The organism is Delftia sp. PE138, assembly GCF_018320755.1.
In the GTDB taxonomy this organism is placed as follows: domain Bacteria; phylum Pseudomonadota; class Gammaproteobacteria; order Burkholderiales; family Burkholderiaceae_C; genus Comamonas; species Comamonas tsuruhatensis.
In genome coordinates this window covers 334,485-388,517 of record NZ_JABEPN010000005.1, presented here as the reverse complement: position 1 = coordinate 388,517, position 54,033 = coordinate 334,485, and the positions used below count along the sequence as shown (strand labels likewise).

Genomic DNA, 54,033 nt, shown 5'->3' with positions numbered 1-54,033 from the left:
AGGTGGCCGACTTCGTCGCGCCCTGCGTGCCCACGGGCCTGGCGGCGGGCCGTGTCGGCAACTTCATCAATGGCGAACTGTGGGGCCGCTTTGCCAGCCCCGAGCTGCCCTGGGCCATGGTCTTCCCGCAAAGCGGCTCCATGCTGCCGCGCCATCCTTCGCAGGTCTACCAGTTCCTGCTCGAGGGCCTGCTGCTGTTCGTGCTGCTGTGGCTGTATGCACGCAAGGAGCACAAGCCGGGCCAGGTGGCGGCGGTCTTCCTGACCGGCTATGGTGCCTTCCGCTTCATTGCCGAGTACTTCCGCGAGCCTGACGACTTCCTGGGCCTGCTGTCGCTGGGAATGAGCATGGGCCAGTGGCTGTGCGTGCCCATGGTGATCGGCGGCATTGCCATGTGGCTGTGGGCGGCGGGGCGTCCGGCCTATCCGGCCCATGCGGGCAAGCCGGCCTGAACCTGGCTGGACACAATGCGAAGCGGGCCCTGGGCCCGCTTTCTTTTTGGCGTGGCGCGCGCGTGCTGGGGATTGCCCGAAGACAAGATCGCGACATCGGCGTACACGCGCTGGCGTACAGACTCCCATAATGTGAGCAGCAAGGGATTGTCATTGGCCCGTTGGCGGCATGACAGTCCCGTGACCGCTTGATATGGAGGAGTGTCTGAATGGGTCTGGCTACCGACTGGATTGCCCGCAATGTGTCCCGCTTTCGCAGCACCGAGGCCGCTGCGCCTGCAAAAAAGGCCGAAGGCGATGCAGCCAAGGCTCCCGCGCCGCGCGGCACGGCCCAGCGCCTGCAGGCCACCCTGCGCCGAGGCCAGGAAGTGCTGTCCCCGCGCGAGCTGCGCAAGCTCATGGAAGACCTGCAGGCTGCCGCCGACGCAGCGCTCAGCGATGTCGAGGGTGGCCGCCACGCGCAGCAGCTGATGGACTGGTATGCCCAGGCCGAGCTGCCGGCGCGCCAGGATTTCTGGGCGCTGATCGTCGAGCAGTTCGGCCCCGACACCGACGCCTTGATGACCGCACGCAAGCGCTATGACACGGCCACCAGCGACGCCGAGCGCGGCCATGCCGAGATGGATCTGCGCCGCGCGCTGATGTCGCCGCGCACGCGGCTGCTGCAGCGGTTTGCCCAGCCCCAGGGCGGCATGGGCTTTCTGGTGGACCTGCGTGCCGAACTGCTGGCACTGCCCAAGGCGGAGCAGCAGCGCTTTTCCGCGCTGGATGCCGAGCTGGAGCATCTGTTTTCCACCTGGTTCGACGTGGCCCTGCTGGAGCTGCGCCGCCTGAGCTGGGACTCGCCGGCCTCGCTGATCGAAAAGCTCATCCAGTACGAGGCCGTGCACGACATCCGCAGCTGGGCCGATCTCAAGAACCGCCTGGACAGCGACCGCCGCTGCTACGGCTTCTTTCACCCCCGCATGCCCACCGTGCCGCTGATCTTCGTGGAGGTGGCGCTGGTGGACAAGATGTCCGACAGCATTGCCCCACTGCTGGACGAGACCGCCGCAGCCTCCGACCTGGGCCGCGCCACCACGGCCATCTTCTACTCCATCAACAACACCCAGACCGGCCTGCGCGGCGTGAGCTTCGGCGACTCGCTGATCAAGCATGTGGTGGAGACGCTGACGGGCGAATTCCCCCGGTTGCGCCATTTCGCCACGCTGTCGCCCATTCCGGGCCTGCGCGCCTGGATCTCCAAGCACGGCGACGCCATCCTGGAGAAGATGGACGAGCGCCAGCGCAAGGCCTTCGAGCTCAAGGCCGGCGGCATGGGCGCCGAGCACCTGCTGGCGGCGCTGGATGCGCCGCAGGATCTCAAGCCCGACGCGCCTGTGCGCCGCGCCCTGCTGTTCTGCGCTGCCCACTATCTGGGGCGCGAGACGGCCAAGGGCCGGCCGCTGGACCCGGTGGCGCGCTTTCACCTGGGCAACGGCGCGCGCGTGGAGCGGCTCAACTGGGCGGCCGACCTGTCGGCCAAGGGACTCAAGCAGTCGCTGGGCCTGATGGTCAACTATCTCTACGACCTCAAGCGCCTGGACAAGCATCGCGGCCTGCTGGCGCAGGGCCGCATACCGGTGTCCTCGGACATCGAAGCCCTGTGCAAATGAAAAGGGGCGCGGCGTAGGCCGTGCCCCTTTTCTTGCACAGGGATTGCTGCGCCTGACAACGAAGACAGCCTCAAAGAGGCGACAAGGAGACAAGTCATGCAAGCTTCCCACCCCACGGGGCGGCGCGCGGTGTTGCGCGCGGCCGGGGCCTCGATGGCCGCGCTGGCCCTGCCCATGGCAGCCCGCGCCGCGACGGACTGGCCGTCCAAGCCCGTGAACCTGGTCGTGCCGTTTCCGGCCGGCGGGGGCACCGATGCCTTTGCCCGGCCGTTCTCGGCCCAGTTCGCCAAGAGCGCGGGCAAGACCCTGGTGATCGACAACCGTGGCGGCGCAGGCGGCACCCTGGGCGCCAGCTACGCGGCCAAGCTGGCGCCGGACGGCTACAACTTCTTCATGGGCGGCACCCACCATGTGATTGCGCCGTCCATGTACCCCCGCCTGGACTATGACCTGGAGCGCGACTTCGTCGCGCTGGCCCTGCTGGCCAGCGTGCCCCAGGTGCTGGTGGTCAACCCGCGCAACGTGCCGGGCAAGACCGTGCAGGATCTGCTGGCCGACCTGCGCAAGCAGCCGGGCAAGCTCAACTACGCCTCGGCGGGCGCGGGCACATCGCACCATCTGGCCGGAGAGCTGTTCAAGCTGCAGACCAATACCTTCATCACCCACATTCCCTATCGGGGCGCAGGCCCGGCGCTGCAGGACCTGATCGCCGGCAATGTGGACATGATGTTCGACGGCCTGGGCTCCTCGGCCCAGCACATCAAGAGCGGACGCATCCGTGCGCTGATGGTCTCGGGCGACAAGCGCAACCCCGCCTTCCCCGACGTGCCCTGCGCGGCCGAGTCCGGCCTGCCCGACTACACGGTCACCACCTGGTACGGCCTGTGGGCGCCCAAGGGCACGCCGCAGGCGGTGCAGGCCCAGGTCATCGACCAGGTGCAGCGCATAGGCTCGGCCGAAGAGATCAAGTCCATCTGGGCGCGCAACGGCGCCGACTACGGCAGCATGAACCAGCAGCAGTTCGCGGCCATGGTGCATGGCGAGATCGCGCGCTGGGCCCAGGTGGTCAAGGCCTCGGGCGCCAAGCTGGAGTAGCGGACGAGGGGCCGGTCAGGGCGGGGGCAGGGCAGGGGCAGGGCGGCGGCATGCGCGTGCATGTCACCACCCTGTCACGGGCCTTGGCTACGGTCCATCCCTTCTGAGATCCATCCTGGGAGGGAATATGAACAAGGCAGACAAGGTCCGCTCGCCCGCATCCGTGCTGCTCGCGCTGGTCCTGGCTTTCGGCACGGCCACGGGCCTGGCAGGCTGCGGCGGCAGCGACGACGGCCCCGAGACCATCGGCTCGCTGCGGCTGATCGGCGACTACAGCATCAAGACCAAGACACTGTTCGACGGCGTGGAGTTCGGCGGCATCTCCGGCCTGGACCGCGCGCCCGATGGCAGCTACTGGGCCATCTCCGATGAGCGCGGCGGCGAGCGCGGCACGCCGCGCTTCTACAACCTGGGCATTCAGTTCGATGACAAGGCCATCCAGGCCGTGACCATCCGCAAGATGGTCACGCTCAAGGGCCGCGACGGCCAGCCCCTGCCCGGCACGCGCCGCACCGTGGACCCCGAAGGCATCCGCGTGGCGCCCAACGGCAACCTCTACGTGTCCAGCGAGGGCAACTTCAGCACCGACCCCGCCAGCCTGTTCCAGCCCTTCGTGCGCGAGATCAGGGTGGACGGCAGCTTCGTGCGCGACTTCGAGACGCCTGCGGCCTTCAACTACGTGGACAACACCACCAGCGGAGGGCGCAACAACAAGCTGTTCGAGGCCCTGGCCGTCACGCCCGACGGCAGCGTGTTCACGGCCAACGAGGATGCGCTGGTGGAAGACGGCCCCCTCACCACGCTGGCGGCGGGCAGCGTGGTCCGCGTCCTCAAGCTCGATCCGGCCACGGGCAAGTCCGGCGCGCAGTACGTCTACCAGCTGCCGAAGATTCCGCTGGACAAGGCCGCCAGCGGCAGCTTTCCGCCGGACAACGGCCTGCCCGAGCTGCTGGCGGTCTCCAACCACGAGTTCATCGCCATCGAGCGCGCCTTTGCCGACGGCGTAGGCAACACCATCCGCCTGACGCGCGCCACCATCGAGCCGGACACCACCGATGTGCGCAGCTTCAAGAGCCTGGTGGGCGCCAGCTACAAGCCCATGAAGCGCGAGCTGCTGCTGGAGATGCCCGTGACCTACCAGGGCGTCAAGCTGGACAACATCGAAGGCATCTCCTGGGGCCCGCGCCTGGCCAACGGCAACCGCACCCTGGTGCTGGTGGCCGACAACAACTTCGCGGACAACCAGGTCACGCAGTTCCTGGCCTTCGAAGTGCGGCCCTGAGCCCTCTTCGGGCTACCTCGGCTTGCGCGGGCGCTCGTACCCCACCTGCGCGGGCGCGCCCAGCACCATGTCGGTGAAGGCGCTGCCGCCTGCGCAGATGTGCTGGCGCATGGCCTCGGCGGCCAGCTCCGCCTGGCCCGCGCAGATCGCAGACACCACGGCCACGTGCTCCTGCTGCGAGCGCGCCAGGCGGCCCGGCTTCTCGAACATGCGGCCCCGGTAGGGCGTGATGCGCAGCCGCAGCAGCCGGGTCTGTTCCACGATGAAGTCGTTGCCGCTGGCCTCGTATATCAGTTCGTGCAACTGCATGTTGGCCTGCACATAGCCTTGGGCATCCTGCGCCTGGGCGCAGGCGGCGGTGTGCGCCAGCGCCGCCTGCAGCCGCTCGCGCAGCTGCGCATGGATGCGCGTGGCGGCCAGCCGGGCCAGCACGCCTTCCAGCTCGGCCAGGCCTTCCATCATGGCCACCAGCTCGCGCGCATCCAGGCGCCGCACATAGATGCCCGAGCGCGGAACGATCTCCACCAGCCCCTTGGCCACCAGCAGCAGCAGCGCCTCGCGCACGGGCGTGCGCGAGGCGCCGAAGCGCTCGCACAGGGCCGGTTCGTCGATGGCATCGCCGGGCTGCATGGCGCCTGAGCGCAGCTCGTCTTCCAGCGATTGCCGTATACGCTCCTGCAGGCTGGACGTGGCCGGGGTTTTCTCCAATGGCTGCTTGGCTGGAAGCATTTTCTAATTCAAATATATCTGATTGACTGACTGATACATATGACACCCAGACTCGACATCCAGGATCACCTGGCCACCATCACGCTGCAGCGCCCCGAAGCGGCCAACAAGCTGGCCCCCGAAGACCTGGGCACGCTGGTCGCGCATGTGGAGCTTATCAACCGCCGCGACGATGTGCGCGTGGTGGTGCTGCGCAGCGAGGGCAAGTACTTTTGCAGTGGCTATGATATATCAGAGATCCAAGGCAGCCAGACCGAGGGCAGCAGCTTCGGCGAGATGGTGGACGCCATCGAGCAATGCCGCGCCGTGACCGTGGCCGCCATCCACGGCGGCGTCTACGGCGGTGCCACCGACATGGCCCTGGCCTGCGACTTTCGCGTGGGCAGCACGGCGGCCGAAATGTTCATGCCGGCCGCGCGCCTGGGCCTGCATTTCTACGCGGGCGGGCTGGAGCGCTATGTCTCGCGCCTGGGCCTGGACACGGCCAAGCGGCTGTTCCTGACCTGCGAGCGCATCCAGGCCCCGGAGATGAAGGCCTGCGGATTCCTCACCCATCTGGCCGAACCCGCCGCCTTCGACGCGGCCGTGGCCCAGCTCACCGGCACGCTGGCCGCCATGGCGCCCATCCCTTTGTTCGGCATGAAAAAGCACCTGAACCTGATTGCGCGCGGCCGCCATGACGTGGCCGAGATCACGCGCGAGGTGCAGCGCAGCATCGCCTCCGAAGACCTGCAGGAAGGCGGCCGGGCCTGGCGCGAGAAACGCAGCCCGGAGTTCAAGGGGCGCTGAGCAGCATCCTCCCGCATACACGCAGATTGCCCGTGGTGCTGCCTACCGCCCACAGCCCACGGAACCGGCGCGGCCCAACTCGGGGACACCGAGGAAGGGCCGCTCCCGCACCGAGGGTGTCGTTCCCCTTTGGGGGAAGGCGCGCAGCGACTCAGGGGGTATCAATAAAGAGGAGACAAGCCATGTTCAAGCGTTTTGCACTGTCGTTGCTGCTGGCCGGATTGGCCGGTGGCGCGATGGCCCAGTCCTATCCCGCCCGGCCCGTCACGCTGGTCGTGGGATTTCCGCCCGGCGGCGGCGCCGACGCGGTGGCGCGCATCGTGGCCGACAAGGTCGGCAAGATCCTGGGCCAGCCCCTGCTGGTGGACAACCGCCCGGGCGCCGGCACCACGCTGGCGTCCGAGCATGTGGCGCGTGCAGCGCCCGACGGCTACACGCTGCTGCTGGGCAGCGCCAACATCTATGGCTCAGACCAGCTGCTCTACAAGAGCGCGCGCTATGAAGGCGCGCGCAATTTCACGGGCATCACGCGCTGGAGTTCGGCCCCCATGCTGCTGGCCGTGCGCAAGGATTTTCCGGGCCAGAGCGTGGGCGATCTGGTGGCGCTGGCGCGCAGCCAGCCCGACAAGCTCAGCTATTCCTCCTCGGGCGCAGGCGTGATCACGCACCTGGCCACGCTGTCGTTTGCGGGTGCCAGCGGCGGCCTGCGCATGCTGCATGTGCCGTTCAAGGGCGGGGCGCCATCGATACAGGCCGTGGCCGCTGGCGATGTGGACCTGACCTTCGGCACGCCGCCCTCGGTGCTGCCGCTGGCCCAGGCGGGCAAGCTGCGCATGCTGGCCGTGAGCACGGCCGAACGCTCGCCGCTGTTCCCCGATCTGCCGGGCATGAAGGAGTCCGGCGTGCCGGGCTTTGACTACACGTTCTGGTTCGGCCTGTTCGCCCCGGCGGGTCTGCCCGAGGACGTGGCGAAGAAGCTGTTCGATGCCAGCACCAAGGCGCTGGAAGACCCCGATGTGAAGGCCAGGCTGGCCAAGCAGGGCAATCTGGCCGCGCCCTCGGCATCCCTTGAGGAATTCCGTACCTGGGCCCTGAAGGAAGGTCAGGAGTCCAAGGCCCTGACCCAGCGTTCCGGCGCCGGGCTGCAGTGAGACACCCCCTGAGGCGCCACGCGCCTTCCCCCTCTCGCTTCGCGGGGGCGACGACACCCTCGGTGCGGGGGGGGGGGGCGGCCCTTCCTCGGTGTCCTGGACTTGGGCCCCGCCGGTCCCATGGGTTGTGGGTGTCGCGTCAAGCAATAGATAACGATATGGAAATCCCTATGAATGAACAAGCCACGGGCCTGCCGCTGCAAGGCCTTACCGTCATCGACCTCACGCGCGTGCTGGCCGGTCCCATGTGCACGCAGATGCTGGCCGACCTGGGCGCGCGCGTGATCAAGGTGGAGCAGCCCGGCACGGGCGACGATGCGCGCGGCATCGGACCGTTCGTGGACGGGGGCTCGGCCTATTTCCTCTCGGTCAATCGCAACAAGGAGTCGATTGCGCTGGACCTCAAGCAGCCCCAGGACCGCGAGGTCTTCGAGCGCCTGCTGCAAGGCGCCGATGTGCTGGTCGAGAACTTTCGCCCCGGCACCATGGACAAGCTCGGCTATGGCTGGGAGACCCTGCATGCACGCCATCCCCGGCTGGTGATGACCTCGGTCTCTGGCTTTGGCCAGACGGGTCCCTACAGCGGCTTTCCCGCCTACGACATGGTGGTGCAGGCCATGAGCGGCATGATGAGCGTGACCGGCCACCCGGACGCCGGGCCCTGCCGCGTGGGCGTGTCCATCGGCGACCTGGGCGCGGGCCTGTACGCGGTCATCGGCACACAGGCGGCCTTGATGCGCCGCTCGCGCACGGGGCAGGGCGAGCGCGTCGATGTCTCCATGCTCGACTGCCAGGTGGCCTTGCTGGAGAACCCCGTGGCCCGCCTGGGCGCGCTGGGCAGCGTGCCGGGGCCAATCGGCACGCGGCATCCCTCCATGGCGCCCTTCGATGTGTTCGCGGCGCAGGACGGCTGGTTCGTCATCGCCGTGGGCAGCGATGCGCTGTTTCGCAAGCTCTGCGGCCTGCTGCAATTGCCCGAACTGGCCGAGGACGCGCGCTTTGCCGGCAATGCCCTGCGCTGCGAGCACCAGGCCGAGCTCAAGGCCGCGCTGCAGGCGCGCCTGCGGGACAGTCCCAGGGCGCATTGGCTGGGGTTGCTCACTGATAATGGCATCCCGGCGGGGGAGTACAACAGCGTGGCCGACATCGTCGAGCACCCCCAGGTGCGCGAGCGCGGCATGCTGGCCCAGGTGCAGACCCCCAGCGGCCAGACGCTGCGCGTGGCGGGCAATCCCTTGCAGGCCTCGCTCGGCCAGCCCCTGGTGCGCAGGCAGCCGCCCGCGCTGGACGCGGACCGCGAGCGCATCCTGCGCGAGCTGTCCGTGGCGCCGCCTTCGCCAATCCATGAACGTGCCTGAGATTTCCCGGTCCCCAGCGGATTCTTCCTTCTTCTTCACAGCCATGACCAACCGCAATCTGTTCGCTGCCTTGCGCGCCGCCTTTCCCCAGGATCTGCAAAAGTGGGCCGTAGAGGCCATAGGCGCTGACGGCGCCAGCCTGTTCTACAGCTGGGCCGACCTGGACCGTGGCAGCGCGCGCATGGCCAACCTGCTGCAGTCGCTGCAGCTGCCGCCCGCCAGCCGCATCGCCGTGCAGGTGGACAAATCGGTGGAAGCGCTGATGCTCTACCTGGCCACGCTGCGCAGCGGCCATGTCTTTCTGCCGCTGAACACCGCCTACCAGGCCGCCGAGATCGAGTACTTCGTGGGCAATGCCGAGCCCGCCGTCGTGGTCTGCACGCCGGCCAATTTCGGCTGGGTGTCCAAGATCGCCTTCACCTCGGGCGTGGCCCATGTCTACACCCTGGGCGACGACCGCAGCGGCACGCTGCTGGAGCGCGCCGCCCACCATGGCGACGAGCATGAGGTGGTGGAGCGCGGCGAGGACGATCTGGCCGCCATCCTCTACACCAGCGGCACCACGGGCCGCAGCAAGGGGGCGATGCTCACGCACGGCAACATGCTGTCCAACGCCGAGACCCTCAAGGACTACTGGGGCTGGCAGGACGGAGACGTGCTCATCCACGCGCTGCCCATCTTCCATGTGCATGGCCTGTTCGTGGCCATCCATGGCGCGCTGCTCAACGGCAGTCCCATGATCTGGCTGGCCAGGTTCGAACCCGGCACGGTGATCTCGCGCATGCGTGACGCCACCGTCTTCATGGGCGTGCCCACGCTCTACGTGCGCATGCTGGCCGATGCGCGGCTCACGCGCGAGGCGGCGGCCCACATGCGGCTGTTCATCTCGGGCTCGGCACCCATGCTGGTGGAGACGCACCGCGACTGGCAGGAGCGCACCGGCCACGTCATCCTGGAGCGCTACGGCATGAGCGAGACCATCATGCTGACCTCCAACCCCTACCGTGCCGATGGCCGCAACGGTGGCCAGTCCGAGCGCCGCGCCGGCACCGTGGGCTTTGCGCTGCCCGGTGTGGGCGTGCGCATCGTGGACGACGCAGGCCAGCCCGTGGCCGTGGGCGAGATCGGCAACATCCAGGTGCGCGGCCCCAATGTGTTCAAGGGCTACTGGCGCATGCCCGAGAAGACGGCCGAGGAGTTCACGGCCGATGGCTGGTTCCGCACGGGCGACGTGGGCAAGCTCGACGAGCGGGGCTATGTCAGCATCGTGGGCCGCAGCAAGGACCTGATCATCTCGGGCGGCTACAACGTCTATCCGGCCGAGATCGAAGGCTTCATCAACGAGCTGCCCGGCGTGGCCGAAAGCGCCCTGGTCGGCGTGCCGCACCCCGACTTCGGCGAGGTGGGCGTGGTGGTGGTGGTGCCGCGTCCTGGCGCTTCGCTCGAGCCCCAGGCGGTGGTCGATGCGCTCAAGGGCCAGCTGGCCAATTTCAAGATTCCCAAGCGCTGCTTCGTGGTGCAGGAGCTGCCGCGCAACACCATGGGCAAGGTGCAGAAGAATCTCCTGCGCGACCAGCACAAGCAGTTGTTCGCCTGAGTGGTCGCCAAGGCGCGGGTCGCGCCCTGGCCTGATTGAAAAAGCAAAAGGCATCGGCGCCGCCGATGCCTTTTTTTGTGCAGCGAAAGCCGAAGCTGCCGCTACCCTTCAGCGCAGTACCAGCACGGGAATGTGGGTGTGCGTGAGCACGTGCTGCGTCTCGCTGCCCAGCAGCAGGCGCTGCAGGCCCTTGCGGCCGTGCGAGGCCATGACGATGAGGTCGCAGTCGCGGCGCTTGGCCACGTCGATCACGCTTTCGGCCACCAGGTCGGACTTGACGATCTCCGTGGTCACGTGGACCTTGAGCGCCTGGCCCTTGGCGTGGATGGCATCCAGCACGGTCTGCGCGTTGGCCGTCCACTGGCCTTCGATGCGTTCGATCTGCTTGAGATCCACGGTTTCGCCGCCTTCGAAGTAGCTGCGCGGATAGTGCTGGACCACCTTGACGACGATCACGCTGGCGCCGCACAAGGCGGCAAGGCCCAGGCCGCTGTCCACGGCCTTGTCGGAAAGCTCGGAACCGTCGGTGGCGATCAGGATGCGGTTGTACATGCGTGCTCCTTTCGTGTGTGCTGATGGGTGGGACGAAGTCAGCATAGACCCAACCATGAGTTAACGGTTGATTAATGTCAATACGCTTATCATGCCCCCCGATTACGCTAAGAACCATGCCCCACACCATTGCAGCCCCATCCAGCGAGGCGGCGGTGGCGGCGCCTGATTCAGGTCTCTCGCCCTCGCAGCAGGCCACGGCCCGACTGCTGGATGATCCGCAGGAGTGGAGTTCGTTCGGACGGCCCGCAGGCCCCGCAACTCCCGCCGACCCTTCCAAAGAACCCACCGATTTCCCTGCCTGGGATTCGCACGTCGTTCTGGAGGGCATGCACTGTGCCGCATGCGCGCTGACCATCGAGGATGCGCTGCGGGCCGTGCCCGGGGTGGAGAAGGCCGAAGTCAGCGCAGCCACGCGCCGCGCGCGAGTCACCTGGCGCCACGAGCAGGTGCTTCCGTCCCAGTGGATGGAGGCCGTGCGGCGCGCCGGCTACCAGGCGCTTCCTGCGCGCGATGCCTTTGCGCGCGAGCGCCGCCAGGCCGAAAGCCGCCGTGCGCTGTGGCGCTGGCTGGTGGCCGGCTTTTGCATGATGCAGGTGATGATGTATGCGTGGCCCGCCTACGTGGCCCGCCCCGGCGACCTGTCGCAGGAGATGGAGACGCTGCTGCGCTGGGCCTCCTGGGTCATCTCGCTGCCCGTGGTGCTGTTTTGCTGCGGACCCTTTTTCTCCAGCGCGCTGCGCGACATACGCCAGCGCCGCGTGAGCATGGATCTGCCCGTGGCGCTGGGCATGCTGATCACCTTCGTGATCAGCTCGCAGGGCACCTTCGATCCTTCGGGGCCCTTCGGCGAGGAAGTCTTCTACGACTCGCTGACCATGTTCGTCTTCTTCCTGCTGTCCGGCCGCTGGCTGGAGCTGCGGCTGCGCGACCGCACGGCCGGCGCGCTGGAAGCCGTGATGAATCGCCTGCCCGATGCCGTGCTGCGCGAGAACGCGGCCGGCCATTTCGAGCGCGTGGCCACGCGCCGCCTGCGTGCCGGCGACCTGGTGCGCGTGCTCAGCGGCGAGGCCTTCCCGGCCGACGGCACCATCGTGCGCGGCCGCACCCATGCCGACGAGGCCCTGCTCACGGGCGAGTCCACGCCCGTGCTGCGTGCCGAGGGCGACAGCGTCACTGCCGGCAGCTACAACCTGGACGCCGTGGTCGATGTGCGCGTGGACGGCGTGGGGGCCGACACGCGCTTTGCCCAGATCGTGGGTCTCATGGAAAGCGCCTCGCTGCAAAAGCCGCGCCTGGCCCAGCTGGCCGACAAGGTGGCGCGGCCCTTCCTGGTCGTGGTGCTGCTGGCCGCGCTGGGCGCTGCCATCTGGTGGTGGCCCACCGATCCCGGCAAGGCCATGATGGTGGCCGTGGCCGTGCTCATCGTCACCTGCCCCTGCGCGCTGTCGCTGGCCACGCCCGTGGCCATGCTCACGGCCGCCGGCACGCTGGCGCGCAGCGGCGTGCTGGTGCGCAACCTGCAGGGCCTGGAAGCGCTGGCCGCCGTGGACACCCTGGTGTTCGACAAGACCGGCACGCTCACACGCGACGGCCTGGCGCTGTCCTCGTTCGAGCCTGCGCGCGGCGAGGATGCCGACGAGGTGCTGGCGCTGGCGGCGCTGCTGGCGCGCCAGTCCATGCACCCGGCCTCGCGCGCCATCGCGCAGGCTGGCGCCCATGCCGCGACGCACTGGAAGCTGGACACCATGCAGGAAGTGGCAGGCCTGGGCCTGGACGCCTGGGTGCAGGGCCCGGGCGAACGCCGCCATCTGCGCCTGGGATCGGCCCTGCATGCGGGCGTGGCGGGCGAGCAGCCCGTGCAGGGCGTGTTGCTGGCCGAGCAGACCGAACAGGGCTGGCATACGCTGGCGCGTTTTGTACTCAGCGAGGACGTGCGGCCCGAGGCCGCCGCCGTCGTGCAGGCGCTCGGGAAGCAGGGCATCGCCGTGATGCTGCTGTCCGGCGACCGAGAGGACGCCGCACGCGCCATGGCGGCGCGCGTGGGCATCACCCAGGCCCACGGCGGCTGCAGCCCGCAGGACAAGCTGGAGCGGCTGCAGCAGGCGCAGGCAGCCGGCCACCATGTGGCCATGGTGGGCGACGGCCTCAACGACGGCCCAGTTTTAGCTGGAGCGCATGTCTCTTTTGCTTTTGGTAGAGCAGTGCCGCTGGCACAATCGCGCGCAGATTTCGTTGTTCTGGGCGACAGCCTGGAACTGGTGCTCCAGGCATGTCTGTTGTCGCGCCGCACACTGCAGGTGGTGCGCCAGAACATGGCCTGGGCTGCCGCTTACAACGCGGTGTCGATTCCACTGGCCCTGGCGGGCTTCATGCCTGCCTGGGTGGCCGGCCTGGGAATGGCACTGAGTTCGCTGCTGGTGGTGCTCAACGCCGCGCGCCTTGCGCGCAGCCTTCCACTGGCCTTGACGAATCACACGGGCACGCCTGCTGCGCCCGCAGCGTCCGTCACCATGCCGACGGGCTCCACCGCAACGGTGGGGAGGTTCTGACTATGGACATTCTCTATTTACTGATCCCGCTGTCGGTGGTGCTTGTGCTCGCCATCCTCGCGGCCCTGTGGTGGGCCGTCTATCGCGGGCAATTCGAGAGCGTGGAACAAGAGGGCGAACGCATTCTTCGGGACGATTGACGTGGGTCAACACGCCCGACAGCGAAGAAAGTAACACTTTGATAGCAATCTAAGGGGTGCACGATGGATAGTTCAAATAACAACGCTGTCTATTACGACGATACCGTCGTAAGGCAGTTCTCTATCATGGCCGTCGTCTGGGGAGTGGTGGGCATGGCTGTCGGGGTGTTGATCGCCTCGCAGCTGGCCTGGCCGGAACTCAACTTCGGCATTCCATGGCTGAGCTACGGACGCCTGCGTCCGCTGCACACGAACGCCGTGATCTTTGCCTTTGGCGGATCGGCGCTGTTCGCAACCAGCTACTACGTGGTGCAGCGCACCTGCCAGACGCGGCTGTTCATGCCCAAGCTGGCCAGCCTGACCTTCTGGGGCTGGCAGATCGTCATTCTCGCCGCCGCGATCAGCCTGCCGCTGGGCTACACCCAGGGCAAGGAGTACGCCGAGCTGGAGTGGCCGATCGACCTGCTGATCGCCGTGACCTGGGTCTCGTATGCCATCGTGTTCTTCGGAACCATCGGCATCCGCAAGGTCCGTCACATCTATGTGGCCAACTGGTTCTTCGGCGCCTTCATCATCGCCGTGGCGCTGCTGCACATCGTCAACAGCGCGGCCATTCCGGCCGGCTGGATGAAGAGCTACTCGGCCTACGCCGGCGTGCAGGATGCCATGGTGCAGTGGTGGTACGGCCATAACGCCGTGGGCTTCTTCCTGACCGCAGGCTTCCTGGGCATGATGTATTACTTCATTCCCAAGCAGGCTGGCCGTCCGGTCTACAGCTACCGCCTGTCCATCGTCCACTTCTGGGCGCTGATCTTCACCTACATGTGGGCGGGTCCTCACCACCTGCACTACACCGCGCTGCCCGACTGGACGCAGTCCGTGGGCATGGTGTTCTCGCTGATCCTGCTGGCTCCCAGCTGGGGCGGCATGATCAACGGCGTGATGACGCTGTCGGGCGCATGGCACAAACTGCGCGACGATCCCATCCTGCGCTTCCTGATCGTGTCGCTGTCGTTCTACGGCATGTCCACGTTCGAAGGTCCGATGATGTCCATCAAGACCGTCAACGCGCTGTCGCACTACACGGACTGGACCGTGGGCCACGTTCACTCGGGCGCCCTGGGCTGGGTGGGCCTGATCACCATGGGCTCGCTGTACTACCTGATCCCGCGCCTGTTCGGCAAGACCAAGATGCACTCGGTGGGCGCCATCGAGCTGCACTTCTGGATGGCCACCATCGGCATCGTGCTGTACATCGCCGCGATGTGGATCGCCGGTGTGATGCAGGGCCTGATGTGGCGCGCCGTCAATCCCGATGGCACGCTGACCTACACCTTCGTCGAAAGCGTCAAGGCCAGCTATCCGTTCTACGTGATCCGCGTGGCCGGTGGCCTGCTGTACCTGGGCGGCATGCTGGTCATGCTGTGGAACACCTGGAAGACCGCGATCTCCGGCCGTTCCGTGAAGGTGGCCGTGCCTGCCGTCGTGGCCCACGCCTGAGCGTCTAGGAGCATTACTCATGTCCGATCACAACCATAGCGCTCCCAAGAGCTTTTCCCACGAGAAGGTGGAAACCAACAATTTCCTGCTGATCGTGCTGACCCTGCTGGTGGTCGCCGTCGGCGGCCTGGTGGAAATCGTTCCGCTGTTCTTCCAGAAGTCGACCACGGAAGCGGTGGCGGGCCTCAAGCCCTACACGCCGCTGCAGCTGATGGGCCGCGACGTCTATCTGCGCGAGGGCTGCTACAACTGCCACTCGCAGATGATCCGCCCCTTCCGCGCCGAGACCATGCGCTACGGCCACTACTCGGTGGCGGGCGAGTTCGTCTACGACCACCCCTTCCAATGGGGTTCCAAGCGCACGGGTCCCGACCTGCACCGCGTGGGCGGCAAGTACAGCGACGAATGGCACCGCATCCACCTGAACAACCCGCGCGACGTGGTGCCCGAGTCCAACATGCCTGCCTACTCCTGGCTGGAGAAGAACAAGGTGGATGACACCGTGGTCGCCCAGCACATGAGCGCGCTGCGCAAGGTGGGCGTGCCCTACAGCGACGAGGAAATCAGCGGCGCCGCCGAGCAGGTCAAGGGCAAGACGGAAATGGACGCCGTCATCGCCTACCTGCAGGTGCTGGGCCGTTCGGTCAAGTAAAGGAGAGCGACATGGACATCACCACCATGCGCATCGTGGCCACGCTGGCCTCTCTGGCCTGCTTCATCGGTATCTGGTGGTGGGCGTTCGCCCGCCGCAACCAGGCCCGTTTCGAAGAGGCCGCCCAGCTGCCGTTCGAGCAAGACTGAGTCCCTCCACCAGAACGAGAACTTCCCATGAGCGATTTCGTAAACAACTTCTGGTCGATCTATGTCACGGCGATCACGCTGGGCGGCATCATCGGCTGCCTGCTGCTGCTGTATCTCACCGCACGCAAGAAGGTGGTCCCCTCGGCCGACAACACCACGGGCCACGTCTGGGACGAGGACCTGCGCGAGCTGAACAACCCCATGCCCAAGTGGTGGATGTGGCTGTTCATCATCACCTCGGTGTTCGGCTTCGCCTACCTGGCGGCCTATCCGGGCCTGGGCTCGTTCGCGGGCAAGCTGGGCTGGACGCAGCTGGGCGCCTATGAAAACGAGATGGCCAAGGCCCGCGCGGACCTGGAGCCGCTGTACGCCAAGTTCACGAGCATGAGCACCGAAGACATGGCCAAGGACCCCCAGGCCATGGCCATTGGCGAGCGCCTGTTCATGAACAACTGCGCGCAGTGCCACGGCTCGGATGCACGCGGCGGCAAGAGCTTCCCCAACCTGACCGATGGCGACTGGCTGCATGGCGGCACGCCCGACAAGATCAGGGAAACCATCACGGCGGGCCGCATCGGCATCATGCCGCCCATGGCCGCTGCCGTCGGCACGCCCGACGATGTGCGCAACCTCTCGCACTATGTGCTGAGCCTGTCGGGCAGCCCGCACGACTCGCTCAAGGCTTCGCTGGGCAAGTCCAAGTTCACGGCCTGCGCCGCCTGCCATGGCATGGACGGCAAGGGCAACCAGGCCCTGGGCGCGCCCAACCTGACCGATGACATCTGGCTGCACGGCTGGGGCGAGGCCGCCATCACGGCCATGATCAACAACGGCAAGCACAACGAGATGCCTGCCCAGAAGGACAAGCTGACCGAGGCGCAGATCGCGGTGCTTGCCTCCTATGTCTGGGGCATGTCGCACAAAGACGGCGCAGTCCGTCAATAAGGACAGGGGGCGGCGCTGCGGCGCCGCCTTTTTGCCTTTTGAGTTTTCAGATATTCCAAAAAACCAAGGAACCCACCATGAAGCCCGAGAACGGGGATGATGCCGGGAAGCCTCCCCGCAAAGTCATTCCGATCACGCCTGCCGACCCGGACCCGGGCCAGCTGGTGTCGATGTTCGAGTCCGAGAAGAAGGTCTACCCGCGCTCCATCAGCGGTGTCTTCGCACGCTGGCGATGGGCTCTGGTGTTTCTCACCCAACTGGTTTTCTATGGCCTGCCCTGGCTGGAATGGGGGCAGCGCCAGATGGTGCTGTTCGACCTGGGGGCGCGGCGCTTTTACCTGTTCGGGCTGGTGCTGTACCCGCAGGATTTCATCTACCTGGCGGGCCTGCTGATCATTTCGGCGCTGGCGCTGTTCCTGTTCACGGCCGTGGCCGGTCGCCTGTGGTGCGGCTTTTCCTGCCCGCAGACGGTCTACACCGAAATCTTCATGTGGGTGGAGCGCAAGGTCGAGGGCGACCGCAGCGCGCGCATGCGCCTGGACAAGAACGGCTGGACCTTTGAAAAGCTCTGGAAGAAGTCGCTCAAGCAGTTGCTGTGGATTGCCATTGCCCTGTGGACCGGCTTCACCTTCGTGGGCTACTTCGTGCCCATCCGCGAGCTGGGCGGCGAGCTGCTGGCGCTGCAGGGCAGCTGGCAGGTCTTCTGGGTGCTGTTCTACGGCTTCGCCACCTATGGCAACGCCGGCTACATGCGCGAGCAGGTCTGCAAGTACATGTGCCCCTATGCGCGCTTTCAGAGCGCCATGTTCGACCGCGACACCATGATCGTCAGCTACGACACGGGCCGGGGCGAGCCGCGCGCGCCGCGCACCAAGAAGGTGGACTACAAGGCCCAGGGCCTGGGCGACTGCATCGACTGCAAGATGTGCGTGCAGGTCTGCCCCGTGGGCATCGACATCCGCAACGGCCTGCAGTACGAATGCATAGGCTGCGGTCTGTGCATAGACGCCTGCAATTCCATCATGGACAAGATGGAGTATCCGCGCGGCCTCATCCGGCTGACCACGCAGAACGCCATGGCCGGCCTGTGGCGGCGGGCCCAGGTGCTGCGCCGCATCTTCCGTCCGCGCGTACTGGTCTACTCGGCCGTGCTGATCGGCCTGAGCATGGCCATGATCGTGAGCCTGGCGCTGCGCCAGTCGGTCAAGGTCGACGTGATACGCGACCGGGCGTCGCTGTCGCGCATCGTCGCGGGCGGCAAGCTGGAAAATGTCTACCGCCTGCAGATCATGAATGCCACCGAGCAGGCCCAGCGCTACCGCATCAGCGCCCATGGCCTCGACGGGCTGGAGCTGGCGTCCGAGCAGGAGGTCGAGGTCGGCCCGGCCGAGACGCGCGGCATTGCGGCGCGGCTGCAGATTCCCTACGGTTCCGCCGAGCCGGGCTCGCACACCGTATTCTTCGATATCGATGCCGTGCATTCAGGCGCGGGACGCGCGTCCGAAAAGGCCGTCTTCCTGGTGCCCCGGTGATATGTCTGGCCGGCACCGCCCAGGCTGCGCCGGCTGTTTGAAAGAAAGAGGTTATCCATGTCTTCCAGTCCCGCAGTCTCCGCGCCCGCCACGGCCCCTTCGCATCCGGACGCCGGCAAGCCCTGGTGGAAGTTCGCCCATGTCTGGCTCGTGGTGGCCGGCCCGGCCGCCGTCGTGGTGGCTGGCGTGGTCACGGCCGTCATTGCGATCAATGGCGCCGATCCCGTGATCGATCCTGACTATTACCGCAATGGCATCACCATCAACGAGCGTGCCGATGGCGTGCGTGAAGTGCCCAAGAGCCTGGCGCCCGCGGTCACCGGCCGCAACCACGCGGCCACGCCCGCGCAGGACCATCCCACGGACCGCTGAACGCAGGAAAATGCCGTGCACAAGGCCGCAGTCGCGGCCTTTTTTGCATGGTGGATGGCATCTCCAGCATGCGCGAGGGCCAAGGGTTTCCTACAGGCAGTGCAGGGTGCGCAGGGCTTGGCACGGTGCGCGGGCGGCGCGCACAATGAAAGCCACCCCTCGACAGCTCAAGGAGATCGCTGATGTTGGCCCAACGCTGGATGTGGATTGCCTGGCCGGCCTTTCTGGCCGCCGCCGTGATGGAGATGCTGGTATTCGCCTTCGTGGACCCGCTGGAGCTGCACTGGCTCGGCGACCTGGGCTGGTCGCGGCAGGGAATCTACACGCTGGCCTTCTTCGCCTTCTGGGGCGTGACCATGCTGTCCAGCCTCATGACCACCATGCTGGGACGCTCCACGCACGATCTCAACGACGGCGTGGTCTCCGAGCCGGACCCAAATCTGGCCATGCAGGGCCTGGGGCGCGATTGAACCTGCGTGCACTGCAATGGCAATGAAAAAGGCCCGCGACAGCGGGCCTTGTTCATTGCCGGGGGGTGGGGCCTTGCGGCCTCACTGGCACTGCTGGCTGTTGACGATGCGCTTGAGCGCGTCCGTGTCCAGGATGCGCAGATGGCGCTGGCGCACCTCGATGATGTTTTCCTCGGCAAACTTCGAGAAGGTGCGGCTCACCGTCTCCAGCTTCAGGCCCAGGTAGCTGCCGATTTCCTCGCGCGTCATGCGCAGCACCAGTTCCGACTTGGAAAAGCCCCGGGCGTGCAGGCGCTGCACCAGGTTGAGCACGAAGGCGGCCAGGCGCTCCTCGGCACGCATGCTGCCCAGCAGCAGCATCACGCCATGCTCGCGCACGATCTCGCGGCTCATGACCTTGTGCACATGGTTTTGCAGGGCCGTGACCTCGCGCGACAGGTCCTCCAGCTTGTCGAAGGGCATGACGCAGACCTCGGCGTCTTCCAGCGCGACCGCATCGCAGGTGTGGTGGTCGTTGACGATGCCATCCAGGCCGATGATCTCGCCGGCCATCTGAAAGCCCGTGACCTGGTCGCGCCCGTCCTCGGTGGCCACGCAGGTCTTGAAGAAGCCCGTGCGGATGGCGTACAGCGAGGTGAAGGACTCACCGTTGCGAAACAGCAGGCCGCCGCGCTTGACCTTGCGGCGCGTGGCCACGATGTCGTCGATGCGCTGCATCTGCTCGGCATCCAGGCCCATGGGCATGCACAGCTCGCGCAGGTTGCAATTGGAACAGGATGCTTTGATGGTCTGAAGGTTCATGGAGTAAACATCAGCGGCGCAGCAGTGCGCCGGCGGTGACCTCGTGGATGGCGATGAGTTGGATCAAATTGTCGCAGCACTGCCGCGAACAACTCTTGATATGAGTCAAGGACGCGGCCAATGGGCTGCGGCACAGTGGACGACATTAGAGGAAAAAACCCATGACCGCTGTCACCCCAGAGCTGCTGCGTCGCTTCGACGTACCGGGGCCCCGATACACCTCGTTCCCCACTGCCGATCGTTTCGTGGAGGCTTTCGGTGCTGAAGACTATATCCTGGCACTTGAGCACCGCAAATCGAGTACCGCAGCGCGGGCCATGCCTTTGTCGCTGTATGTGCATGTGCCGTTCTGCGAGTCGCTGTGCTACTACTGCGCCTGCAACAAGATCGTGACGCGCCACCACGATCGCGCTGCCGTCTACCTGGACTACCTGGCGCGCGAGATGGCCTTGCACACGGCCCATTGCGGCAAGGGTCAGGCCGTCAGCCAGCTGCACCTGGGCGGCGGCACGCCCACCTTCTTCTCGGACGATGAGCTGCGCACGCTGATGGCCCTGCTGCGCGAGCATTTCAAGCTGGAGCCGGGCGGCGAATACTCCATCGAGGTCGATCCGCGCACCGTCAGCGTCGAACGCCTGGCCGTGCTCAAGGAGCTGGGCTTCAACCGCCTGAGCTTCGGCGTGCAGGACTTCGACGAACAGGTGCAGATCGCCGTGCACCGCGTGCAGCCGGCCGAGCAGGTGTTCGCGCTGGTGGCAGCGGCACGGCAGCTGGGCTTTGCCTCCATCAACGTGGACCTGATCTACGGCCTGCCCAAGCAGACGCCCGAGTCCTTCGAGCGCACGCTGGCCCAGGTCAATGCGCTGCGGCCCGACCGCATCGCGCTCTATGCCTATGCCCACCTGCCCGAGCGCTTCAAGCCGCAGCGGCGCATCGCGGCCGAGGACCTGCCCCAGGGCGCCGACAAGCTGGCCATGCTCTCGCGCTCCATCGCGGCCTTCATGGAGGGCGGCTATGTCTACGTGGGCATGGACCACTTCGCCTTGCCCGAGGACGCGCTGGCCGTGGCCAAGCGCCAGGGCCGGCTGCATCGCAACTTCCAGGGCTACAGCACCCAGCCCGACTGCGACCTGATTGCGCTGGGCGTGTCGGCCATCGGCAAGGTGGGGGCCAGCTACAGCCAGAACGCCAAGACGCTGGAGGAGTACTACGACGCCATCGACGCCGGCCACCTGCCCGTGGTGCGCGGCCTGGCACTGTCGCGCGATGATCTGGTGCGGCGCGCCGTCATCATGGCCATCATGTGCCAGGGCGCCGTGTTGTTCGAGCCCATGGAGCAGGCCTGGCTGCTGGGCTTTCGCGAGTACTTCGCCCCCGAGCTGGCGGCGCTTCAGGACCTGCAGGCCAAGGGGCTGGTGCAGATCAGCGACGAGGGCTTCCAGGTCACGCCGATGGGCTGGTACTTCGTGCGTGGCGTGGCCATGCTGTTTGACCGATATCTGCAGGCCGACAAGAACCGGGCGCGGTTTTCGAGGATCATCTAGGCCCCATGCTGTTGTCGCTGCTCTGGACCGCTTTGATCATGGGGCTCGTCGGCGGGCCCCATTGCCTTGCCATGTGCGCCGCGCCCTGCGGCGTGGTCACGGGCGGGGCGGGGCAGGGCACGGTACAGGGTGGTGGGCAGGTGGTCGCCGTCCATGGACTGCAAAGCCGGCTGTGGCTGCGCACGGCGCTGTTCCATGGCGGGCGGCTGGCCGGCTATGCCAGCCTGGGCGCTGCCTCGGCGCTGGCCATGGAAAGCCTGTCCTGGCTCACCAGCCAGACCACGGCGCTGCAGCCGTTCTGGACGCTGACCCATGTCGCCGTGATGGCCTGGGGCCTGGCCATGATGGTGCAGGCCCGCCAGCCCGCCTGGCTGGAGTCTGCGGGCCGCGCCGCCTGGCGGCGCGTGCAGCCCTGGGTGTCCGCCCCTGGCGGCACGCTGGCGGCGGGCTATGCCTGGGCGCTCATGCCCTGCGGACTGCTGTATTCGGCCGTGCTGGTCGCCGCGCTCAGCGGTGGCCCCTTGCAGGGCGCATCGGCCATGGCGGCCTTTGGCGTGGGCAGCGGGCTGTGGCTGGTGGCCGGCCCCTGGCTGTGGCGGCTGGGCCGCCAGCGCCTGAACGGCCTGCGTGCCGAATGGGGCACGCGGCTGGCCGGCCTGATGCTGGTGGGCGTGGCCGTGTGGGCGCTGTGGATGGACCTGATCTACAAGCCCAGTCTCTGGTGCCGATGAACAACAGCGGGGGACAGACTTGGTCCTGAGGGTCGCGGATTGCCTGCAAGGCCCTCAGAACTGGAGATAATGCCCGAATCATCGGCTTACATTTGCCGATTCCTTCAGCCTCGGGGCCGTTGCCGCGCGTGAACCATTCCGTCCTCATCGATATCCGAGACCTCCGTCCGGGCATGTTTGTCCAGCTCGATGTTGGATGGCTGAACCATCCCTTTCCGGTCAGCAGCTTCAAGATCACCTCCAGCGCACAGATCCAGACCCTGAAATCCCTGGGCCTGGAGGCGGTGCGCTGCGTTCCGCACAAAAGCGACGCCTGGCCGGCCGAGGTGCGCACTCCGCCGCCGCAGCCGCTGCCCGCTGTGGCGGCCGCTGCAGCCGAACCCGCCGAGGAACCTGCACCGGCAGCGCCGCTGCTGCTGTCCGTGCCCAACTGGCGCGGCCGGCTGGAGGACTGCAATGCGCGCTTTCAGAAGGTGGAGCGTGGCTATGTGGCCATCGAAACCACCCTTGCCAGCGCGCCCGAGCAGGCGCGCATGCCCACCGAAGCCCTGGTCGACGGCTGCCTGGCCGAACTGGCCGGCCCGCAGGACGTGGCGATTCACCTCCTGTCCGATGGCGTGGGCAGCAACCAGAGCGTGCATGCCGTCAACGTGACCGTGCTCGGCCTGCTGCTGGGCCGCGCCCTGGGCCTGGAGGCTGCGCTGCTGCGCGACCTGGGCCTGGCGGCGCTGCTGCACGATGCCGGCAAGCCGGTGGCCGGCGCCGAAGGCATGCACGGCCTGGCCCTGGAGTCTTCCGTGCCCGACGCGCTGCGCGACCGCTACGAGCGCCATGTGGGTGAATCGGTGGCCATCGCCATGCGCATGGGCCTGTCGGCCCAGGTCACCACCGCCATCGCACAGCACCATGAATGGGCCGACGGCACGGGATTCCCGCTGAGCCTGGTGGCCGAGGACATGGAGCTCACGGGCCAGATCCTGGCCCTGGTCAACACCTATGACCGCCTGTGCAATCCCGGCGATGCGCAGACGCCGCACACGCCGCACGAGGCGCTGTCCATGCTGTTCAGCCGGCTGCGCGACAAGTTCGCCGCGCCCGTGCTCAATGGCTTCATCCGCATGATGGGCGTGTTCCCGCCGGGCTCGGTGGTGGAGCTGACCGATGGGCGCCATGCCATGGTCATGTCCGTCAATGCATCGCGGCCGCTCAAGCCTTCGGTGATGGTCCATGACGCCAGCGTGCCGGCCGCCCAGGCGCCCGTGCTGGCGCTGGAGCTGTTTCCCGCGCTGGGCATACGCCGGGGCGTGGCTCCTGCGCAGTTGCCGCGCGACGCGCTGGACTATCTGTCGCCGCGCCGGCGTGTCTGCTATTACTTTGAACGGGCGGTGGAATTGGATCCGCCGAAGGTGGCGTCTTGAACAAGCAAGCGCTCAACCGCGCCTGGCCCCGCCTGCTCGATGCACTGCAGGAGGCGCTGTGGCTGATCGATGCCCGCAGCCTGAAGGTGCTGCGCGCCAACGCTGCCAGCGAATCCGTCACCGGCTATGAGACCGATGCCGCCGTGGGACTGCCCGTGCAGGTGCTGGCCGCCACGCCGCAGCAGCAGGCGTTCTGGAGCGACCCTTTCAACTGGCAGGCCGGCGCCCAGTTCATTTCCGAGGTGCGCCGTGCCGACGGCCAGCTGGCGCCTGTGGAGATGCGCGTGCGCGCGCTCGACGGCGAGGTGCTCCTGGTCAGCATGCTGGACCGGCGCGAGCAGGCGCTGCACGAGGCCGAATTCGAAAGCCTGCTGGGCGAGTTGCGCGCCACGCTGGAGTCGGCCGCCGACGCCATCCTGGTGTGCGATCCCGATGGCCGCATCCGCGCCTTCAACCACCGATTCGCCACGCTCTGGGGCATTCCCGAGGCGTTGCTGGTGCGCCGCAACGACGCGGCCATCCTCGATCACCTGGCCGGCCAGGTGCGCGATGCCGAGTCCTACGCGCAGCAGTTGAAGCTGCTGTCGGCCCAGCCCCTGATGGAAGCGTCCGACGTACTGGACCTGCGCGACGGCCGCATTCTGGAGCGCCGCGCCGTGCCCCAGCTGCGCCGGGGCCTGCCCATGGGGCGCATTTTCTCCTTCCGCGACATCACGGCCGAGGCCCAGACCCAGGCGGGCCTGGAGCTGGCTGCGCGGGTCTTCGAGTCCAGCCTGGACGGCATCTTCATCGCCGATGACCACATGGACGTGGCACGCACCAACCCGGCCTGCGAACGCTTGCTGGGCGGCATGCCCGTGCAGGGCCGCACGGTGGAATCGCTGTTCGAAGCCACCGAAGACCCATCCGACACGCTGGGCGACCTGGCCCGCATACAGTGGCATCAAGGCGGCTTCTGGGAGGGCGACCTGTGGCTGCGCCAGGCCGGCGGTGCGCGCTGCGCCGTGCGCCTGTCCTGGGTGCCGCTGCGCAATGCGCAGGGCGACGTGGTGCAGAGCATCGGCTTCATGCGCGACCTCACCCAGCAGCGCGTGGCACAGCAGCGCATCGAACAGCTGGCCTACAGCGACGCGCTCACCGGCCTGCCCAACCGGCTCAATCTCACGGAGCGCGTGGATGCGGCCATCGAGGCCGCACGCGCAGGCGGCACGGTGTTCAGCATCCTGTTCATCGACCTGGACCGCTTCAAGATCATCAACGACTCGCTGGGCCACCAGTTCGGCGACCGAGTGCTCAAGCTGGTCGCACAGCGCCTGAGCGACTGCATGCGGCCGGTAGACATCCTGTGCCGCCTGGGCGGCGACGAGTTCGTGCTCTACCTGCACGGCTGCAACGCCGAGCTGGCTGCCGCGGTGGCCAGGCGCATCCTGCAGGAGATGGAGCGACCCTTCCTGCTCGACGGCCTGGGTTTTTCCGTGCAGTGCAGCATCGGCGTGGCCCAGTACCCGGCCGACGGCCTCACGCTGGACGAGCTGATCCGCCAGGCCGACACGGCCATGTACCGCGTCAAGGAGCGGGGCCGGGGCCATTTCAGCTTCTACCAGCCGCAAATGAGCGCGGGCCTGCTGTCGCGCATGAAGCTGGAGCATGCCATGCGCCAGGCGCTGGAGCATGGCCGCATGGCCGTGTACTTCCAGCCCCAGGTGCACATCGACAGCGACCGCATCGTCGCGGCCGAGGCGCTGCTGCGCTGGACCGACCCCGAATTCGGCGTGGTCTCGCCCGGTGTCTTCATTCCGCTGGCCGAGGAGTCGGGCTACATCGTCACGCTGGGCGCCTGGGTCATGGAGCAGGCGGTGCAGGAGGCTGCGCGCTGGCAGAAGCAGGGCATGCCGATCAAGGTGTCGGTCAATGTCTCGGCGCTGGAATTTCGCCAGTCGGGCTTTGTCGAGCGCGTGACCGAGCTGCTGCGCCGCTACGGCCTGGAACCCCATCTGCTGGAGCTGGAGCTGACCGAAAGCATCCTGCTGCAGGATGCACAGGACATGGCGCTGCGCGTATGCCAGATCGCCGATCTGGGCGTGGGCATGGTCATCGACGACTTCGGCACCGGCTACTCCAACCTGGCCTATCTGAAGAAGCTGCCCATCTCCAAGATCAAGATCGACCAGAGCTTTGTGCGCGGCCTGCCCAGCGACGAGGGCGACCAGGCCATCGTCGGCGCCATCATCAGCCTGGGGCTGGCGCTGGGCGTGGAGATCGTGGCCGAGGGCGTGGAAACGCACGAGCAGCTGACGGCCATCCACCGCATGCAGGGCCACTACTTCCAGGGCTTTCTGTGCGCGCCGGGCCTGCCGCGCGAGCAATTCGGCGAATGCCTGCAAGCCCAGCGCGCCGGCATTGGCGCCATCGCCTACCGGCAGAGAATGGCCCAGGTGGCAAGCGCTCAGCTGCCCGCGCTCAAGCCCTTCCAGAGCATGTAGGCCGCCAGGCCGAACAGCAGCGTGGCGAAGATCCGCTTGAGCTGGGCCACGGGCAGCCGGTGCGCGGCCCGCGCGCCCAGCGGTGCGGTCAGCACGCTGCAGCAGGCCAGTGCCAGCAGGGCCGGCAGCCACAGGTAGCCCAGCGAGTATTCGGGGCGTCCCGCATCACCGGCGCCTGTGAAGATCAGGCCTGCCGCATTCACCACGGCAATCGGAAAGCCCAGCGCCGCGCTGGTGCCCACGGCCATGTGCATGGGCACCGAGCAGCGCATCATGAAGGGCACGCTGATGAAGGCCCCGCCCGCACCCACCAGCCCCGAGATGAAGCCCAGGCCCGTGCCGGCACCGTACAGCCCCAGCGGCCCCGGCAGGGCGCGCGTGGCCGTGGGCTGGCTGTTGCTGCGCAGCATGCGCAGCGCCATGTAGCCGATGAACACGCCAAAGAACAGCGCCAGGTACTTGCCACGCAGCAGTGCGAAGACTCCCAGGCTGGCCAGCAGCCCGCCCGTGATGATGCCCGGCGCCAGACTGCGCACGATGTCCCAGCGCACGGCGCCGCGACCGTGGTGGGCGCGCAGGCTGGAGATCGAGGTGAACACGATGGTGGCCATGGCCGTGGCGATCGCCATCTTCACGGACAGGTCCGGGCCGACCCCGCGCTTGTCGAGAAAGTAGGTCAGAAACGGCACAAGCACCATGCCGCCGCCCACTCCCAGCAGGCCGGCCAGGAAACCGGAGCACAGGCCCAGCAGGGCCAGTTCGAGAAACAGCAGATCAGGCATGCGGCGGCAGATCGGTAGTGGAGGGGCGGGCAACAAAAAACCCGGCGCACCGTGGAGGTGCGCCGGGTTGGAATCAGGTGTCTGCAAAGACCACCGGGCCGTCATCCTGAACCGGGGTTCAGGGGGGCAAGGGCAGCCAGACGTTGGGTTCATCTGACGCGAGACGATCACGCTCGAATGGCAATGTACCAAGCCCGGGCTCATAGAGCATTGGTCCAAGGAACTATAAAGCCCGGCGGGTTTGCAGACGCCTCCATTCTAAGGCCGTTGATCAGGCCCGCGATCAAGTTCTTTGAACGGCATGGGCTTTTCATTGACATGGGCGATGCAATGAAAACAGCCTCCGAAGAGGCTGTCGTGCGGGGCAAGGAAAGGCAGCGGCGGCCCAGGCTCAGATCAGCCGCGCATCGCCCTCCAGGGCCTGGTCCAGGCGCAGCACCAGTTGCTCGGCAAGGGCCTGCTGGCGCGCACGCTCGGCCAGCTCCTCGGGGCTGGGCTCGGGCGGCTGGGATGGGGCGTTGTGCTGGGAAGCGGCCTCGTCATGCAGGGACTGCATCTCGGCCTGGGCCGTGGCCATGGCGCTTTCCTGGGCTTCGCGGTCCAGCACGTCGAAGGCCATGTTCAGCGCGGACAGCACGGCCACGCGCTCGCGGGAGCGGACCTTGCCGCTGTCGCGGATGCGGGTCATGGCCGTGTCCACACGGCGCACGGCTTCGAGCAGACGCTCTTCCTGGCCATCGGGGCAGGTCAGCACATAGCTTTGCTGCAGGATTTGCACTTCGATCTGCTTCATGGGCGTTCGGGGCGTCGGCGGTTGCGAAGGGGTCAGGCCCCCTGGTTGGAGGGCAGGCGCTCGATCAGGGCATCGACGCGGGCCCGGGCGGCGTTGAGCCGCGAGCGCAGCGAATCACGCTCCTGGGTCAGGGCCGCCACCTGCTCGGCGAGCAGCGCATTGGTGCGTTGCAGTTCCTCGTGGCGAACCAGCAGGCGCTCCACGCGCTCTGCAATGTGGTCGAGGGAAGTCTGGGAGGTCATAGACGCTGAGATTGTAGGACGTGCGAACGAAGTGAGCACATTCCGTGGAAGTATCCGAGGAAACCTGGTAACAGGCAGGCGTACACGGCTTGACGTCAGCGCCTTGCTCGGGTATTGGAGAGCGAGCGCCAGACTGTCTCACAAAATCGTAGCGCCATCTGTAGGACTCGTCTGCTTCGGCGGGATGTATTGCGTAAGCATTGGTTGCGGCCGCGGTGCGGGCGCGCACTACAATGCGCCGCGCGGAGCGAACACATGAACATTGACCTTGGCCAGGGCGGGGCACGCTGCCCGGCGCTGCTGATCACTTCCACGGCTTCGGGCCAGGGCAAGACCACGCTGACGGCTGCGCTGGCGCGGCTGCATGCGCGCCAGGGCCGGCGCGTGCGCGTGTTCAAGTGCGGCCCCGACTTCCTGGATCCGCACTGGCATGAACTGGCCAGCGGCGCGCCCGTGCACAGCGTAGACCTGTGGATGACGGGCGAGTCCGACATGCGTGCACGCCTGCACGCAGCCGCCTGCGAGGCCGATCTCATCCTGGTGGAAGGCGTCATGGGGCTGTTCGACGGCACGCCCTGCGCGGCCGATGTGGCCGAGCGGCTGGGCCTGCCGGTACTGGCCGTCATCGACGCCTCGGGCATGGCCGGCACCTTTGGCGCGCTGGCCCATGGCCTGCAGCACTATCGGCCGGGCCTGCGCTGGGCCGGCCTGCTGGCCAACCGCGTGGGCAGCGCCCACCATGCCGATCTGCTGCGTGCCGGCCTGCGCGATCCCTCGCTGTGGCTGGGCGCGCTGGCGCGCGTGCAGGGCAAAGGCGCCGCCTCGCTGCTGCCCGAAAGACACCTGGGCCTGGTCGCCGCACATGAACTGGACGATGCGCTGGTGCGCCTGGACGTGGCCGCCGATGCGCTGCAGGCTACGCCGCTGGGCCAGTTGCCCTGGCAGGCCGGGCCGGGGCAGGGCGCCAGCTGGCAGGACTGGTCCGTGGATTTTGAGCTGCCTGCCGAACGCACCGAGCAGGTGCAGCCCTGGCTGGCGGGCCGCACCGTGGCCGTGGCGCGCGACGCGGCCTTCAGCTTCATCTATGCGGCCAACCTCGACTGCCTGCGTGCCATGGGCGCGCGGCTGGCGTTTTTCTCGCCGCTGGCCGGCGAGCGCCTGCCGGATTGCGATGCGCTGTGGCTGCCCGGCGGCTATCCCGAGCTGCACCTGGATGCTCTGGCCGCCAATGCCGCGCTGCGCGGCGACATCGCCGGCCACGTGGCTGCCGGCCGCCCGGTCTGGGCCGAGTGCGGCGGTATGCTGGCGCTGTGCGATCGACTGACCGACACCGCGGGCCGGACCACGGACCTCTGGGGCCTGTTGCCCGGCCATGCCTGCATGCAGCCGCGCCTGGCCGGACTGGGCATGCTGCAGCTGCCCACGCCCTGGGGCCTGCTGCGCGGGCACACCTTTCACTACAGCCGGCTGGAGACTTCCATGACCGAGGCCGGGCGCAGCAGCCGTCCGGGACAGGACGCCCATCCCGACCGGGGCGAGGCGCTGTACCGCCACGGCAGCGTGCATGCCAGCTATTTCCATGCCTGGTTTGCCTCGCAGCCGCGTGCCGTGGCCGCGCTGCTGGGCGCCGACATTCATCCGGGGACCGCGTGATGACCGAGCCCATCTCCACCGTTTCGCTTCCCCGCAGCCAGCTCATTGTGGGCGGCCAAAAAAGCGGCAAGTCGCGCCGCGCCGAATTGCTGGCGCGCGCCTGGCTCGATGGCGCACCGGACCGCGAGGCCGCGCTGATCGCCACCGGCCAGCCCTGGGACGACGAAATGCGCGAGCGCATCGCCCGCCACCGGCGCGACCGCGCCGAGCGCGTGCCCGGCATGGCCACGCTTGAGGAGCCGCTGGACCTGGCCGCCATGCTTGCGCGGCACAGCACGCCGCAGCGCCTGCTGGTGGTGGACTGCCTGACGCTGTGGCTGACCAACTGGATGATGCCGGCCCAGCCTTCCGAGGAACTGGCGCGTGGATGGGAGGGCCAATGCACGGCCTTTCTGGCCGCCTTGCAAGCTGCGCCCGGCCCGGTGATCCTGGTCGGCAACGAGATCGGCCTGGGCGTGATTCCGCTGGGATCGCAGGTGCGTGCCTTCGTCGATGCGCTGGGTGTGCTCAACCAGCGTGCGGCGCAAAGCTGCGAAACCGTCACGCTGATGTGCGCCGGCCTGCCGCTGGCGCTCAAGGGCCCGCAGCCGTGAGGCCATGGCGTCCCGCCCTGTGGGGCCTGGCGTTGGCACTGGCGCTGTCTGCGGCGCAGGCTGCCATCCGGGTCACGGACGGGCGGGGCGTTCCGGTGGAGCTGCCACAGCCGCCGCAGCGCATCGTCAGCCTGCTGCCCTCGCTGACCGAGACCGTGTGCGAGCTGGGCGGCTGCCAGCGCCTGGTCGGCGTGGACCGCTATTCGAACTGGCCGGCCCATGTGAAGACCCTGCCCGTGATGGGCGGCGGAATCGATCCCAACATCGAGGCCATCGTCGCGCTCAAGCCCGATCTGGTGCTGGTGTCCATGGCTTCGCGCTCGGTGGCGCGGCTGCAGGCATTGGGCCTCAAGGTGGTGGCGCTGGAGCCGCGCACCCATGCCGATGCGCAGGCCGTGCTGCGCACCGTGGGCCAGTTGCTGGACCTGCCGCCCGAGCAGGGTGCCGACCGGGTCTGGGCCGCCATCGAGGCGCGCATGCAGGAGGTGGAGCGCAGCATGGCCCCCGCGCTGCGCGGGCAGACCGTGTATTTCGATGTCAACCGCGGCCCCTTTGCCGCAGGCGAGTCCTCGTTCATCGGCGAGACCCTGGCGCGCCTGGGCATGCGCAACATCGTGGGCGCGCAGCTGGGGCCGTTCCCGCGCATCAACCCTGAATTCGTGGTGCGCGCCGACCCGGACTTCATCCTGGGCGGCGACCGCAGCCTGGGCACTTCGGGCGAGCCCTATCCGGGCTGGGGCCGCATGCGCGCCATGCAGGCCGGGCGCGTCTGCCGCTTTGAACCGGCCGAGCTGGACGTGCTGGTGCGCGCCGGACCACGCATGGCCGAGGGCGCCGCGCTGATGGCGCGCTGCCTGAACGGGGCCGCACGGTGAGGCAGGCCCGCAGGCACCACAGCGGCCTGGCGGCGCCTTGGATGGCGCTGGCCCTGCTGGCCGTGAGCGCCCTGCTCATGCTGCTGGGTGCGGGCGTGGGCAGCACGGGCTGGGAAAGCGTGTGGGCCGCGCGCAGCGATCCGCTGTCCTGGCAGATCGTCACCGAGATCCGGCTGCCGCGCACGGCGGGCGCCTGGCTGGCCGGCGGCCTGCTGGGGCTGGCCGGGGCCATTGCCCAGGGCGTGTTCCGCAATCCGCTGGCCGATCCCTATCTGCTGGGCAGCGCCTCGGGCGCCTCGCTGGGCGTGGCGCTGAGCATGGCGGCGCTGGGCGCCTCGCCCTTTGCACTCGCGGGCCTGGCGCGCCTGGGTGTCACGGGCGCGGCCTTTGCGGGCGCAGCCCTGGCCGTGCTGCTGACCCTGGTGCTGGCCCAGGGCGTGCACAACACCATGCGCCTGCTGCTGGCCGGTGTGGTGGTGGGGGTGGTGCTGGGAGCGGCCGCATCGCTGGTGCTGCTGATGAACCCGGACATCATGCAGGCCATGCAGGCCTTCATGCTGGGCAGCACCTCCTTCATCGGCTGGGGCGCCTGCGCGCTGATGCTGGCCGTGCTGCTGGCCACCGCCATGGGCGCCTGGTGCCTGGGCCGCGTGCTCGACGGCCTGTCCCTGGGCGAGGCCACGGCCCACAGCCTGGGCCTGCCGCTGGCGCCGCTGCGCATGGTGCTCATCTTGCTGCTGGCGCTGGCCACGGGCACGGCCGTGGCGCAGACCGGGCTCATCGCCTTCGTCGGCCTGGCCGCGCCGCATCTGGTGCGCTCCATGGTGCGGTCCATGCACCGCTGGCTGCTGGTGCTCAGCGCGGGCATGGGCGCCGTGCTGCTGCTGGCCGCCGACCTGCTGGCGCGCTGGCTCATCGCCCCGCAGGAGCTGCCCGTGGGCGCGCTCACGGCCTTGCTGGGCGGCAGCTACCTGCTGTGGCTCATGCACCGCCGCCACGCCCTGCGCGGCGGGGAGGGCGCATGACGGCCCCCGCCCTGCAAGCGCGCGCCCTGAAGGTTCGCCTGGGCGATCGACAGGTCCTGGGCGGCCTGAGCCTGGCCCTGCCCGCCGGCCGCTGGACCGCCATCGTCGGCCCCAATGGCGCAGGCAAATCCACGCTGCTGCGCGCCCTTGCAGGCATGGAATCCGGCGCTGGCGTGCAAGGCGAGGTGGAGCTCCTGGGCCGCCCGCTGCGGCAATGGAGTGCGCGCGAACGGGCCTGCTCGCTCGCCTGGCTGGGCCAGAACCAGCCCGTGGCCGGCGACATGCGGGTCCATGACGTGGTCATGCTGGGCCGCCTGCCGCACCAGGGCTGGCTGGCTGCGCCCAGCCAGGCAGACCATGCCGCCGTGGAGCAGGCCCTGCGCCAGACCCAGGGCTGGGACTGGCGCATGCGCAGCGTGGGCAGTCTCTCGGGCGGCGAGCGCCAGCGCGTGCTGCTGGCGCGCGCCCTGGCCGTGCAGGCCCGCGTGCTGCTGATGGACGAACCCCTGGCCAACCTCGACCCGCCGCACCAGGCCGACTGGCTGGAATGCGTGCAGGCCCTGGTCGCCCAGGGCTGCACCGTGGTCAGCGTGCTGCATGAGATATCGATGGCCGTGCAGGCCCAGGACCTGGTCATTCTCGACAAGGGGCAAGTGGTGCACCAGGGGGCCTGCGCCGACCTGGCCACGCATGCGGCGCTGGAGGCCGTGTTCGAGCACCGGCTGCGCATCCGCGCCATCGACGGGCAGTGGCTGGCCCTGCCACGGCTGCGGGGGCAAGCCGCAGCTCCCTGATTGCCTGTCGGAAAAAATGTCTCTCCATGCGCCGTATCTGAGTCGCTGGGCTCTGACCATCGATGGCCAGCCCCTGTCCACGCCGCGCGGTGTGTTGCTGCCCGTGCGCCAGGGCGTCACGCCCGCCATGCTCAAGATTGCGCTGGAGCCCGAAGAAGTGGCCGGTGCCCGCCTGATGGCCTGGTGGAATGGCGACGGCGCCGCGCCTGTGCTGGCCCATGAAGGGCCGGCCCTGCTGATGCTGCGCGCCACAGGACCCGAATCGCTGGTGGACATGGCCCGTGGCGTGCGCGATGAGCAGGCCACGCGCATCCTGTGCACCGCTGCCAAGCGCCTGCACCTACCGCGCGCCAAGGCGTTGCCACCCCTGGTGCCGCTGACGCAGTGGTTCCATGCATTGCTTGCACAAGGCCATGGAACCGCCAGCCTGCTCGGCCTGTGCGCCACCACGGCACGCGAGCTGCTGGCCGCACCGCGCGACGTGACCGTGCTGCATGGTGACCTTCACCACGGCAATGTGCTGGACTTCGGCCCCCTGGGCTGGCTGGCCATCGACCCCAAGGGCCTGCACGGCGAGCGCGGCTTTGACTACGCCAACATCCTGAGCAATCCCGACCGCGCCAGCGCGCTGGCGCCGGGGCGGTTTGCGCACCGCATGGCCACCATTGCCGAAGTCTCGGGCATGGAGCAAAGGCGCCTGTTGCAATGGGTGCTGGCCTGGTCGGGACTGTCTGCCGTCTGGAGCATGGAAGACGGTGACGATCCTGGCGCTGCGATGGCTGTGGCGCAAATGGCGGCTTCGGCATTGGCATGCTGAATTTTCAGACTGCGATACATCTCTTTTTCTGCCCCAACAGGGTGAAATAGCGCTTCACGGAAAAAGAGGGTGGAGGAATTTTTCGATGCTTGCCGATGCACTGGAGATGTTTGAACAGCAGGGATTTGTCATCTGGCCAAGACCCATGGAGAAGGGCCTTCTCGACAGCTTGGTGGCATCTGTTGAAGCCATCCAGCGCCATGCGCAGGCCAGGACACTGGATCCGGCGCTGGACGAGCTGTTGGTGTACGAGAAAGATCTGCCGGCCAGCAAGCGCGCCGGCTTGGATGGTGCCCTTACCGGAAACTCGATCTTCATTGTTGGAGATCCCGCCCGCTTTGATGAAGTCTTCGCAGAGACACTTCACGATGCCGCGCTTGTCTCGGCGGCAACGACGCTTCTTGGCGTGGACGAGGCAGTGGTCCATTTCATGAACGTGACCGTCAAGAATCCCGGATTCGGACGGTCGATCTCCTGGCACCGCGATTATCCCAATGGGTATTTCTGCACCAGGGATTCCAGCTTTGTTCGTCTGATGATCTGCCTGGATGGCATGTCGGTGGAGAGCGGTGCCACCTGCTTTGATGCGGGCACTCATCGCATTTCCGACCAGGAGGCGCAGCAGCAGAAGGTGAGTGGCACCTGGCCCACTCCCGATCCGGCCGACACCGTCACCGTGCAGTGTGACCCAGGCCAGATCGTGGCGATCCACCCGAAGGTGCTTCATGGCGGAGGCATGAATACCGGCTCTGGAATGCGGCGCAACGTCATCCTGCAGATTGGCACTCTGGGTGCAGAGCCCATGACACACGCCGAAGAATCTCTGACCGGCATCGTCATCGGCGCGAAAGGCTGCAGGGAACACCTGAATCGCTGAAGGCGTATCGGGGACGAGGCCAAGGCCATCGTGGACCGCGTGGTGAGGGGCATGATGCCTTCGCCCATCCTTCGCTCATCCCTCGTCCAAGGGCCTCTGAAGGGCGCAGGCCGGCCTGGTTGTCCTGCCAGCGGAATTTTTCTAACATACAGAAATCTGTACGAAAGATCTTTGCAAAGGATCTGTGCGAGAAATCTGTACGAAATTCCTGCTCTGGGGGCCGTCATGAAGACCACGCTTGACCTCAACGATGCATTGCTGACCGAAGCAAAGACCTATGCGGCACAGCAGCACACCAGCCTGACGCGCCTGATCGAGGAGGGCCTGCAATTGCGCTTGCGCAAGGCCCAGGCGCCTGCCCGGCGCGTGCGCCTTCCCGTCTACCACGGCAAGGGCGGACTGGCACCGGGGCTGGACGCACTGAGCAACCGCGCGCTGCTGGATGCCGCCGGTCAGCAGGATCAACCATGACGCCCGATGTCAACCTGCTGGTTGCGGCATCGCGCAGCGACCACCCCCATCATTCGGTGGCCCGCGACTGGCTGGAGCAGGCCATGGCCGATGCCAACCAGGGCGTGCTGCTGAAATTGCAGCCCATGGTGGTGGCGAACTTTCTGCGCCTGGTCACGCATCCGAAGATCTTCGTCAACCCGACTCCTATGGTCGAGGCTTTGCGCTTCGTTGACGCATTGCTGGCATCGCCCGGCGTCGAGCAGGCCGTGCTGGGTGCCGAATGGCCGGCGTTAAGGCAACTGTGCGCCGACAAGGCGCTTTCCGCCAATGACGTACCGGACGCTTGGCTGGCCGCTGCCGCCATCCACCAGGGCGAGCATGTGGTCAGCTTCGATGCCGATTTCAAGCGCCTGCTGCCGCGCTCCCAGTTCACCCGGCTGGCGCCCCAATAATTCCTTTCCTTTTCAGATTCCCCCAATCCATGACCCGCATCGCCCTCATCCACGCCCTCAGCCATTCCGTCGCTCCCATCAACGAAGCCTTTGCGCGCGACTGGCCCGAGGCGGTACGCATGAACCTGCTGGACGACAGCCTCTCGGCCGACCTGGCGCGCAACGGGCGCGGGCTGGACGCCGCCATGCACGAGCGCTTCCAGCGCCTGGCGCAGTACGCCGTGGACACGGGCGCGCAGGGGATCTTGTTCACCTGCTCGGCCTTTGGCCCCTGCATCGAGGCCGTGGCCGCGCGCCATGCGCCGCTGCCCGTGCTCAAGCCCAACGAGGCCATGATCGAGGAGGCCGTGCAGGGCCAGCAGGGGGCCTTGGGTTTGATCTCCAGCTTCGCGCCCACGCTGCAGTCCATGCCGCCGGAGTTCCCGGCCAGCATCGAATTGGTGCCTGCCCTGGCCGATGGCGCCATGGACGCGCTCAACCGCGGCGACACCGCCACGCATGACCGCCTGGTGGTCGAGCAGGCCAGGGCCCTGGCTGCGCGTGGCTGCACGCGCATTGCGCTGGCCCAGTTCAGCATGGCGCGTGCCCGCGCCGCCTGCGAGGCCGCCACGGGCCTGCCCGTGCTCACCACGGTGGACAGCGCCGTGCGTGCCCTGCAGCGCCGGCTGGGCGTGCGCCTCGGTTAAAGTGGCGCTCCGCTGCGGCGCATGCCCGCCGCAGCGTGTGCAACTTTTGAGGACGACAGACCCATGCAGATTGAACAGGCCCCGACGGAAAAGCCCTATGAAAAGCCCGAAGGCGAACGCCGTGGCCTGGTGCTGGTGAACACCGGCGACGGCAAGGGCAAGAGCACGGCGGCCTTCGGCCTGGCCCTGCGCGCGCATGGCCGGGGCAAGTCCGTCAAGATCTTCCAGTTCATGAAGGTGCCCACCGCGCGCTTTGGCGAGCACCGCATGTTCGAGCAGCTGGGCATGCCCATCGAGGGACTGGGCGACGGCTTCAGCTGGAAGAGCCAGGACCATGAGCGGTCGGCCCAGATCGCGCGCGAGGGCTGGGAGCGTGCGCGCACCGCCATCCTCTCGGGCGATCACTTCCTGGTCGTGCTCGACGAAATCACCTATCCGCTGATCTACGGCTGGCTGCCGCTGGAGCCCGTGCTGCAGGCCCTGGCCGACCGCCCGCGCCATGTGCACGTCATGCTCACGGGCCGGCGCTGCCCCGAGGAAATCATTGCCGTGGCCGATACCGTCACGCGCATGGAACTGGTCAAGCACGCCTTCCAGGCCGGCATTCCCGCCCAGCGTGGTATTGAGGACTGATGCCGCCCGCAGGCCCGGCCTGCGGCGGACAATGGCGGCATGAGCAGCGAAACGCAATCCCGGGCGCCAGAGACCATTCCCGCCCAACCCTTTGCCGAGGCCGAGCGGGCAGCCGTCTACCGAGCCATCCATGAGCGGCGCGACATGCGCCACTTCTGCGGAGGCGAGGTCGCGCCCGATGTTCTGCTGCGCCTGCTGCGCGCCGCCCACCATGCGCCCAGCGTCGGCTTCATGCAGCCCTGGCGCTTCATCCGCGTGCGCGATGCGCAGTTGCGCCAGGGCATACACGCCGTGGTCGAGCAGGAGCGCCTGCAGACCGCGCGTGCGCTGGGCGAGCGCGAGGAAGACTTCATGCAGCTCAAGGTCCAGGGCGTGCTGGATGCGGCCGAGGTGCTGGTCGTGGCCATGCCGCCAGGGCGCGAGGCCCATGTCTTCGGTCGCCGCACCCTGCCCGAGATGGACGTGGCCTCGGCCGCCTGCGCCATCCAGAACCTGTGGCTGGCCGCGCGTGCCGAGGGGCTGGGGCTGGGCTGGGTCTCGCTGTTCGATCCCGAGGTGCTGGCCGCGCTGCTGCAAATGCCCGTGGGCAGCCGGCCGCTGGCCGTGCTGTGCCTGGGCCCCGTGTCGGCCTACTATGCCGAGCCCATGCTGCAGCAGCAAAAGTGGGCCAGCCGCGCACCGCTGCAGGACATGCTCTACGACGACTTCTGGGGCCAGCGCGCCGCCGGTCCGCAGCCGCAGGCATGAGCGACAGCCCTTCCTGGCAACTGCTGGGCGCCGCGCTCAGCCCGCTGTGGTGGTGCTGGCAGGCGCTGTCGCAGCCGCAGGCCCAGGTCCAAGCCGAACCCTGGGCGCGCCACGCCCTGGCCGCCGCGCTGGCCGTTCCCGTGGCCTTGCTGATCGACCGGCTCTGGGGCGAGCCGCCCGTGTGGATGCACCCCGTGGTCGCCATGGGCCGGCTGCTGGGTCCGGTTGGGCGAAGAATTGCCCCCCGCGAAGAACATGTGCGCGACTGGCCACGCTTTGCGCTGGGCGCCGTCGCCTGGTGCCTGCTGGCGCTGCTGTTCTTCACCATCTACGCGTTCATCCAGTGGCTGCTGCCGCCCATGCCCTGGTGGCTGGGCGCCCTGGTGCTGGGCGTGCTGCTCAAGCCGCTTTTGTCCTGGCGCATGCTGCGCGACGAGGTGCTGGCCGTGGAAGCCGCACTGCAGCAATCCCTGCCTGCAGGCCGCGAGCGGCTTACCTGGCTGGTCAGCCGGGACACGGCGCAGCTGGACGCAGGCCAGGTGCGCGAAAGCGCCATCGAAACCCTGGCCGAGAACCTCAGCGACTCCGTGCTGGCGCCGCTGTTCTGGTTTGCCGTGGCCGGCCTGCCGGGCGCGGCCCTCTACCGCTTTGCCAATACGGCCGATGCCATGTGGGGCTACCCGGGCTGGCGCGGGCAGGGCGATGACCGGCGCCACTGGCAATGGGCCGGCAAATGGACGGCGCGTGCCGATGACCTGCTCAACTGGATACCGGCGCGCCTGACCGCCTTGCTGCTGGCCTTGTCCGGCCTGGCCGCTGGCCGGCGGCCGGGCTGGGGTGCGCTGCGCCAGGACGCGCGCATCACCCCGTCGCCCAACGGCGGCTGGCCCATGGGCGCCATGGCAAGGCTGCTGGGCGTGCGCCTGGGCAAGCCCGGCGTCTATGTGCTCAACCCCGCAGGCCGCGTGCCTCAGGCGGCCGAGCTGCAGCAGGCTGTGGCGCATGCGGGCCGCGTGGTCGCCATGCTGGTGGCTGCAGGGCTGGCCGCCGCCCTGGTCCTTGGATGGGCGATGGCAGGAAAGACACCATGAAACCGATCCCAGTCACCCACGGCGGCACGGACGCGCTGGGCGTGCCCGCGCACGATTTCTCCACCAACCGCAATGCCTGCGGACCCTGCCCGCAAGCGCTGGATGCGCTGTCCCAGGCACACGCGGCCCAGTACCCGGACCCGCACTACACGGCGTTGCGCGCACGGCTGGCGGATTTTCATGGTGTGCCGGCCGGGCGCATCGTCATCGCGGCCAGCGCCAGCGATTTCATCCACCGCATCAGCATGCATGCGGTGCGCGAGGGCGTGGCCGTCGCCAGCCTGCCGGCACACCATTACGGCGACTACGCCCACGCGGCCCAGGTCTGGCGCCTGCCCCTGGCCGCGCGCGACGGCATCACCGAGGCCGGCCCCGGCCTGCACTGGGCCTGCGCACCATCGAGCCCGCTGGGCCAGCCCGAGGACGTCTGGCCCCTGTGGAGCGAGCCCGCACCGCCCGGCACCTGGCGCGTGATCGACTGCGCCTATGCCCCCCTCAGGCTGGAGCCGGGCATGGAGCCCGCCGTGCCCTCCCAGGTGCGCGATGCCTGGCAGATGTGGACCCCCAACAAGGCCCTGGGCATGACCGGCGTGCGCGCGGCCTACGCCATTGCGCCCGAAGCCGTGCCGCACGACCAGATCGAGGCCTTGCGCGCCCTGTCGCCATCCTGGCCCGTGGGCGCCCATGGCGAGGCCATGCTCACGGCCTGGACCGCACCGGCCACCCGGCAATGGCTGGCGCAAAGCCTGCAACGGCTGCGCGATTGGAAGGCGCAGCAGCTCGATCTGGTGCAGCGCCTGGGCTGGCAGGTACTGCCCGGCTCGCAGGCCAATTACTTTGTGGCGCGCTGGCCGCAAGCCCAGCAGGGCGATGCCATGCAGACGCGTCTGGCCCAGCTGCGCGCGCAGGGCATCAAGCTGCGCGACTGCGACAGCTTCGGCCTGCCCGGCTGCGTGCGCATGGGCGTGCTGGCGCCTGCATCCCAGAACGCCTTGCTGGCCGCCTGGCAGCCAATGGAGAAACACCATGCAATCGAATGAACCCGCCGCCGTGAATCTGCCCCTGCCCACCCCCGGCCAGCGCCCCGCGCTGTGCGTGATGGTGCTGGGCACCAGCAGCGGCGCCGGCAAGAGCTGGGTGGCCACCGCGCTGTGCGCCTGGTACCGCGCGCAGGGCTACAAGGTGGCGCCCTTCAAGGCGCAGAACATGAGCAACAACGCGCGGGTGGTCTCCGCGCCGGGCGGTGCCTGGGGTGAGATCGGCACGGCACAGTACCTGCAGGCCCTGGCCGCAGGCTGCGCGCCCGATGTGCGCATGAACCCGCTGCTGCTCAAGCCCGAGGCAGACATGCGCAGCCAGGTCGTGCTGCTGGGCCGGGTCAGCGAGGAACTCTCGGCCTTGCCCTGGCGCGGCCGCAGCGCCCGTGTCTGGCCGCAGATCGCCGAGGCGCTGTACAGCCTGCGCGCCGACAACGATGTGGTCGTCATCGAAGGCGCCGGCTCCCCCGCAGAAATCAACCTGCATGCCAGCGACGTGGTCAACATGCGCGTGGCGCGCCACTGCGGCGCGCATTGCCTGCTGGTGTCCGACATAGACCGGGGCGGCGCCTTTGCCCACCTCTACGGCACCTGGGCCCTGCTGCCGCCGGAAGAACAGGCGCTGATCCGCGGCTTTGTGCTCAACAAGTTCCGGGGCGACGCCAGCCTGCTGGCGCCCGCCCCGCAGATGCTGCAGGAGCGCACCGGCGTGCCCACCGTGGCCACCATCCCCATGCAGTTCCAGCATGGCCTGCCGGAGGAAGATGGCGTCTTTGACGACCGTGGCTCTGGAGGAGGGGCGGGGCGCGCCGTGCACACCACCATCGCCATCGTCGCCTACCCGCGCATCAGCAACCTCGACGAATTCCAGCCCCTGCTGCAGGTGCCGGGCCTGCGCGTGGCCTGGGCGCGCACGCCGGCCCAGCTGGCCGGCGCGGACTGGATCATCCTGCCGGGCTCCAAGGCCACGGCTGCCGATCTGGCCTGGATGCGGTCCCAGGGCCTGGATGCTGCCGTCGCCGCCCATGCGGCGGCAGGCCGGCAGGTGCTGGGCATCTGCGGCGGCCTGCAAATGCTGGGCGAGGCGCTGATCGACCTGCACGGCGTGGACGGCAACGCAGCCGGCCTGGGCCTGCTGCCGCTGACGACCCTGTTCGCGCCCGACAAGACCGTGCTGCCCGCCAGCGTGCAGCTGCCGCCGCTGCCAGGGGCTTTGGCGGCGCTGTCCGGCGTGCAGGCCCGGGTCTATGAAATCCACCATGGCCAGACCAGCGTGCGCCCCGACATGGTGGCCGCTGGCAGTGCCGTGGCCGAGCCCGTGCCCGGCCTGCTGTGGCACAGCCCCGATGGCCGCATCGCCGGCTGCTACTGGCACGGCCTGTTCGAGAACGCCGAGGTGCTTCGCGCCCTGTGGGGCGCCGAGGTGCCCACGCTGGACAGCGTCTTCGCGCGCATGGCCGAAGGCGTTCAGCGCTGGTTTGCCACCCAGGCTTGACCCAGGTCGGCCACCGCTTGCGCGTTGCGCGGCAACATGTAGGCCATGGACTGCATGCGCAGCCGTGCTGTACCGATAAATGGGGAGCTGGAAAACACGCATGCTTGGGCCTTGACTTTTTCACGAGGAATGGAGTGAAGCTATGAAGAATCCATGGATCCGTCCCCTGCAGCTGTGTATTGGCGCTGCCGTCCTGGGCATGGCCGGCCTGGCCACCGCCCAGCCCGGCCCCGGGCCTGATGGCACGCCGCCTCCGCCCCCCGCCGCGGAAAAGGCCAAGCCCCATCACCACCACAAGAAGCACGCCGAGCACAAGGGGCCCGCCAAGCGCGGCTATGACCGCCGCGACCCTGCCCAGCACGAGGCCGCCGCCGTCCAGGAGCAATCGCGCCGAGGCGGCGTCCAGTCGGGCGACAACTTCCAGCGCAATGCCGTGGCCCGCTGCGATGTCTTCAAGAACGAAGGCGACCGCCGCTCCTGCGTGGAGCGCGTCAAGGACGGCCAGGTCAGCGGCTCCGTCGAAGGCGGCGGCGTGCTGCGCGAGTACACGGAGCAGGTTCCTGTAAGGCAATAACAGCGCTGTTGTTCACCTGAGAAAACCCGCCGGGCCACGAAGCCGGCGGGTTTTTTTGTGGGCGAATGCAGGCTCCCGCGTCAGCAGCCTGTGGTGTGGTCCGTGCTGCAGGCAGCCGGTATCGAACCTCGACCGCAGAGACCTGGCCCGCCACCACGCCCCTGTCCACCGGATTTGACCTGGGTCATACAAACCCATTCCACCCGCCCCGGACCGGCGCGCACCGGCAAGGCATTTCTATGATGGCGCCGTACTTCCCATATGGAAAAGGATTCAACCCATGCAAGCCTTCCGGATCGTGGTCATTGGTGCGGGGCAGACCGGCACTCCCTTGCTGCAGCAGTTGCTGGACGCGCCCTTCGTGCAGTTGCTCGGGGTGGCCGACCTGGACCTGGACCAGCCCGGCATCGTGCTGGCGCGCGCGCGTGGCGTGCCGGTCACCACACGGTTCATGGATCTGGTGGATGCAGCGGTGGACATCATCATCGACGTGACCGGCTCCCCCCACGTGCGCGAGTCGTTGCGCAGCAAGATGGTGGAGACCGGCAACACGCACACGCTGATCATGCATGAGGCGATTGCGCTGCTGATGATGTCGCTGTCGGCCGGCCGGCTGGTGACCAGCAAGCACAGCGATCTGGAGTATTCCTGAACGCAGGCGGCGGATAGGCAGGACAGCTATCCGCCCCGTCCTCCCGTGCCTGGCGGATGACGGGCTGCCGCAGCAGGCGCTACAGCTACAGCCACTCCTTCATCCACCCCAGCCCCTCGCTGGTAGCGTGCGCGGCCGCGCCGCGCGCGGGGCGGTATTCGCAGCCTATCCAGCCGTCGTAGCCCAGCTGGTCCAGCAGGCGAAACAGGTAGGGGTAGTTGACCTCTCCCACGTCGGGTTCGTGGCGTTCGGGCACGCCTGCGATCTGCAGGTGGCCCACGCGGCCCGTGGGCAGGTACTGGCGGATCTTCATGGCGAGGTCTCCCTCGACGATCTGGCAGTGGTAGAGGTCCATCTGGACCTGGACATTGGGCTCGGCAATGTCGGCCAGCAGCGCATGGGCCTGGTCCTGGCGGCTCAGGAAGAAGCCGGGCATGTCCCGGCCGTTGATGGGCTCCAACAGGATGGCGATGCCGTGGGGCGCGGCCAGCCGTGCGGCGTGGCGCACGTTGGCGATGTAGGTGGCGCGCAGGGCATCGTCGCTGGCGCCTTCGGGCTTGAGGCCGGCCATGACGTGGATGCGCGGGCAGCCCAGCGCGCGGGCATAGGCAATGGCGCGTTCCATGCCCTGGGCAAATTCCGCCTCGCGCCCGGGGATGCAGGCCAGGCCGCGCTCGCCCGCGTTCCAGTCGCCGGGCGGGGCGTTGAACAGCACCTGCTGCAGGCCGTTGTCCTGCAGTCGCCGGGCCAGTTGCTCGGGGGCGAAGTCGTAGGGGAACAGGTATTCGACGGCCTGGAAGCCGTCGCGCGCGGCGGCCTCGAAGCGGTCAAGAAAATCCAGGTCGTTGTAGAGCATGGACAGGTTGGCGGCGAAACGGGGCATGAAGGCTTTCCTGAAAACGGAGGCTGAGTGTGGCATCAGGCGCGCTGCAACGCACCGAAGGCCTTGGTGAAGAAGTCCGTGGTGCCGAAGTTGCCGGACTTGAGCGTGAGGTGCAGCCCCTGCGGCGCCAGGGGCGAGGCGGCATGGCACCAGGGTACGCCAGGGTCGATCTGCGGCCCTATGCGCATCTGCTCGATGCCCAGCGCCTGCACGCAGGCGCCCGAGGTTTCTCCGCCGGCCACGACGAGCTGGCGCACGCCCATCTCGACCAGCCCCCGGGCGATGGCGGCGATGGTCTGTTCGACCAGTGCGCCGGCCTGCTCCACGCCCAGGCGGCCCTGCACGGCCTTGACGGCCGCGGATTCGGCCGTGGAGTAGATCAGCACCGGGCCGCTGGCGATGTGCTGGCAGGCCCAGGCCAGGGCCTTGCCGGCTTCGTCCTCGCCGGCGGCGATGCGCAGCGGCTCCAGCGCCAGGGCAGGGCGCCCCGAGGCGATGAAGTGCGCCACCTGCGCATTGGTGGCCACCGAGCAACTGCCCGAGACGACCGCCTGCAGGCCGGTGGCGGTGGGCAGGGCAGCGGCCTGGGCCGAGGGCTGTATGCCGAAGTTCGCGGGCAGGCCGATGGCCACGCCCGAGCCGGCCGTGACAAGCGGCATGCCGGCCAGCGCCGGGCCCAGGCGCAGCAGGTCGTCGTTGGAGACGGCATCGACCACGGCCATGCCCACGCCCTCGGCCTGGAGTGCGGCGATGCGCGCGCGGATGGCGGCTTCGCCCTGCGCGACGGCCACATGGTCGATCAGCCCCACCTTGCGCCGTGTCTGCGCCTGCAGCACGCGCACCAGGTTGGCATCGGTCATGGGCGTGAGAGGGTGGTTGCGCATACCGCTTTCGCTGAGCAGCACATCGCCCACGAACAGGTGGCCCTTGAAGACGGTGCGCTGGTTGTCGGGGAAGGCCGGCGTGGCAATGGTGAATCCGCAGCCCAGCGCGTCCATCAGGGCCTCGGCCACGGGGCCGATGTTGCCCTGCGGCGTGCTGTCGAAGGTGGAGCAGTATTTGAAGTAGATCTGCGGAGCCCGGCCATCGGGGCCCTGGCCCCGCAGCCACTGCAGTGCCTGCAGCGACTGGGCGACGGCGTCGGCCGGCGCGATGGTGCGCGACTTGAGCGCGACCACGACGGCGTCCACGCCCTCGTCCACCGGGCCGGCGGGTACGCCAATGCTTTGCACCACGCGCATGCCTGCGCGCACCAGGTTGTTCGCCAGATCGGTGGCGCCCGTGAAGTCGTCGGCTATGCAGCCCAGAAGAAGGGTCATGGGGATTCCGATGGAGCCGGAGGCAGGGTGATGCCCGGGAAGATCTTGATGACGGCGCTGTCGTCCTCGCGGCCATGGCCGGCGGTGGATGCCTGCATGAACATCTGGTGGGCCGTGGAGGCCAGGGGCAGCGGGAATTTGCTGTGGCGCGCGGTGTCCAGCACCAGGCCCAGGTCCTTGACGAAGATGTCCACGGCCGACAGCGGGGTGTAGTCGCCGGCCAGCACGTGGGCCATGCGGTTCTCGAACATCCAGCTGTTGCCGGCGCTGTGGGTGATGACCTCGTAGAGCGCGGCGGCATCGACGCCTTCGCGCAGGCCCAGGGCCATGGCCTCGGCCGCTGCGGCAATGTGCACGCCGGCCAGCAGCTGGTTGATGATCTTCACCTTGCTGCCCGCGCCCGCGCTGTCGCCCAGGCGGTAGACCTTGGCGGCCATGGCGTCGAGCACGCCTTCGCAGGCGGCATAGGCTTCGGGGCGGGCGGCCGTCATCATGGTCATCTGCCCGGACGCTGCCTTGGCCGCGCCGCCCGAGATGGGCGCGTCGATGTAGTGCACGCCCTGCGCCTGCAGCCTGGCCTCCAGCGCCACGGACCAGTTGGGGTCCACGGTGGAGCACATGACGAAGACGGAGCCGGGCTGCAGCGCGGGGGCGATGCCGCCTTCGCCGAACAGCACGGCCTCGGTCTGCCGGGCGTTGACGACCACGCTGACGATGATGCGGCAAGCGGCGGCCATGTCGGCCAGCGTGGCGCAGGCCGTGCCACCTTCGGCGGCAAAGGCGGCTGCGGCCTCGGGGCGGATGTCGTGGACATGCACGTGGTGCCCGGCGCGGCGCAAGCTTTGCGCCATGCCGGCGCCCATGGCGCCCAGGCCGATCACGCCGACGGCGCGGGGTGTGGCGGTGGTGTGGTTCATGGCTGGCGTCGGGGTGTCAGGTCATCGGCGATGTAGGCGCGCACGATGGCCGCAAAGTTCTCGTCGCCGCGCAGGCCCAGCCGGTCGGCGCGCGTGGTATCCCAGCGGCCGGGCCAGCTGCCGACGATGCGCTCGACCTTGTCGTCGGGCTGCCAGCTCACGCGGTTGGCCACTTCGTCGCCAGCCACTTCGCGCAGCGCGCGCACCATGTCGCCCGCGCTGACGGACACGCCAGGCAGGTTGATGGGGCGTCGGTCGGCGACGGCGCTGGCATCGAGTTCGCAGCCTGCGACCAGGGCCTCGACGGCGCGGCGCGGGGACAGCAGCCACAGGCGCGTGGTGGCACCCACGGGGCAGTTGGCCGCTTCGCCGTTGAGGGGCTCGCGGATGATGCCGCTGGCAAACGACGAGGCGGCCGCATTGGGCCGGCCAGGGCGCACGCTGATGGTGGGCAGGCGCAGCACGCGGCCGTCGACAAAGCCGCGCCGCGTGTAGTCGGCCAGCAGCAGCTCGGCAATGGCTTTTTGCGTGCCGTAGGAGGACTGCGGGTTCAGGGCCGTGCCGTCCAGCACGGTGTCGGGCAGGTCGCCCCCGTAGACGGCCACCGAGCTGGTGAAGACCACGCGCGGCATGTGGCCCACGGCGCGGCAGGTCTCCAGCAGGGCGCGCGAGGCATCGAGGTTGATGCGCATGCCCAGGTCGAAGTCGGCCTCGGCCTGGCCGCTGACCACGGCGGCCAGATGGAAGATCACGGCCGTGTCCTGGTCTATGGCGCCGCGCAGCACCTGCGGGTCGGCGATATCGCCCACCAGGGAGCGCACGCGCGTGTCGTCAATGGCGTGGGTGGCCACCACGTCGAGCAGGTCGATCTGGTGGATGGGCCAGCGGTTGCCGGCCAGCGTCAGCGCACCCTGTTCGAGCAGCTTGCGGGCCAGGCGCTGGCCCAGGAATCCGGCGCCGCCGGTGATCAGTACTTTCATGTGTCTTGGGGCTTGGGCTTGAAGGATGGGAAGAAGGGCCGGTCAGCGGTTGACCATCTTTGCGGGGGTGAGCCAGACCGCGAGGGCGCCCACCACGAGCACCCCCGCCAGCACGAACATGCCGGCCTGCGTGGACTGGGTCAGGTCCTTGAGGTAGCCGATCATGTAAGGGCTGGCGAAGCCCGCGAGGTTGCCGACCGAGTTGACGATGGCAATGCCCGCCGCCGCCGCCGTGCCCGACAGGAAGGCCGTGGGCAGCGACCAGAACAGCGGCGCGCAGGTCAGCACGCCGGCTGCGGCCAGCGACAGGAAGATCAGGGAAAGAACGGTGTTGTCGGCGAAGAAGGCCGTCATCGCAAAGCCCACGGCGCCCATCAGCGCGGGCACGATCAGGTGCCAGCGGCGCTCGCGGCGCCTGTCGGCGCTGTGGCCCATGAGGTTCATCACCACGATGGCGCACAGGAAGGGGATGGCACTGAGCAGGCCGATGTTCAGCGCGCCCGTGACGCCCGTGGACTTGATCAGCGTGGGCATCCAGAAGGTCAGCCCGTACTGGCCGGCGACGAAGGCGAAGTAGATCAGGCACATCCACCAGACGCGGCGGTCGGCGAAAACGGCCTTGAGCGAATGCTTCTGGGCACCTGAGTGCTGCTGGTCCAGCTCGATCTCGCGCGCCAGCAGCTGCTTTTCGGAGGCCGTCAGCCACTTGGCGCTGGAGATGCCGTTGTCCAGATAGAAGATGGTCACCACGCCGATCGCCAGGGCGGGGATGGCCTCGATCAGGAACATCCACTGCCAGCCGTGCAGGCCATGGTCGTCGTGGAAGGCCTGCATGATCCAGCCCGACAGCGGGTTGCCGAAGATGCCGGCCACGGGGATGGCCGACATGAACAGCGCCACGATCTTGGCGCGCCGGTGGGCCGGGTACCAGTAGGTCAGGTACAGGATCACGCCGGGGTAGAAGCCCGCCTCGGCCAAGCCCAGCAGAAAGCGCAGGATGTAGAAGCCCGTGGGCGTTTCCACATACATGAACATGGCCGACAGAATGCCCCAGGTGATCATGATGCGGGCGATCCAGACGCGCGCGCCCAGGCGGTGCATGAGCAGGTTGCTGGGCACCTCGAAGAGGAAGTAGCCGATGAAGAACACGCCTGCGCCCAGGCCGAACACGGTCTCGCTGAAGCCCAGGTCCTGGGACATCTGCAGCTTGGCAAAGCCCACGTTCACGCGGTCCAGGTAGGCGATCACATAGCACAGCATCAGGAACGGCACGAGGCGCCAGAACACCTTGGCGTAGGCGCGCGCCGTCTCCGGAGAGTCGGCCTGGGCAGGGTGGGCCCCGGCCTGGCCGGATGCGATATCCGTTGTCGTCATTTCAAGTCTCCCTTGGGTTCGCCGCTTGATTCGCCGCTTGATGCGCCGCTTGGTGCGCCGCCTGGCGGCTGCGCGGCTGTGGATGGGCTGGGTGGTGGAATGCGGCCGTGGGAGCCGCTGTGCAAATCAGTAGCGCGCCCCGAAGGTGGTGCGCAGCTCGTCGATGGCGGCCGCGTCCAGGGGCTGCGGCCGGGGATGGGTCATGAGCCAGAGCCTTGCGGTTTCCTCCAGCTCTTCCAGCACATGGCTGGCCTGCTCCACCGAGCGTTCCCAGACCACGGGGCCCAGGCGCTCGAACAGGGCGCCGCGCACCTGGCCGGCCAGCGCGGCCACCTCGGCGGCGGCCTGCGGATCGCCGGGCCGGCGGTAGCGGATCAGCGGGATGCGGCCCACCTTCATGACCTGGTAGGGGGTGATGGGCGGCAGCACCTCGTCCTCGCGCCAGACGCCGGACAGCGTCAGCGCCACGAGATGGGTGGAATGCGTGTGGATGACGGCACACGCCTCGCCGTCATTGCCGTAGATGCCCCGATGCAGGACCAGGGTCTTGGAAGGCTTGGCGCCGCTGACCCAATGCCCGCCGGCATCGACCTTGGACAGCTCTGCCGGGTCGAGCCGGCCCAGGCAGGCGTCGGTGGGGGTGATCAGCCAGCCGTCATGCAGGCGCGCGCTGATGTTGCCGGCAGCGCCGACGGTGTAGCCCCGCTGGTAGAGGCTGGCGCCGGTCGCGCAGATCTGCTCGCGGATGCGGGATTCGTCGCTCATGGGTGAACGCCCAGGCAAAGGCCGGGTGTGCGGGGTGCAAAAAGAAATGTGACTGATATTGTCATCAGGTCATCATACAAATTTTGCGCAAAAATCCAAACAAGGTGAAAACCCTTGGCCATGCGCCAAGGGGTGGTTTCGGAGGTTCAGGGCTTGGCGGCCAGGATGTCGCGGGCCAGGCGTTCGCCGTCCTGCTCCCAGAAGCTGGCGTCGGCGCGGTGGATGCGGTCTATGGCGTTGCCCATGTGCGTGGCGGCGGCCTTGCGCGCGGCCTTGGGGTCGCCGGCCTCGATGGCCAGCACGATGCTGTGGTGCTCGCGTTCCACGGCCTTGCCGAAGTCCTCGCGCCGCGCCTCGTTGGCGCGCGTGATGCGCATGGCGCCGCGCAGGAACTGCGACAGGTAGTCCAGCGTGCTGATCAGGAAGGGATTGCCCGAAGCCTGGGCGATGGCACGGTGAAACGCCATGTCTTCCTCCACGCCGTCACGGCCCAGCCGCACGGCCTCGGCCAGGGCGCTCTCCGCATCGTGGATGCGCTGCATATCCTCTTCGCTGCGCCGCCGCGCCGCGAGTTCGGCCACCTCGGTCTCCAGTGCGCGGCGCACCTCGGTGATCTGGATCAGCGCATTCCTGCCAGCCGCCGGCAGGCCTTCGAAGTCCAGTGGCTCTATGCCTGCCGCCTTCACGAACACGCCGCTGCCCTGGCGCGATTCCACCAGGTTGCGCGACTTGAGCTGGGACACCGCCTCGCGCACGACGGTCCGGCTGACCTCGAGCTGCTGCACGAGCTCGGCCTCGGTCGGCAGCTTCTGCCCCGGCTGCAGGTTGCCGGCGCGGATGCGCGCCTCCAGCTGCCGGGCAACCTGGTCCGCAAGCTTGAGACCGGGCTGAATGGCCGAGAAGGAAACCGTCATGGAGGGGGTGGGGGGCTGGGGAGACACGTGTGGCAGCGATTGTCTCAGAACGGCCAGGGCTTCAGCGCCGGGGAGTGTGGTGACGCCTGGGCGCTGTCTTTCGGCCAAGCCTTCAGTCCCGGGGAGGAAAAATCCCGTTCAGGACAATGCACCATTGCATGCTCAGGAATGGATCGCGTATGGGAACAGGTTGGTTGTTCCCTGTGACTCCGACCGACGTGGTACTGCTCAGCGAGGTATCGGCTGTACCGCCCTCCCGGTAGATGCCTGCGTTCTGGGCTTGAGCCAGCATCCTGTTTGGGCCCGGCGTGGAATGGGTTGCCCCTTGGGTGCTGGCGGGCATGTTCGAGACGGTATGCGTGTGCGCGGGCAACTGGGACGGTGTGAGTGTCAGCTGTTCTCTGCCGCCGGCCTCTCCCAAGACGAAGGAGGAAAGTCCGGGGGCGCCGCCTGTGCCGATGGGAACGCGTCCGCGCAGGTCGGGAAGCTGGAAGGTGTTGACGCCATTGCCGCCATACGTCGTGCCAAGTATCGAAAACAAGGCGACGTTCTGGTTGATGGGAAGGGTCTGACCCGCCGCTGGAGCCGTGTTGCTGGGGCAGAAGCTGCCGCTGAACAGAAAGAGCTCTCCTATGTAGGCTTCAGGCGCGGCATGGGCCGTCGGAATGAGGGGGGTGGAAAAGGCGAAGGCCAGCGCGAGGGCGGTTTTGCGCAGGAAGGGAGTGGAAGGCAGGGGCATGGCGAAATCCTGTGGGTCTGTGCACAAAGGCTGTATCAGCGGGCGAGCATGAAGCAGATGCGGTCCAGCGTCTCCTGTTCAGGGTCCACCCAGCCGGGGGTCAGAACGATGCCGGCGAACGGGTCCCCCGTTGCCGCGATGGCCACGGCCCGGCCCTTGTTGGTGCGACTGTCCAGCAGCAGGGTGTAGCTGCCCGGGGCTACGGCGGGGTTGAAGGCGATCGTGAAGGGGCCGCTCGCGCCATTGCGTGCTGCTGCATAGCCTTCACCACTGCGGATAACGGCCTTGGTGGCGTCGCCCGGATCGGGTGCAACGCAGCCGTGGCGCACTTCGGCCAGACCTGTGACACCACCCATGCCCGTCGGTCCCATGGGACCCTGCGGGCCCACCGAGCCTTGGAGGCCGTTGCATACATAGCTGGTGCTGGTGATCTCTGCTGCATCCAGTACGCCGTTGCGGTTGGTATCCAGGCCCTGGGTGATGCGCTGACCGCCAGTGGCACAGGTGGCGCCAGCAGCTTCTACCTGGGTCACCATCAGGGATTCCCGGCCATCGGTGCCCGCCGCGCCGACCGCTCCCGGGCTACCTGGCGCGCCTGCCGCGCCTGTAGTGCCGGCAGGTCCGGTGGCACCGGCAGGGCCGGTAGCGCCCGTGGCTCCCGTAGCGCCGGCCGGGCCGGTGGCACCGGCGGGGCCTGTGGCGCCGGCAGCACCTGCCGGTCCTGTAGCGCCGGTAGGGCCTGCGTCGCCCCTGGGTCCTTGCGCGCCCTGCGTGGAGGCGGGATCGCAACGGCCCAGACTGCCGCTGGCGTCATGGCATACGTGGCTGGTGGATGTGGCGGGTGTGCCTGGCAGCCCGGGCAGTTGCACCTCTCCCGTGGGCTGTACGCGCAGCGCCGGGGTGTTGGGTGCGGAGTAGATGATCACGCCGCCACCCGCGGGGGGCGTGAGGCTGATGTCTGCTGCCCCGGCAGGACCGGCAAGCAGGGCGAGGACGGCGGTGGTGGCAAGGGCCACCGGACCGGCCGAAGTGGGGGGCAGTGGCCGACGGACAAAAAGAGGGGAAGGCATTTGACGGATGGCTCCTGTCGGCTAGGCCTCCGGCAGGGGCGCGGTACTTGGCGGCGCTGCCAGGGCTGTCCGGGTGTGCGAGGTGACTTGGCCTGATGTTGCGCAGGTCCAGGGCAAGGTAATGGGTAAGGTGGCTGGATTGGTACCGATTCTGCGAAATTGTGGATTTTTGCAAAATCACTGAAACTTGGTAAATTGAAATTGACTATTTGCCAGGACTGTGGTTTTCCAGTTCAGCTTGGTAATGGTCCGTTGCTGCTTGCATGGGCGCAATGCAGGTTTGCTGCTGTTGCAAGCCGCGTCTGCAGGATTCTTGCGGGCCTGCGCGGCGCGCGATACTTGCGCTTTTGCCATCTGCCTTACCGGGCCGATCCCTTTTTCCATGCGAACCCCCACTACCGACTCTGCGGCCGCCGTGCCCGCCATCGCCTCGCTGGCCGATGCCGCCTTTACCCAGCGCGTGCAGCACGCCATAGACCACAAGACCAAGCCTTTGGGCGCGCTGGGGCGGCTGGAGCAGCTGGCGCTGCGCATTGCCTGCATCCTGGGTCAGGACAGGCCGGTGCTGCAGCAGCCGCAGATGCTGGTGTTTGCGGCCGACCATGGGCTGGCTGCGCGCGGCGTGTCGGCCTATCCGGTGGATGTGACCTGGCAGATGGTCGAGAACTTCATGGCCGGCGGCGCCGCCGTCAGCGTGCTGGCGCGCCAGCATGGGCTGGCGCTGAACGTGGTGGACTGCGGCGTGGCACGCGACTTTCCCGCGCGCGAGCAGGACCCCGACGACAAGCTTCCCCAGCCCGGCCAGCCGCGCCTGTGGCGCCGCAAGCTGGGCTACGGCACGCGCGACTGCAGCCAGGGCCCGGCCATGACGGCCACCGAATGCGCCATGGCCCTGCGCAACGGCGCGGCCCTGGTGCGCCAGTTGCCGGGCAATGCGCTGCTGCTGGGCGAGATGGGCATCGGCAATACCTCCAGCGCATCCTTGCTGCTGGCGCGGCTGTGCGGCGAACCGCTGGCCGAGGTCACGGGTGCGGGCACCGGCCTGGATGCAGCCGGGCTGGCGCGCAAGATCGGGGTGCTGCAGGAGGTGCTGCAGCTGCACGCGCAGGCCACCGAACCGCTGGACGCGCTGGCGGCCATGGGCGGCTTCGAGGTTGCCACCATGGTGGGCGCCGTGCTGCAGGCCGCTGCCGAGCGGCGCGTCATCGTGGTCGATGGCTTCATCACCACGGCCGCCGTGCTGGTGGCCAGCCGCCTGCAGCCGGCCGTGCTGGAGCGCTGCGTTTTCTCGCACCGCTCGGGCGAGCCCGGCCATGTGCGCATGCTGGCCCACCTGGGTGCCGAGCCGCTGCTGGACTGGCAACTGCGCCTGGGCGAAGGCTCGGGCGCGGCCCTGGCCTGGCCGCTGCTGGTGTCGGCCTGCGCCATGCTGGGCGAGATGGCCAGCTTTGCGCAGGCAGGTGTGAGCACGCGTTCGGAGGAGGCATAGCCGCTGGAGCCGCGCCGCGGCTAGCGCGGTAACGCAGCTGCCGCCAGCTTGCCCAGCCGCCTGACCAGCGCGCCGAAGCGCGCGGCATCGGTGTTGCCATAGCCGATCACCAGGCCGTTGTCCTGGGGCAGCGGTGCCAGGGCGAAGGACGAGAGGGCGCCCGGGTTCATGCCGGCGCGCCGCGCCTGCTCCACGATGGCACGGTCGGACAGGTCCGGCGGCAGCCGCACCGTCAGGTGCAGGCCGCCGTGGCCGCCCAGCACCTCATGCTCCACGCCCAGTTGCGTGGCCAGCGCCTCGCGCAGGGCCGCCTGGCGCTCGCGGTACAGGCGCCGCATGCGGCCCAGGTGGCGCGAGAACTGGCCGCTTTCCATGAAGTCCGCCATGGCCAGCTGCTCCAGTCGATGGCCGCCGCGCAGCATCTCCTGCACGGCGGATGCCGCGCTGGTGGCCAGGGCCTGCGGCAGCACCACAAAGCCCAGGCGCAGTGCCGGGAACATGGTCTTGCTGAAGGTGCCCACGTAGAGCACGGGCGCATCCGGCACCTGGCCCTGCATGGCGGCGATGGGCGTGCCCTGGTGGCGGAATTCGCTGTCGTAGTCGTCCTCGATGATCCAGGCCCCCGCGCGGCGCGCGCGCTCCAGCAGGTCCAGCCGGCGCGCCACCGACAGCACGGCGCCCGTGGGATATTGGTGCGACGGCGTGATCTGGATCAGCCGTGGAGGATGGCTGTCCCACAGGCCGGGCGCGATGGCTGCGCCATCGGCATCCACGCGCAGTGTGCTGACGCACAGGTCTCCCCCCGCAAAGGCCGACTTGGCGCCCCGGTAGCCGGGCTCCTCCAGCCAGGCATGGTCGCCCGGGTTGGTGAGCAGTTGCACGCACAGGTCCAGCGCACCCTGGGCGCCTTCGGTGACGATGATGCGCGAGGCATCGCAGCGCACGCCGCGCGAGATGCGCAGGTGCTGCGCAATGGCCTGGCGCAGTGCGGGCTCGCCCGCAGGGTCGCCATAGTCCAGCGTGGCGCTGGCGGGAAGGCGCAATGCGCGGTCCTGCGATCGGCGCCAGGCGGGCAGGGGGAACCTGTCCAGGGCGGGCGTGCCCGGCGTCAGGGGCAGGCTGCGGTCCAAGGCGTGGCGTGTGGGCGCGATGCGGTCCAGGCGCCGTGCCGTGCGGGGTGCGCAGGGGGGCGGGGCGGCGGCCTCGGCGGCTGCCATGGAATGGGTGGACACAGCCGCCACGCGCGTGCCCTGCCGGTCGGCGACCACATAGCCTTCGGCCGCCAGTTGCTCGTAGGCGATGAGCACGGTGTTGCGCGAGACTCCCAGATCCTCCGACAGCGAGCGCGAGGCCGGCAGGCGGT

The 54,033-nt window shown here is 68.1% G+C and carries 56 protein-coding genes (2 of these 56 running past the window's edge); 39 read left to right on the top strand and 17 right to left on the bottom strand.

Annotated features, from left to right (window positions below; genetic code table 11):
* The 4 genes from lgt to HFGMBDPB_RS19235 form a co-directional block, all read left to right on the top strand.
* Positions 1–452, top strand: the 3' portion of a protein-coding gene (gene lgt, locus HFGMBDPB_RS19250; protein WP_223275185.1) for a prolipoprotein diacylglyceryl transferase. The gene continues 394 nt to the left of window position 1, outside the view; the window shows 452 of its 846 coding nt (coding positions 395–846); its start codon lies beyond the left edge, outside the window; it ends in the stop codon at positions 450–452.
* Between the two features lie 209 nt (positions 453–661).
* On the top strand, positions 662–2,107 hold the full coding sequence (locus tag HFGMBDPB_RS19245; RefSeq protein WP_212646029.1) for a malonyl-CoA decarboxylase: 1,446 nt from the start codon (positions 662–664) through the stop codon (positions 2,105–2,107).
* 96 nt (positions 2,108–2,203) lie between these two features.
* Complete coding sequence (locus tag HFGMBDPB_RS19240; RefSeq protein ID WP_212646028.1) at positions 2,204–3,202, top strand: Bug family tripartite tricarboxylate transporter substrate binding protein; 999 nt, start codon at positions 2,204–2,206, stop codon at positions 3,200–3,202.
* Positions 3,203–3,329: 127 nt separating this feature from the next.
* Positions 3,330–4,484 (top strand): esterase-like activity of phytase family protein, encoded by a 1,155-nt coding sequence (locus tag HFGMBDPB_RS19235; RefSeq protein WP_043789635.1) that lies wholly within the window; start codon positions 3,330–3,332, stop codon positions 4,482–4,484.
* Between the two features lie 12 nt (positions 4,485–4,496).
* Here the strand turns inward: HFGMBDPB_RS19235 and HFGMBDPB_RS19230 are convergent, their stop codons facing one another.
* Entirely contained in the window at positions 4,497–5,213 is a 717-nt protein-coding gene (locus HFGMBDPB_RS19230) for a GntR family transcriptional regulator (protein ID WP_212646027.1), read from the bottom strand.
* 39 nt (positions 5,214–5,252) lie between these two features.
* Here HFGMBDPB_RS19230 and HFGMBDPB_RS19225 point away from each other — a divergent pair, with 39 nt between their 5' ends.
* From HFGMBDPB_RS19225 to HFGMBDPB_RS19210, 4 genes are all read left to right on the top strand, one after another.
* Positions 5,253–6,002, top strand: coding sequence for an enoyl-CoA hydratase/isomerase family protein (locus HFGMBDPB_RS19225; RefSeq protein WP_017405751.1), 750 nt, complete (start codon positions 5,253–5,255; stop codon positions 6,000–6,002).
* A gap of 182 nt (positions 6,003–6,184) precedes the next feature.
* Positions 6,185–7,153, top strand: coding sequence for a Bug family tripartite tricarboxylate transporter substrate binding protein (locus HFGMBDPB_RS19220; RefSeq protein WP_043789638.1), 969 nt, complete (start codon positions 6,185–6,187; stop codon positions 7,151–7,153).
* A gap of 170 nt (positions 7,154–7,323) precedes the next feature.
* Positions 7,324–8,511 (top strand): CaiB/BaiF CoA transferase family protein, encoded by a 1,188-nt coding sequence (locus tag HFGMBDPB_RS19215; protein WP_126311833.1) that lies wholly within the window; start codon positions 7,324–7,326, stop codon positions 8,509–8,511.
* Between the two features lie 43 nt (positions 8,512–8,554).
* Positions 8,555–10,108 (top strand): malonate--CoA ligase, encoded by a 1,554-nt coding sequence (locus tag HFGMBDPB_RS19210; protein ID WP_034363058.1) that lies wholly within the window; start codon positions 8,555–8,557, stop codon positions 10,106–10,108.
* 108 nt (positions 10,109–10,216) lie between these two features.
* On the opposite strand, the gene HFGMBDPB_RS19205 is transcribed toward HFGMBDPB_RS19210, so the two are convergent.
* On the bottom strand, positions 10,217–10,660 hold the full coding sequence (locus HFGMBDPB_RS19205; protein WP_016445196.1) for a universal stress protein: 444 nt from the start codon (positions 10,658–10,660) through the stop codon (positions 10,217–10,219).
* A 116-nt stretch (positions 10,661–10,776) separates the two neighbouring features.
* Between HFGMBDPB_RS19205 and HFGMBDPB_RS19200 the strand changes: the two genes are divergently transcribed.
* The 9 genes from HFGMBDPB_RS19200 to HFGMBDPB_RS19160 all read left to right on the top strand — a co-directional run bounded on the left by HFGMBDPB_RS19200 (position 10,777) and on the right by HFGMBDPB_RS19160 (position 18,972).
* Positions 10,777–13,212, top strand: a complete 2,436-nt coding sequence (locus HFGMBDPB_RS19200) for a heavy metal translocating P-type ATPase (RefSeq protein WP_212646026.1) — start codon at positions 10,777–10,779, stop codon at positions 13,210–13,212.
* 2 nt (positions 13,213–13,214) lie between these two features.
* A complete protein-coding gene (gene ccoS / locus HFGMBDPB_RS19195) occupies positions 13,215–13,352 on the top strand; it encodes a cbb3-type cytochrome oxidase assembly protein CcoS (protein WP_013803228.1) in 138 nt (45 codons plus the stop codon).
* Positions 13,353–13,415: 63 nt separating this feature from the next.
* Positions 13,416–14,852, top strand: a complete 1,437-nt coding sequence (gene ccoN, locus HFGMBDPB_RS19190; RefSeq protein WP_016445198.1) for a cytochrome-c oxidase, cbb3-type subunit I — start codon at positions 13,416–13,418, stop codon at positions 14,850–14,852.
* 19 nt (positions 14,853–14,871) lie between these two features.
* On the top strand, positions 14,872–15,504 hold the full coding sequence (gene ccoO, locus HFGMBDPB_RS19185; RefSeq protein ID WP_016445199.1) for a cytochrome-c oxidase, cbb3-type subunit II: 633 nt from the start codon (positions 14,872–14,874) through the stop codon (positions 15,502–15,504).
* Between the two features lie 11 nt (positions 15,505–15,515).
* Positions 15,516–15,653, top strand: a complete 138-nt coding sequence (locus HFGMBDPB_RS19180) for a cbb3-type cytochrome oxidase subunit 3 (protein ID WP_016445200.1) — start codon at positions 15,516–15,518, stop codon at positions 15,651–15,653.
* Between the two features lie 27 nt (positions 15,654–15,680).
* Positions 15,681–16,598: a cytochrome-c oxidase, cbb3-type subunit III gene (gene ccoP, locus HFGMBDPB_RS19175; protein ID WP_016445201.1), complete on the top strand. Its 918-nt coding sequence runs from the start codon at positions 15,681–15,683 to the stop codon at positions 16,596–16,598.
* A gap of 77 nt (positions 16,599–16,675) precedes the next feature.
* A complete protein-coding gene (gene ccoG / locus HFGMBDPB_RS19170) occupies positions 16,676–18,130 on the top strand; it encodes a cytochrome c oxidase accessory protein CcoG (RefSeq protein WP_016445202.1) in 1,455 nt (484 codons plus the stop codon).
* A 57-nt stretch (positions 18,131–18,187) separates the two neighbouring features.
* Complete coding sequence (locus HFGMBDPB_RS19165; RefSeq protein ID WP_016445203.1) at positions 18,188–18,502, top strand: FixH family protein; 315 nt, start codon at positions 18,188–18,190, stop codon at positions 18,500–18,502.
* Positions 18,503–18,684: 182 nt separating this feature from the next.
* Positions 18,685–18,972, top strand: a complete 288-nt coding sequence (locus HFGMBDPB_RS19160) for a hypothetical protein (RefSeq protein ID WP_016445204.1) — start codon at positions 18,685–18,687, stop codon at positions 18,970–18,972.
* A gap of 81 nt (positions 18,973–19,053) precedes the next feature.
* On the opposite strand, the gene fnr is transcribed toward HFGMBDPB_RS19160, so the two are convergent.
* Positions 19,054–19,773 carry a fumarate/nitrate reduction transcriptional regulator Fnr gene (gene fnr, locus HFGMBDPB_RS19155; protein WP_016445205.1) on the bottom strand — a complete coding sequence of 240 codons (720 nt, stop codon included), beginning with the start codon at positions 19,771–19,773 and terminating at the stop codon, positions 19,054–19,056.
* A 161-nt stretch (positions 19,774–19,934) separates the two neighbouring features.
* Here fnr and hemN point away from each other — a divergent pair, with 161 nt between their 5' ends.
* The 4 genes from hemN to HFGMBDPB_RS19135 all read left to right on the top strand — a co-directional run bounded on the left by hemN (position 19,935) and on the right by HFGMBDPB_RS19135 (position 25,949).
* Entirely contained in the window at positions 19,935–21,317 is a 1,383-nt protein-coding gene (hemN, locus tag HFGMBDPB_RS19150) for an oxygen-independent coproporphyrinogen III oxidase (protein WP_026062632.1), read from the top strand.
* Between the two features lie 5 nt (positions 21,318–21,322).
* Complete coding sequence (locus tag HFGMBDPB_RS19145) at positions 21,323–22,048, top strand: sulfite exporter TauE/SafE family protein (protein WP_017406349.1); 726 nt, start codon at positions 21,323–21,325, stop codon at positions 22,046–22,048.
* 173 nt (positions 22,049–22,221) lie between these two features.
* Positions 22,222–23,466 (top strand): cyclic di-GMP phosphodiesterase, encoded by a 1,245-nt coding sequence (locus HFGMBDPB_RS19140; protein ID WP_016445208.1) that lies wholly within the window; start codon positions 22,222–22,224, stop codon positions 23,464–23,466.
* Complete coding sequence (locus HFGMBDPB_RS19135; RefSeq protein WP_016445209.1) at positions 23,463–25,949, top strand: bifunctional diguanylate cyclase/phosphodiesterase; 2,487 nt, start codon at positions 23,463–23,465, stop codon at positions 25,947–25,949. The genes HFGMBDPB_RS19140 and HFGMBDPB_RS19135 overlap by 4 nt, the downstream gene beginning before the upstream one ends.
* Here HFGMBDPB_RS19135 and HFGMBDPB_RS19130 read toward each other — a convergent pair.
* The 3 genes from HFGMBDPB_RS19130 to HFGMBDPB_RS19120 all read right to left on the bottom strand — a co-directional run bounded on the left by HFGMBDPB_RS19130 (position 25,913) and on the right by HFGMBDPB_RS19120 (position 27,766).
* A complete protein-coding gene (locus tag HFGMBDPB_RS19130) occupies positions 25,913–26,731 on the bottom strand; it encodes a sulfite exporter TauE/SafE family protein (protein ID WP_016445210.1) in 819 nt (272 codons plus the stop codon). The two genes, HFGMBDPB_RS19135 and HFGMBDPB_RS19130, sit on opposite strands and share 37 nt — an antisense overlap.
* Before the next feature lie 391 nt (positions 26,732–27,122).
* Positions 27,123–27,524, bottom strand: a complete 402-nt coding sequence (locus tag HFGMBDPB_RS19125) for a cell division protein ZapA (RefSeq protein ID WP_016445211.1) — start codon at positions 27,522–27,524, stop codon at positions 27,123–27,125.
* A gap of 32 nt (positions 27,525–27,556) precedes the next feature.
* On the bottom strand, positions 27,557–27,766 hold the full coding sequence (locus HFGMBDPB_RS19120; RefSeq protein ID WP_012204637.1) for a hypothetical protein: 210 nt from the start codon (positions 27,764–27,766) through the stop codon (positions 27,557–27,559).
* Between the two features lie 255 nt (positions 27,767–28,021).
* Between HFGMBDPB_RS19120 and HFGMBDPB_RS19115 the strand changes: the two genes are divergently transcribed.
* The 17 genes from HFGMBDPB_RS19115 to HFGMBDPB_RS19035 all read left to right on the top strand — a co-directional run bounded on the left by HFGMBDPB_RS19115 (position 28,022) and on the right by HFGMBDPB_RS19035 (position 42,220).
* A complete protein-coding gene (locus tag HFGMBDPB_RS19115) occupies positions 28,022–29,419 on the top strand; it encodes a cobyrinic acid a,c-diamide synthase CobB (RefSeq protein WP_212646025.1) in 1,398 nt (465 codons plus the stop codon).
* Positions 29,419–30,012 carry a bifunctional adenosylcobinamide kinase/adenosylcobinamide-phosphate guanylyltransferase gene (locus HFGMBDPB_RS19110; protein ID WP_212646024.1) on the top strand — a complete coding sequence of 198 codons (594 nt, stop codon included), beginning with the start codon at positions 29,419–29,421 and terminating at the stop codon, positions 30,010–30,012. The genes HFGMBDPB_RS19115 and HFGMBDPB_RS19110 overlap by 1 nt, the downstream gene beginning before the upstream one ends.
* Complete coding sequence (locus HFGMBDPB_RS19105; protein WP_212646023.1) at positions 30,009–30,887, top strand: ABC transporter substrate-binding protein; 879 nt, start codon at positions 30,009–30,011, stop codon at positions 30,885–30,887. The genes HFGMBDPB_RS19110 and HFGMBDPB_RS19105 overlap by 4 nt, the downstream gene beginning before the upstream one ends.
* Before the next feature lie 41 nt (positions 30,888–30,928).
* The gene (locus tag HFGMBDPB_RS19100) at positions 30,929–31,912 is read left to right on the top strand and encodes a FecCD family ABC transporter permease (protein WP_016453071.1); all 984 of its coding nucleotides are present in this window, start codon (positions 30,929–30,931) and stop codon (positions 31,910–31,912) included.
* Positions 31,909–32,706 (top strand): ABC transporter ATP-binding protein, encoded by a 798-nt coding sequence (locus tag HFGMBDPB_RS19095; protein ID WP_154834739.1) that lies wholly within the window; start codon positions 31,909–31,911, stop codon positions 32,704–32,706. The genes HFGMBDPB_RS19100 and HFGMBDPB_RS19095 overlap by 4 nt, the downstream gene beginning before the upstream one ends.
* 16 nt (positions 32,707–32,722) lie before the next feature.
* Complete coding sequence (locus tag HFGMBDPB_RS19090; protein ID WP_154834738.1) at positions 32,723–33,523, top strand: aminoglycoside phosphotransferase family protein; 801 nt, start codon at positions 32,723–32,725, stop codon at positions 33,521–33,523.
* An 85-nt stretch (positions 33,524–33,608) separates the two neighbouring features.
* Positions 33,609–34,400 (top strand): phytanoyl-CoA dioxygenase family protein, encoded by a 792-nt coding sequence (locus HFGMBDPB_RS19085; RefSeq protein ID WP_154834737.1) that lies wholly within the window; start codon positions 33,609–33,611, stop codon positions 34,398–34,400.
* A 225-nt stretch (positions 34,401–34,625) separates the two neighbouring features.
* Positions 34,626–34,871, top strand: coding sequence for a DUF6364 family protein (locus HFGMBDPB_RS19080; protein ID WP_016453068.1), 246 nt, complete (start codon positions 34,626–34,628; stop codon positions 34,869–34,871).
* Complete coding sequence (locus HFGMBDPB_RS19075; RefSeq protein WP_212646022.1) at positions 34,868–35,305, top strand: TA system VapC family ribonuclease toxin; 438 nt, start codon at positions 34,868–34,870, stop codon at positions 35,303–35,305. The genes HFGMBDPB_RS19080 and HFGMBDPB_RS19075 overlap by 4 nt, the downstream gene beginning before the upstream one ends.
* 29 nt (positions 35,306–35,334) lie before the next feature.
* Positions 35,335–35,991 (top strand): aspartate/glutamate racemase family protein, encoded by a 657-nt coding sequence (locus tag HFGMBDPB_RS19070; RefSeq protein WP_047327134.1) that lies wholly within the window; start codon positions 35,335–35,337, stop codon positions 35,989–35,991.
* 63 nt (positions 35,992–36,054) lie between these two features.
* Positions 36,055–36,624: a cob(I)yrinic acid a,c-diamide adenosyltransferase gene (gene cobO / locus HFGMBDPB_RS19065; RefSeq protein WP_013803210.1), complete on the top strand. Its 570-nt coding sequence runs from the start codon at positions 36,055–36,057 to the stop codon at positions 36,622–36,624.
* Positions 36,625–36,663: 39 nt separating this feature from the next.
* Positions 36,664–37,371: a 5,6-dimethylbenzimidazole synthase gene (bluB, locus tag HFGMBDPB_RS19060; RefSeq protein WP_212646021.1), complete on the top strand. Its 708-nt coding sequence runs from the start codon at positions 36,664–36,666 to the stop codon at positions 37,369–37,371.
* Entirely contained in the window at positions 37,368–38,462 is a 1,095-nt protein-coding gene (gene cbiB / locus HFGMBDPB_RS19055; RefSeq protein ID WP_212646020.1) for an adenosylcobinamide-phosphate synthase CbiB, read from the top strand. Before bluB ends, cbiB begins: the two co-directional genes overlap by 4 nt.
* Positions 38,459–39,502 (top strand): aminotransferase class I/II-fold pyridoxal phosphate-dependent enzyme, encoded by a 1,044-nt coding sequence (locus HFGMBDPB_RS19050; protein ID WP_212646019.1) that lies wholly within the window; start codon positions 38,459–38,461, stop codon positions 39,500–39,502. Before cbiB ends, HFGMBDPB_RS19050 begins: the two co-directional genes overlap by 4 nt.
* Positions 39,489–40,994: a cobyric acid synthase gene (locus HFGMBDPB_RS19045; RefSeq protein ID WP_212646018.1), complete on the top strand. Its 1,506-nt coding sequence runs from the start codon at positions 39,489–39,491 to the stop codon at positions 40,992–40,994. The genes HFGMBDPB_RS19050 and HFGMBDPB_RS19045 overlap by 14 nt, the downstream gene beginning before the upstream one ends.
* A gap of 142 nt (positions 40,995–41,136) precedes the next feature.
* Positions 41,137–41,568 carry a hypothetical protein gene (locus HFGMBDPB_RS19040; protein ID WP_016445226.1) on the top strand — a complete coding sequence of 144 codons (432 nt, stop codon included), beginning with the start codon at positions 41,137–41,139 and terminating at the stop codon, positions 41,566–41,568.
* A gap of 280 nt (positions 41,569–41,848) precedes the next feature.
* Entirely contained in the window at positions 41,849–42,220 is a 372-nt protein-coding gene (locus HFGMBDPB_RS19035; protein ID WP_212646017.1) for an oxidoreductase, read from the top strand.
* An 85-nt stretch (positions 42,221–42,305) separates the two neighbouring features.
* Here the strand turns inward: HFGMBDPB_RS19035 and otnI are convergent, their stop codons facing one another.
* The 10 genes from otnI to HFGMBDPB_RS18980 form a co-directional block, all read right to left on the bottom strand.
* On the bottom strand, positions 42,306–43,103 hold the full coding sequence (gene otnI, locus HFGMBDPB_RS19030; RefSeq protein ID WP_212646016.1) for a 2-oxo-tetronate isomerase: 798 nt from the start codon (positions 43,101–43,103) through the stop codon (positions 42,306–42,308).
* 35 nt (positions 43,104–43,138) lie between these two features.
* Positions 43,139–44,422, bottom strand: coding sequence for a 3-oxo-tetronate kinase (gene otnK, locus HFGMBDPB_RS19025; RefSeq protein ID WP_212646015.1), 1,284 nt, complete (start codon positions 44,420–44,422; stop codon positions 43,139–43,141).
* On the bottom strand, positions 44,419–45,339 hold the full coding sequence (gene ltnD / locus HFGMBDPB_RS19020; protein ID WP_212646014.1) for an L-threonate dehydrogenase: 921 nt from the start codon (positions 45,337–45,339) through the stop codon (positions 44,419–44,421). The genes otnK and ltnD overlap by 4 nt, the downstream gene beginning before the upstream one ends.
* Entirely contained in the window at positions 45,336–46,319 is a 984-nt protein-coding gene (gene denD / locus HFGMBDPB_RS19015) for a D-erythronate dehydrogenase (protein ID WP_212646013.1), read from the bottom strand. The genes ltnD and denD overlap by 4 nt, the downstream gene beginning before the upstream one ends.
* 42 nt (positions 46,320–46,361) lie before the next feature.
* A complete protein-coding gene (locus HFGMBDPB_RS19010; RefSeq protein WP_212646012.1) occupies positions 46,362–47,693 on the bottom strand; it encodes an MFS transporter in 1,332 nt (443 codons plus the stop codon).
* A 126-nt stretch (positions 47,694–47,819) separates the two neighbouring features.
* Entirely contained in the window at positions 47,820–48,458 is a 639-nt protein-coding gene (gene otnC / locus HFGMBDPB_RS19005) for a 3-oxo-tetronate 4-phosphate decarboxylase (protein WP_016445233.1), read from the bottom strand.
* Between the two features lie 146 nt (positions 48,459–48,604).
* The gene (locus HFGMBDPB_RS19000) at positions 48,605–49,372 is read right to left on the bottom strand and encodes a FadR/GntR family transcriptional regulator (RefSeq protein WP_016445234.1); all 768 of its coding nucleotides are present in this window, start codon (positions 49,370–49,372) and stop codon (positions 48,605–48,607) included.
* A gap of 112 nt (positions 49,373–49,484) precedes the next feature.
* Positions 49,485–50,111, bottom strand: a complete 627-nt coding sequence (locus HFGMBDPB_RS18995; protein WP_126311812.1) for a phage tail protein — start codon at positions 50,109–50,111, stop codon at positions 49,485–49,487.
* A 35-nt stretch (positions 50,112–50,146) separates the two neighbouring features.
* Positions 50,147–51,181 carry a DUF7151 family protein gene (locus HFGMBDPB_RS29940; protein WP_283248053.1) on the bottom strand — a complete coding sequence of 345 codons (1,035 nt, stop codon included), beginning with the start codon at positions 51,179–51,181 and terminating at the stop codon, positions 50,147–50,149.
* 177 nt (positions 51,182–51,358) lie between these two features.
* The gene (locus tag HFGMBDPB_RS18980; protein WP_126311811.1) at positions 51,359–51,565 is read right to left on the bottom strand and encodes a hypothetical protein; all 207 of its coding nucleotides are present in this window, start codon (positions 51,563–51,565) and stop codon (positions 51,359–51,361) included.
* Between HFGMBDPB_RS18980 and cobT the strand changes: the two genes are divergently transcribed.
* Complete coding sequence (gene cobT, locus HFGMBDPB_RS18975; RefSeq protein WP_212646011.1) at positions 51,564–52,670, top strand: nicotinate-nucleotide--dimethylbenzimidazole phosphoribosyltransferase; 1,107 nt, start codon at positions 51,564–51,566, stop codon at positions 52,668–52,670. The two genes, HFGMBDPB_RS18980 and cobT, sit on opposite strands and share 2 nt — an antisense overlap.
* A 20-nt stretch (positions 52,671–52,690) precedes the next feature.
* Here cobT and pdxR read toward each other — a convergent pair whose 3' ends face one another.
* Positions 52,691–54,033, bottom strand: partial view of a MocR-like pyridoxine biosynthesis transcription factor PdxR gene (gene pdxR, locus HFGMBDPB_RS18970; protein WP_212646010.1) — the 3' portion only. Its footprint extends 121 nt past the window's final position; only the last 1,343 of its 1,464 coding nucleotides appear in the window; its start codon lies beyond the right edge, outside the window — the gene reads right to left on this strand; the stop codon is at positions 52,691–52,693.

What these genes read in the sequence shown, in the direction of transcription:
- HFGMBDPB_RS19245 (WP_212646029.1), top strand. Translation starts at nt 662, where the DNA reads ATGGGTCTGGCTACCGACTGGATTGCCCGCAATGTGTCCCGCTTTCGC.
- HFGMBDPB_RS19240 (WP_212646028.1), top strand. Translation starts at nt 2,204, where the DNA reads ATGCAAGCTTCCCACCCCACGGGGCGGCGCGCGGTGTTGCGCGCGGCC.
- HFGMBDPB_RS19235 (WP_043789635.1), top strand. Translation starts at nt 3,330, where the DNA reads ATGAACAAGGCAGACAAGGTCCGCTCGCCCGCATCCGTGCTGCTCGCG.
- HFGMBDPB_RS19230 (WP_212646027.1), bottom strand. Translation starts at nt 5,213, where the DNA reads ATGCTTCCAGCCAAGCAGCCATTGGAGAAAACCCCGGCCACGTCCAGC.
- HFGMBDPB_RS19225 (WP_017405751.1), top strand. Translation starts at nt 5,253, where the DNA reads ATGACACCCAGACTCGACATCCAGGATCACCTGGCCACCATCACGCTG.
- HFGMBDPB_RS19220 (WP_043789638.1), top strand. Translation starts at nt 6,185, where the DNA reads ATGTTCAAGCGTTTTGCACTGTCGTTGCTGCTGGCCGGATTGGCCGGT.
- HFGMBDPB_RS19215 (WP_126311833.1), top strand. Translation starts at nt 7,324, where the DNA reads ATGAATGAACAAGCCACGGGCCTGCCGCTGCAAGGCCTTACCGTCATC.
- HFGMBDPB_RS19210 (WP_034363058.1), top strand. Translation starts at nt 8,555, where the DNA reads ATGACCAACCGCAATCTGTTCGCTGCCTTGCGCGCCGCCTTTCCCCAG.
- HFGMBDPB_RS19205 (WP_016445196.1), bottom strand. Translation starts at nt 10,660, where the DNA reads ATGTACAACCGCATCCTGATCGCCACCGACGGTTCCGAGCTTTCCGAC.
- HFGMBDPB_RS19200 (WP_212646026.1), top strand. Translation starts at nt 10,777, where the DNA reads ATGCCCCACACCATTGCAGCCCCATCCAGCGAGGCGGCGGTGGCGGCG.
- ccoS (WP_013803228.1), top strand. Translation starts at nt 13,215, where the DNA reads ATGGACATTCTCTATTTACTGATCCCGCTGTCGGTGGTGCTTGTGCTC.
- ccoN (WP_016445198.1), top strand. Translation starts at nt 13,416, where the DNA reads ATGGATAGTTCAAATAACAACGCTGTCTATTACGACGATACCGTCGTA.
- ccoO (WP_016445199.1), top strand. Translation starts at nt 14,872, where the DNA reads ATGTCCGATCACAACCATAGCGCTCCCAAGAGCTTTTCCCACGAGAAG.
- HFGMBDPB_RS19180 (WP_016445200.1), top strand. Translation starts at nt 15,516, where the DNA reads ATGGACATCACCACCATGCGCATCGTGGCCACGCTGGCCTCTCTGGCC.
- ccoP (WP_016445201.1), top strand. Translation starts at nt 15,681, where the DNA reads ATGAGCGATTTCGTAAACAACTTCTGGTCGATCTATGTCACGGCGATC.
- ccoG (WP_016445202.1), top strand. Translation starts at nt 16,676, where the DNA reads ATGAAGCCCGAGAACGGGGATGATGCCGGGAAGCCTCCCCGCAAAGTC.
- HFGMBDPB_RS19165 (WP_016445203.1), top strand. Translation starts at nt 18,188, where the DNA reads ATGTCTTCCAGTCCCGCAGTCTCCGCGCCCGCCACGGCCCCTTCGCAT.
- HFGMBDPB_RS19160 (WP_016445204.1), top strand. Translation starts at nt 18,685, where the DNA reads ATGTTGGCCCAACGCTGGATGTGGATTGCCTGGCCGGCCTTTCTGGCC.
- fnr (WP_016445205.1), bottom strand. Translation starts at nt 19,773, where the DNA reads ATGAACCTTCAGACCATCAAAGCATCCTGTTCCAATTGCAACCTGCGC.
- hemN (WP_026062632.1), top strand. Translation starts at nt 19,935, where the DNA reads ATGACCGCTGTCACCCCAGAGCTGCTGCGTCGCTTCGACGTACCGGGG.
- HFGMBDPB_RS19145 (WP_017406349.1), top strand. Translation starts at nt 21,323, where the DNA reads ATGCTGTTGTCGCTGCTCTGGACCGCTTTGATCATGGGGCTCGTCGGC.
- HFGMBDPB_RS19140 (WP_016445208.1), top strand. Translation starts at nt 22,222, where the DNA reads ATGTTTGTCCAGCTCGATGTTGGATGGCTGAACCATCCCTTTCCGGTC.
- HFGMBDPB_RS19130 (WP_016445210.1), bottom strand. Translation starts at nt 26,731, where the DNA reads ATGCCTGATCTGCTGTTTCTCGAACTGGCCCTGCTGGGCCTGTGCTCC.
- HFGMBDPB_RS19125 (WP_016445211.1), bottom strand. Translation starts at nt 27,524, where the DNA reads ATGAAGCAGATCGAAGTGCAAATCCTGCAGCAAAGCTATGTGCTGACC.
- HFGMBDPB_RS19120 (WP_012204637.1), bottom strand. Translation starts at nt 27,766, where the DNA reads ATGACCTCCCAGACTTCCCTCGACCACATTGCAGAGCGCGTGGAGCGC.
- HFGMBDPB_RS19115 (WP_212646025.1), top strand. Translation starts at nt 28,022, where the DNA reads ATGAACATTGACCTTGGCCAGGGCGGGGCACGCTGCCCGGCGCTGCTG.
- HFGMBDPB_RS19110 (WP_212646024.1), top strand. Translation starts at nt 29,419, where the DNA reads ATGACCGAGCCCATCTCCACCGTTTCGCTTCCCCGCAGCCAGCTCATT.
- HFGMBDPB_RS19100 (WP_016453071.1), top strand. Translation starts at nt 30,929, where the DNA reads ATGGCGCTGGCCCTGCTGGCCGTGAGCGCCCTGCTCATGCTGCTGGGT.
- HFGMBDPB_RS19095 (WP_154834739.1), top strand. Translation starts at nt 31,909, where the DNA reads ATGACGGCCCCCGCCCTGCAAGCGCGCGCCCTGAAGGTTCGCCTGGGC.
- HFGMBDPB_RS19090 (WP_154834738.1), top strand. Translation starts at nt 32,723, where the DNA reads ATGTCTCTCCATGCGCCGTATCTGAGTCGCTGGGCTCTGACCATCGAT.
- HFGMBDPB_RS19085 (WP_154834737.1), top strand. Translation starts at nt 33,609, where the DNA reads ATGCTTGCCGATGCACTGGAGATGTTTGAACAGCAGGGATTTGTCATC.
- HFGMBDPB_RS19080 (WP_016453068.1), top strand. Translation starts at nt 34,626, where the DNA reads ATGAAGACCACGCTTGACCTCAACGATGCATTGCTGACCGAAGCAAAG.
- HFGMBDPB_RS19075 (WP_212646022.1), top strand. Translation starts at nt 34,868, where the DNA reads ATGACGCCCGATGTCAACCTGCTGGTTGCGGCATCGCGCAGCGACCAC.
- HFGMBDPB_RS19070 (WP_047327134.1), top strand. Translation starts at nt 35,335, where the DNA reads ATGACCCGCATCGCCCTCATCCACGCCCTCAGCCATTCCGTCGCTCCC.
- cobO (WP_013803210.1), top strand. Translation starts at nt 36,055, where the DNA reads ATGCAGATTGAACAGGCCCCGACGGAAAAGCCCTATGAAAAGCCCGAA.
- bluB (WP_212646021.1), top strand. Translation starts at nt 36,664, where the DNA reads ATGAGCAGCGAAACGCAATCCCGGGCGCCAGAGACCATTCCCGCCCAA.
- cbiB (WP_212646020.1), top strand. Translation starts at nt 37,368, where the DNA reads ATGAGCGACAGCCCTTCCTGGCAACTGCTGGGCGCCGCGCTCAGCCCG.
- HFGMBDPB_RS19050 (WP_212646019.1), top strand. Translation starts at nt 38,459, where the DNA reads ATGAAACCGATCCCAGTCACCCACGGCGGCACGGACGCGCTGGGCGTG.
- HFGMBDPB_RS19045 (WP_212646018.1), top strand. Translation starts at nt 39,489, where the DNA reads ATGCAATCGAATGAACCCGCCGCCGTGAATCTGCCCCTGCCCACCCCC.
- HFGMBDPB_RS19040 (WP_016445226.1), top strand. Translation starts at nt 41,137, where the DNA reads ATGAAGAATCCATGGATCCGTCCCCTGCAGCTGTGTATTGGCGCTGCC.
- HFGMBDPB_RS19035 (WP_212646017.1), top strand. Translation starts at nt 41,849, where the DNA reads ATGCAAGCCTTCCGGATCGTGGTCATTGGTGCGGGGCAGACCGGCACT.
- otnI (WP_212646016.1), bottom strand. Translation starts at nt 43,103, where the DNA reads ATGCCCCGTTTCGCCGCCAACCTGTCCATGCTCTACAACGACCTGGAT.
- otnK (WP_212646015.1), bottom strand. Translation starts at nt 44,422, where the DNA reads ATGACCCTTCTTCTGGGCTGCATAGCCGACGACTTCACGGGCGCCACC.
- ltnD (WP_212646014.1), bottom strand. Translation starts at nt 45,339, where the DNA reads ATGAACCACACCACCGCCACACCCCGCGCCGTCGGCGTGATCGGCCTG.
- denD (WP_212646013.1), bottom strand. Translation starts at nt 46,319, where the DNA reads ATGAAAGTACTGATCACCGGCGGCGCCGGATTCCTGGGCCAGCGCCTG.
- HFGMBDPB_RS19010 (WP_212646012.1), bottom strand. Translation starts at nt 47,693, where the DNA reads ATGACGACAACGGATATCGCATCCGGCCAGGCCGGGGCCCACCCTGCC.
- otnC (WP_016445233.1), bottom strand. Translation starts at nt 48,458, where the DNA reads ATGAGCGACGAATCCCGCATCCGCGAGCAGATCTGCGCGACCGGCGCC.
- HFGMBDPB_RS19000 (WP_016445234.1), bottom strand. Translation starts at nt 49,372, where the DNA reads ATGACGGTTTCCTTCTCGGCCATTCAGCCCGGTCTCAAGCTTGCGGAC.
- HFGMBDPB_RS18995 (WP_126311812.1), bottom strand. Translation starts at nt 50,111, where the DNA reads ATGCCCCTGCCTTCCACTCCCTTCCTGCGCAAAACCGCCCTCGCGCTG.
- HFGMBDPB_RS29940 (WP_283248053.1), bottom strand. Translation starts at nt 51,181, where the DNA reads ATGCCTTCCCCTCTTTTTGTCCGTCGGCCACTGCCCCCCACTTCGGCC.
- cobT (WP_212646011.1), top strand. Translation starts at nt 51,564, where the DNA reads ATGCGAACCCCCACTACCGACTCTGCGGCCGCCGTGCCCGCCATCGCC.
- HFGMBDPB_RS18980 (WP_126311811.1), bottom strand. Translation starts at nt 51,565, where the DNA reads ATGGAAAAAGGGATCGGCCCGGTAAGGCAGATGGCAAAAGCGCAAGTA.